Raw genomic sequence first — 57,671 nt, forward strand, 5'->3', positions numbered from 1 at the left:
CAAACGGCAACCTTCGCGCATCCCAACAAGCGAAGGGCCGCGGCGCGGGCTTGCCACTCGGCCTCGCGGTCCCCACCGGCATACGAATCAGTGCCGGTGCTCCTCCACCACGGTGCGCTCGTGGACGTCGTGGTGATCGTGGACGACCGGGCGGTCGCGGTGATGCTCCTCGACGGTCGAATGGGTATGCTCGACCTCGTCGTGATGACGGTCTCCGTGGACCGCGACACCGCCGGGACCGACGTCCACGTGCTGGGCGAACGCCCCGAGTGGGCTGAGCACGAGGGCAGCCGAGGCGGCCAGGGCGGCAATCGTGAGTTTCATCCGCATCTCCTTCGGTTCGGATCGATCTCGGAATGTATATCCCCGCGAAACCGTTCCGGAATGATTCCCGTCCATGCCCGGGCCGAACATTCGAGAGAGAGCAATTAAATTGTGCTGTGCGGATCGAGGATGGTCCCGTCGTATATGCGCGAGTTGCTGAGGAGCATCGTGCGATCACGCGTTTTGACCAACGGGAGCCGTCGATGAACTTGGCAGGTCATGGCGTTCATCGTGAGTTCAAGTCGCAGGCGGCACCACTTGTGTCGACGGGCCGGAATCGCGGATAAGGGCGACGATGGACTTCGGTGGATGGCATAGGCGCCGGCAAGCGGCGCGTGACGGGTGGGCGCTGGCCGTCCGCACGCTCATGCTCGTCCTGACGTTCGCGTTCGCCGCCCCGTCCGCGGGGTTCGCCGAGGACCTGGCCTTCCATGCCGGCGGTCACCATCGGGCCACGGAACTGACCGTGTTCGAGGCCTCCGCCGCGCCGTCGTCAGCCGACCCTGGCCTCGCGTGCCACGCCCATTGCGGCTGCCATCAGCTTGCCTACCTCGATGGCGCCCCCCTCGCGCCCGCACCGGACCGCCCGCGGCCGTCCTACGCACGGACGGCGGAGGCTCCCGTCGCCATCGCGCCCGGCCGTCCGGCACGACCGCCCCGCACTTGAGGTGACGCCGCGCGCATCCGCGCGCGGATCTTTAGTCCGGCCGCCCCACGGGCTCCGGACCCGTCCCTTCTTGAATGCAGCGGAACGACCGCGGCGGCATGCATGCCCGCCCGGCGTCCCGGTCGAGTGGTTCCCATGCGCATCCTCGTTCTCGCGGTCGTCCTGGCCGTCGGCATAGCCGTCGGCGCGACCGTGCCCGCCGTCTCGGGCTTCGTCCGCAACACCCTGTCGGCCGCGGGGGTGCCGCCGACCCTATTCGCGTTCACCGGCGGGACGGGTGCCGCGGCGCCGGCGACCGAGCCCGACCATGCCGAGGGCGACGGCCACGACCATGCCATGCCCAAAGCCAAGCCCGCGACCAAGCCCGCCGCGAAAGTCATGGACGGACATGCCCAAGGCGAGCACGCGCATTCCGAGGCTGAGGGCGAGGAAGGCCACGTCAGGATGACGGCGGAGCAGGTCGAGACGCAGGGCATCCAGGTCGCCAAGGCCGACGGCGGCACGCTGGCGCGCCATCTCCTCGTCCCCGGCACCATCACGCCGGATACCGACCGGATCGCCCGCGTCCCGGCCCGGGTGGTCGGGACCGTCGCGGAGATGCGCAAGCGCCTCGGCGACGCCGTGCAGAAGGACGAGATCGTGGCCGTGCTCGACAGCCGCGAGGTCGCCGACGCCAAGAGCGACTACCTGACCGCCCAGGTCCAGGCCGAGCTCCAGAAGATCAACTTCGAGCGTCAGCAGAAGCTGCTCGCCTCCCAGGCCGCGTCCGAGGCCGCGTTCCAGAACGCCCGCGCGACCTTCCTGGAGAACCAACTGCGCGTCGACCTCGCCCGCCAGAAGCTGTCGGCGCTCGGGCTGAACGCCGCCGAGGTCCAGGCGGCGCAGAAGCGCGACGAGGCCACGCCGAACCAGTCGAGCCTGCGCCGCTACGAACTGCGCTCGCCGTTCGCAGGCCGCGTCGTCGAGCGCAAGGTCGACGTCGGGACCACTGTCGGCAGTCAGGGCGACCCGGCCGACCTCTACACGGTGGCCGACCTCGGGACGGTCTGGATCGAGCTCTCGGTTCCGACCTCCGATCTCGCCAAGGTCAGGGAGGGCGCCATCGTCACCGTCACGCCGAGCCAGGGAGGTGAGGAGCGGCACGAGCGCGGCAAGGTGATCTTCGTCAGCCCGTTGCTCAACGCCGACACCCGTGCCGCCCGGGTCGTGGTCGCCCTCCCGAACAAGGACATGGCGTGGCGGCCCGGTACCTACGTCACCGCCGAGGTCGAGATCGCGACCGAGCAGGTCCCCGTCCGAGTGGCCAAGGCGGCGTTGCAGACCATCGAGGGCAAGCGCGTCGTCTTCGTGCGCACCGAGGAAGGCTTCGAGAAGCGCGAGGTCGAGCTCGGGCGCTCCGACGACGATTCCTTCGAGGTCAAGGCGGGGCTCAAGCCCGGCGAGGAGATCGCGGTGGCCAACACCTTCCTGCTCAAGGCCGAGCTCGGCAAGGCCGAAGCCGACCACGACCACTGAGGGGCGGGACATGATCAATCGAATTCTCGACGTCTCGGTCCGCCAGCGCTGGCTCGTCCTGCTGCTCTCCCTGCTCGCCGCCGGCTTCGGAGGCTACGCGGTGACGAGGCTGCCCATCGACGCGGTGCCGGACATCACCAACAACCAGGTCCAGATCAACACGACCGCCCCCTCGCTCTCGCCGGTTGACGTCGAGAAGCAGGTGACCTACCCGGTCGAGACCGCGCTCGCCGGCATCAAGGGCCTGGAATACACCCGCTCGCTCTCGCGCAACGGCTTCTCGCAGGTCACCGCCGTCTTCGCGGAGAAGCTCGACATCTACTTCGCCCGCCAGCAGGTCGCCGAGCGTCTCGCCCAGGTGAGGGCGGACCTGCCACCCGGGGTCGAGCCGCGGATGGGCCCGATCTCGACCGGCCTGGGCGAAATCTACATGTGGTCGATCCACTACGCGCAGCCCGCCGAACGGAAGGTCTCGGCATCGGGCAAGCCGGGCTGGCAGCCGGACGGAAGGTACCTGACCCCGGAGGGACAGGCGCTCCGAACCGAGCTTGAGCAGGTCGCCTACCTGCGCACGGTCCAGGACTGGATCATCCGTCCGCTGATCAAGACGGTCCCGGGCGTCGCCGGCGTCGACGGCATCGGCGGCTTCGAGAAGCAGTACCACGTCCAGCCCGACCCGACGAAGCTAGCCGCGCGCGACCTGTCCTTCTCCGACGTCACCCGGGCGCTGGAGACCAACAACGCCAACCAGGGCGCCCGCTACCTGGAGGACAACGGCGAGGGCTACGTCGTCCGCGCGGCCGGTCGCCTGGAGAACATGGACGAGATCGCCGACGTGGTCGTGGCCACGCGGGGCGGCGTGCCGGTCCGGATCAAGGACGTCGCGGACGTCCGCATCGGGCGCGACCTGCGCACGGGCTCGGGCAGCGAGGACGGCCAAGAGGTCGTCGTCGGCACCGCCCTGATGCTGATCGGCGAGAACAGCCGCACGGTGGCGGCCGCGGTCGACGCCAAGATGGAGCAGATCCGCAAGTCCCTGCCGCCGGGCGTCGAGGTCCAGACGGTGCTCAACCGGACGGTGCTGGTCGAGGCCACGGTGAGGACGGTGGTGAAGAACCTGTCGGAAGGCGCGGCCCTCGTCATCGTCGTCCTCTTCCTGCTGCTCGGCAACATCCGGGCGGCCGTCATCACGGCGCTCGTCATCCCGGTCGCCATGCTGATGACCATGACCGGCATGGTCGAGGCGAAGATCTCGGCCAACCTGATGTCGCTCGGCGCCCTCGATTTCGGCCTCATCGTCGACGGGGCGGTGATCATCACCGAGAACGCCCTGCGCCACCTCGCCGAGCGGCAGCATGGGCTGGGCAGGGCCCTCGACACCGAGGAGCGCCTGGAGACGGTGCGGGCATCGGCCGAGGAGATGATCAAGCCGTCGCTCTACGGTCAGGCGATCATCATCCTGGTCTACGTCCCGCTCCTGACCTTCACGGGGGTCGAGGGCAAGATGTTCGAGCCGATGGCGCTGACCGTGATCATCGCGCTCGTCGCGGCCTTCGTGCTGTCGCTGACCTTCGTGCCGGCGCTGATCGCCATCGTCATCACCGGCAAGGTGACCGAGACGGACAACCTCATCATCCGCGCCCTCAAAGCCCTCTACCGGCCGGTATTGGGCGCGGCGGTCCGGGCGCCATTCCTCTTCGTCGGCGGGGCCCTGCTCCTCCTCGTCGGGGCCGGCGTGCTGTTCACCCGCCTCGGGACCGAGTTCATCCCGCAGCTCGACGAGAAGAGCATCGCCCTCAACGCGACCCGGATCCCGTCGACGTCGCTGACCCAGTCGCAGACGATGCAGCTCAACGTCGAGCGGGCGGTCTCGAAGTTCCCCCAGGTCGCCTACGTCTTCTCGAAGACCGGCACCGCCGAGGTCGCCTCGGACCCGATGCCGCCGAACTCGTCCGACACCTTCGTCATTCTGAAAGCCCAGGAGGAGTGGCCCGACCCGAGCCTATCCAAGGCCGAGTTGCAGGAGCAGATCGAGAAGGCGGTCGGCGCGCTCGCGGGCAACGTCTACGAGTTTTCCCAGCCGATCCAACTGCGCTTCAACGAGCTGCTCGCCGGGACCCGCGGGGACCTCGCAGTGAAGGTGTTCGGCGACGAGTTCGAGCCGATGCTCAAGGCCGCCAACCAAGTGGCCGCGTTGCTCCGCGGCATCGACGGCGCCGAGGACGTGAAGGTCGAGCAGACGGCGGGCCTGCCGTTCCTGGAGATCAAGATCAACAAGGCCGAGGCCGCACGATACGGGCTGAGCACCGGCGCCATCCAGGAGGTCATCGGGGCCGCCATCGGCGGCCGGGAGGCCGGCGTCGTGTTCGAGGGCGATCGGCGTTTTCCCATCGTGGTGCGCCTGACCGACAAGGTCCGCGAAGACCGCGAGGCGTTGGAGAACATCCCGGTGCCGCTGCCGCCGGGACCGAACGGGCGCGCGACTTCCGTACTCCTGAAGCAGGTGGCCTCCTTCTCGGTGAGCGAGGGACCGAACCAGATTTCCCGGGAGAACGGCAGGCGACGGGTGGTGGTGACCGCCAACGTCCGGGGCCGCGACATCGGCTCGCTCGTGGCCGAGGCACAGGCGAAGGTGGGTAGCCAAGTCCAGCTTCCGCCGGGCTACTACGCGACCTGGGGCGGGCAATTCGAGAACCTCGCCTCGGCCAAGCGGCGGTTGACCGTCGTGGTGCCGGTCTGCTTCTTCCTGATCTTCCTGTTGCTTTACTCGGCCCTGGGTTCGCCGCGGGACGCGTTGCTGGTGTTCAGCGCGGTGCCGCTGGCCCTGACCGGGGGAATCTTCGCCCTTTGGCTGCGCGGCATGCCGGTCTCGGTTCCGGCCGCGGTCGGGTTCATCGCGCTCTCGGGCGTGGCGGTCCTCAACGGCCTCGTGATGCTGACCTTCATCAAGCAGCTCGTGGCGGAGGGCCGGCCGAAGCGCGAGGCCATCCTGGAGGGTGCCATGACCCGCCTGCGTCCGGTGGCGATGACGGCGCTCGTCGCATCGCTCGGCTTCGTGCCGATGGCCATCGCCACCGAGACGGGGGCCGAGATCCAGCGGCCGCTCGCAACCGTGGTCATCGGCGGCTTGATCAGCGCGACCCTGCTGACGCTGATCGTGCTGCCGGCGCTCTACGCCCGCTTCGGCAAGGCCGCGATGCCGAAGGCCGCCAAGCGGCCGACGGAGACCGTATCGCGGCACCTCAAGGCTGCGGAGTAGCCCCGGATGCGCATCCTCGCGATCACGGCCGCCATGGCCTCCCTGTCCACCTTCGTCACCACTCCCGCATCGCCCGCGGCGGGGGTCGAGGGCGGCGACGCACCGTTCGGGTTGTCCTGGGGACCGGTCGACGCGGTGCCGCGTCCGCTCAAGGTCGACCGCGAGGCCAACCTGACCGCCCTCTACTATCCGCATGGCTGGCCGCCGGCCATCGGGGCGGGCACCGCGGAGGTGGTCCTCGTGGTCTGCCGGGACGAAGGGCTGCAACAGGTGGTCTGGGTTGGCCTGCCGATGTCGGGCGAGGCCCTGGCGAGGACGCGGCGCGCCATCCACGACGAAGGCGTTCGCCGCTATGGCGAGCCCGCACCGGGGCCCGTGGCCGATTCCGAGCTCTGGCCGGGCGGCCGGGCGCTCCTGGCCAGCCGCGAGGTCACGGATGGGCGGCGCGAACTCGTCATGACCGCATTCGGCCCCGGCTACCCAGCCTGCTCGGCGGCCCATCGCGACGCGACCGGACACCCGGCCGGCGTGCACGTCGCCGACCTGATCGGTGTCGGCGCCCCCTGATGAGGCTCCCCGGTACAAATCCCGGCCGGTACTGCATGCGCGGGCGCGGATCGCTCGAAGACGGACGCCCGTTCGATGGCGCCCGGACGAGAGCAAGGCCGGCGTCGGCCTCGCGGCGTTCCGGTACGGCACGGCGGGGCGAAGCGACGAGGCCGGGATGAAGCCCCCTGCCGAGAGGAGCCGCGTGCAGCGTCGGACGGCCAGGGCCGGCGTGCTCGATGGCGGGGAATGCCTCGCGCGCCGGACGCCTGCACCGGGCGGGCGGTCGGCACCGGCCGCCCTGGCCAGCCCAACGGCGGCCGGAACGCCTCGCTCCATGGTCGCGTCCCTGATCGGGCTTCGGCGGCCTCGGGACCGGCGCACCGACGGCGTTTGGCGCCGTGCATTGGCCTGCCTGCTCGCCTTTGCCCTGATCATCGCTCTCGTGGACCCGGCCCCGACATCGCCCCGGGTCGGACCCGAACACGCGAATGGGCCCGGCACGTCGTCCCTGTTCGAACCGGATGCGACCATGTCGCCCGCGGACGACTACGCGGACCGAGGGCGCCCCGGATCGCCTCGGTGCAACGGTCACTGCTCCTGTCATGGGGCCATTCGGCCCGACGGCGCACTCGCGTTGCCCGTGCGTGTCGCGCGGGCCGTGGAGTTCCTGTTGTCCGGCGATGGCTTCCGGTCCCGGAAGGCCGCCTCGCCCCACGACCCGCCACGCGCCTGACCGCTCCGCTGCCGCGAGCCGCGGCGGCGCCCCGGGTCGAAGAGCCCCGTCCTTGACCTGGATGTGAGTGCGCTCGCCTCGCGTGAGCGCGCGGCCCGTCGCCGTGACGCAGCCGCAGGTCGGAACCGCCTACGAGATCGGGTGGAGCGATGCGCGTACCCAGTCCCCCCTTGGCCACCCCCGCACGGCCGACCGTCGGCCTCGGCGCCGACGGCCTCCGGCTAGCGCGAAGACGTCCGTCGGACGTCCCGGACCCCTCGGTGCGAGGGAGCCCACTGCCGTTGGACACCTCGAAAGCGGTCTGGCCGCCCCGAGCGAGGCTCGTCCCATGTCGGCTCGGCCGCCGCACCCTCGCGTTGGCCCTCGCGGCCCTCGCGGCCCTCGCGGCGAGCGCGGTCGGCAGCCCGCGGGCCGAGACGCTGGAGGGCTCGCTGGGGCGTGCCTACCGCGCGAACCCGGAACTGAACGCGACGCGGGCGGGCTTGCGGGCGACGGACGAGGAGGTCGCGATGGCGCGGGCCGGCTACCGTCCGACCGTCGCCGCGGACGCGGACGTCGGCGTACGGAACGTGCAGGGGGCCGCAGGCGGCGAGCGCCTGGCGCGAACCTCGTTCCCGCGCGGTGCGGGGCTGACCGTCGAACAGACCCTGTTCAACGGCTTCCAGACGGACAACGACACCCATCGCGCGGAATCGAACGTGCTCGGCAGGCGCGAGGCCTTGCGCTCCGCCGAGAACACGATCCTGTTCAATGCCGCGCAGGCCTACATGGACGTCCTGCGCGACACCGCGACCGTGGAGCTCAACCGCAACAACATCGCGGTCCTGGAGGAGCAGCGCCGCCAGACGACCCTGCGCTTCCGGCTCGGCGAGTTGACCCGGACGGATGCCGCGCAGGCCGACGCCCGCCTGGCCGGAGCCCGCTCGCAGCTGAGCGCGGCGGAGGCGCAGCTCCGCGCCCGCACCGGCGTCTTCCGTCAGGTCATCGGCGTGGACCCGCGCCGGCTCGCCCCCGGGCGCCCGCTCGACCGCCTGGTCCCGCCACGTCTCGAACTCGCGCTCGGCATAGGGCTGGCCGAACATCCACGGATCCTCTCCGCGCTCCACGCGGTCGATGCCGCCGAGGCGCAGGCGAAGGTTTTCGAGGGGAGGCTCTACCCTCGGGCCGGCGCCTCGGGCGTCGTACAGAGGCGCCGCGACGAGGAGGAGCCGGGCGACGATGTCCTTGCGGCCGGGATCGCCGGGCAGGTGACGGTTCCCGTCTACGAGGGCGGGCAGGTCTACGCGCAGGTCCGGCAGGCCAAGGAGCAGGCCGGGCAGCTGCGCATCGAGGCGGAGCAGGTGCGCGACGCCGTCCGCGCCGGCATCGTCGCAGCCTGGGCACAGCTTGAGGCCTCGAAGGCGCAGGTCGCCGCCTCACAAGCCCAAGTCCAGGCCAACGAGGTGGCGCTGGCCGGCGTGCGGGACGAGGCGCGGGCCGGCCAGCGCACCACCCTCGACGTCCTGAACGCCCAACAGGAACTGCTCAACGCCCGGGTGGGCCTTGTCGTGGCGCAGCGCGACCGCGTCGTGTTCTCCTACGGCTTGGTCCAGGCACTCGGCCGCCTCACCGCGCGCTTCGCGGAGCTGCCCGTGGCTCCCTACGGCGCCAAGGCCCACTACGACCAGGTCGAGGACCTCTGGGCGGGCCTGCGCACGCCCGACGGCCGCTGACGCCCCGTCCGCGAGACGCCGCCCGGGACAGCTTTCCCCCGGGATCGCCCGCGGCCCGGCCACCCTGCGCCACCCCCACTCTCAAGCCCGCCGCTGCGGAACGGCGCGGGAAGCCCCGAGGCTCTCACGAGAGAGGGCCGGACACCATGTCGGAGCCCTTCTTGGTCACGCCCTCCCTGATTCATGCCTTGGCCCACCGGATGACGGGGGTCGATTACCCCCACAGCCACTGGTGGGTCGACCTCTTGGCCCTGCTCGCCTTCGTGGTCGCGCCGGCCTGGACAGGATGGCTGCTGGTCCGGCTCGGCCTGCGATGGATGGGGCCGGGAGGACGTCGACGGGTCCACCCGGTCGCCGTCCCGTCGCGCGAGCCCCGCGCCGGATCGGTGCCGCCGAGGCCCGGCAGCGCCCGCGAGGGCAACTATGGCTGGTGCCTGGAGCGTTTCGTCGTCCGTGCGACGCTGCGCTTCCAGCTGCGTCTCGTGCTGCTCTCGCTGCTGACGTTGCCCGCGGCGTGGCTCCTCCTCGAAATCCCCAAGCACATAATCAATCGCGCCATCACCGACGCAGATGGGGATGGGCATCCGGAGATGGTGGTCCTCGGCTTCACCCTGAGCCAGGTGGAGCTCCTGTTCGCCCTGTGCGGGAGCTACCTGGCCGTGCTCACGCTCGGCGGGCTCGCCAAGTATGCGGTCAACCGGTCGCGCGGGCGCGTCAACGAGCGTCTCGTGCGCCGCCTGCGCCTCGCCATCCTCCGCCGCGCGCGCGGCGAGCCCTCCCCCGACCGACGGGCCGCGCTCGCGGCCGTGGCCATGCAGGAAGTCGAGCCGATCGGCTATTTCGGCGGGAGCCTCGTCGTCGTGCCGCTGATGCAGGGCGGAACGCTCGCGACCAGCATCGTCTTCCTGCTCCTCCAGAACGCCGCCCTCGCGTTGGCGGCGCTGATGATGCTGCCGGTCCAGCTCACGCTGCTGCCGCCCCTGCAGCGGCGCCTGAACGCGAAGGTGCGCGAGCGGGTCCACGCGACGCGGGCCTTGGGAGGTCTCCTGACCGCGGCGCCGGCCGGTCGGGAGGCCACGCCGCCACGCGACCGGCCCGCACGGACGCCGGCCCGGTCGCGGCAGATGCGCCTGGCCGAGGACCTTGAGCGCGTGCGCGTCGAGATCAACGACCTCAAGGGCCGCCTCAAAGGCCTGTACAACTACACCTCCAACCTGACGCCGTTCTTCTTCTTCGCGATCGGCGGCTACCTGGTCGTGCAGGAGCGCCTCTCGCTTGGCGCGCTCGTCGCCGCGCTGGCGGCCTACAGGGAGATCGCGCCGGCGATGCGCGAGGTGTTCGATTTCGTCCAGAGCTGGTCCGACGCGAACGCCCGGTTCGAGGAGGTCACGACGGCGCTCCGCCCCGCTCCGCCGGGCCCTGCGCCCCGATAGGCCCGAGCGGCCAAGCGTTCAATCCGGCCGCTCCGGCCGGCCCGGCGCGCCCGCCGCGGGCGGCAGGAAGGCGACGCGCAGGAGGTCGACGAGGTGGCGGCGGTTCACGAGGAACAGGATCGCGGCGAGCCCGAGATAGACCCAGGCGAGCGCGGACAGGGTCGCCACCGTGCGCGCCGCGTCGTCCCGGTAGGCGAAGGCCAGCCCCACCTGCAGGCCGAAGAGGCTCGCCAGGGCGAATGCCGAGACGAGGCCGAGACGTAGCCGCAGCAGCAGGCCTAACGCGAACAGCGATTGCGCGGCGGTCAGGAGGAGCTCCTCCGCCTGGCGGGCGTCGAGCGGCAGGTTCGCCAGCGAGCCGGCGCCGACGCTCATCGCGAGCGGCAGCATGCCGACCAGCAGCGTCCACTGGCTGATCTTGTCGCTGACGAGGGTGCCGAGCCCGTTGGCGGCCCGGCCCGCCAGCACGAACAGGACCGCGACGGTCATGGCCGGGGCTTCGCTCGCCAGCGGCGCGAGCCACTGGATGAGGAGGAACTCGTCAAGCCCGAGGACCCGGCCGGCGCCGACCAGCGCCTCGGCGAACGGCTCGGCCGAGACCAGGATGACCCCGCAGGCGACCAACGTCAGAGCCGCCGTCGCGGCCCACCGCATAGCCACGGGCAACGCGTTCAGGGCGGCGGCAGGGCCGGGCTCCTCATCCTCATCTTCGTCCTCGGGCGCGCTGCGGGTGCGCCAGACGTAGGCGCCGAAGAACGCCGCCAGGACCACGAAATCGAGCGGCCCGATGCCGTCCTTGAGCACGATGACGAAGGCGTACAGGCTTGCCAGGAGCAGGAAGGCGACCTCGACCGCGTTGGCTCGGGTCAACTCCACCGCGCGGCCGCCGCCCCGCGCCCAATGGATGGCGACCAGGAGCGGCCAGGCCAAGCCGACGAGCAGCCGGTTGGCCCCCGTCATGTTGGCGGCGGCGTAGTGCACGTACTGCGAGCCCGGCCCCGCCTTGCCGGCCTGGTAGGCGTAGTAGAGGTCGACCGCATATTCCGGCAGCACGGTCACGAGGGCGACGACGGCGATGATCAGCCCCTGCGAGACGTGCCGCTCGGCGGCTTCCGCCCCCCAGGACAGCAGGAAGCCCGCCGCGAGAATGGCGGCCCCGAAGGCCGCCGTCTCGCCGATGGGCCCGACCTGCAGGCCGGTCAGCCGCAAGGTCAGGGCCGGCGTCGCCGCCGCGACCGCGAGGGCGACCAGCATCAGGAAGCGTCCCACTCCGTCCCTCCTCGTCACACTCACGGGCCGTGGCAGCCGGGCGCGGGCGGGCGCCGCCGCCGGGCGGGCCCACGGCCGCGGCGGGGTGACCGAACCTCGCCGGGCGCCCTATCCGATGTGTCCGGCGGCCCCGGCCAATCCCGCCCCCATCACGCTGGCGGCGCCCGCCCGAGGTGCGTGATCGGCCGGTCGGAGGGTACTCCGTTCGGCTCTCCGACGGGAACGGTGCGGCCGCGCCGAACGGCTGGCGTGAGCAGAGCACGCACCCGGTCCGCAGGACGGCGACCGCCGGATCGAGCCCCTCACGAAATCTCCCCCTCGGCAGCGGCGCGCCGCCGATCGGACGCGAGGAATCCGCCGAGGAACAGCAGGACCGCCCCGGCGGAGATCCAGACGTCCGCCAGGTTGAAGGTGAACCAGCGGATGCCGCCGGTGTGCAGGTCGAGGTAGTCCGTGACGACGCCGTCCATGAGCCGGTCGACGAAGTTGCCGGCGGCCCCGCCCGCCATCGCGGCGAGCCCGAGGCGTTCGAGCCCGCCGCCCGCGGCCAGGGCCCAGCCGGCCACGAGGCAGGTGAGCGTGCCCTGGATGGCGAGGAGCAGCGCCAGGGAGGACGGGTCGTGCGCCGGGAGCAGGCTGAAGCTGATGCCGTGGTTGAACGACAGGCTCAGGTCGACGAAGGGCAGCGCGCCCCTGACGGCGCCTTCGTCCAGCCACGCCTCGGCCGCCGCCTTCGCGCCGAGGTCGATGACCGCGGCGGCCACCGCCACCCCGGCCACGGTCCCGACCCGGCCGGCCCACCCCGACTGGACCATCATCACGCCCTCAGGAGACGGAGCGCGTTGGCCGTCACCAGGACGGTCGCGCCGGTGTCGGCCAGGATGGCCGGCCAGAGGCCGGTGATGCCTGCGATGGTCGTCACCAGGAACACGGCCTTGAGACCGAGGGCGATGGCGACGTTCTGACGGATGTTGCCCAGGGTCGCCCGAGAGAGGGAGACCAGCGCGGCCACGTCGCCCACCCGGTCGTTCAGCACCGCCGCATCGGCCGTCTCCAGGGCCGCGTCGGTGCCGCCGCCCATCGCGACGCCGACGCTGGCGGCGGCGAGCGCCGGCGCGTCGTTGATGCCGTCGCCGACCATGGCGACCGGCCCCATCTCCTTCAGGGCCGCGATCTCGGCGAGCTTGTCCTGGGGCAGGAGCTCGGCCTTCACGTCGAGCCCGAGCTCGGACGCGACCGCCTCGCCCGTGCGCCGGTTGTCGCCGGTCAGCATCACGCTGCGCACGCCGAGCTTCCGCAGGGCCGCGATGCCGGCTGCCGCGTCGGCGCGGGGCTCGTCCCGGACCGCGATGGCACCCAGGGCCTCGGCGCCACGGACGACGATGACCACCGTCTTGCCGCCGGCTTCGAGGTCCGCGACCGCGCGCTCGGCCTCGGGACCGAGCCGCGCGCGCTCGGCGGCGTGGCGCGGGGAGGCGACAAGCACCGTCTGCCCCATGACCGTGGCCTGAACCGCCTTGCCGGGGATGGCGCGGGCGTCCCGCGTCGGCCGCAGCGGCACCCCGTCCGCGCTCGCCCGGTCGAGGATGGCCCGGGCGATGGGGTGGCTGCTTCCGCTCTCGACCGCGGCGGCCAACCCGAGGAGCGAGCGCTCCGACGCGTCCGGTGCGAAGGCCAGGATGTCCGAGACCCGCGGCCGTCCGGCGGTCAGCGTCCCGGTCTTGTCGAACGCGACCGTGCGCACCCGCCCGATGACCTCCAGCGCGGCCCCGCCTTTCACGAGCAGCCCGCGCCGCGCACCGGCGGCCAGTCCCGAGGCGATGGCCGCCGGGGTCGAGAGCACCAGCGCGCAGGGGCAGGCGATGAGGAGGAGCGCCAGGCCCCGGTAGATCCAGGTGCCCCAGTCGGCGCCGAGCAGCGGCGGCACGACGGCGACCGCGGCCGCGAATGCGAACGCGACGGGCGTGTAGACCGCGCTGAACCGGTCGATGAAGCGCGCCGTGGGCGACTTCGATGCCTGCGCCTCCTCGACGAGGTGCAGGATGCGGGCGACCGTGTTGTCGGCCGCCGTCTTGGTGACCCGGACCTGGAGCGCGCCGTCGGCGTTGACGCTGCCGGCGTAGACCGGGTCGCCGACCTCCTTGGGCTTCGGGACCGACTCGCCGGTGATGGGGGACTCGTCGAGGCTCGACGCGCCGTCGGTGATCACCCCGTCGGCGGGCACGCGGTCGCCCGGTCTCACGACCACGACCTGCCCGATGGCCAGCGATGCGGCGGCCACCTCACGGATGGTGCCATCGGCCTCGTCGACAAGGCGGGCGGTCTTCGGCACAAGGGCCGCGAGCGCCTTGATCCCCGCCCGCGCCCGGCCCGCCGCCACGACCTCCAGCATCTCGCCGACCGTGAAGAGCAGCACGACGATGGCGGCCTCCTCGGCGGCGTGGATGGCGAGCGCCCCCGCGGTCGCGACCGACATCAGCATCTCGATGGAGAAGGGCGTTCCGGCGAACGCCGCCATGGCCGCGCGGCGACCGTAATAGGCGAGCCCGACGAGCGCGCCCGGCCAGTAGGCGTACTCGCCCGCCACGCCCGGCGCGACCCGCTCGACCAGGAAGCCGGCGGCGAACAGGGCGCCGATCAGGATGCCCAGCCGCGCCTTGCGGCTCCGCCAGAGCGGCGGCTCGGGCTCCGCCGCGGTCTCGGCGGACGGGGTGCCGCCCGAGGCTTGCGCCATAGCCAGGTCCGCGGCCGTGGGAAGCGGCGCGACGCCGTAGCCCAGGCGCTCGATGCGTCCCTCCAAATCGGCCCTCGGCGTCGCGGCCTCGTCGAGCGCGAGGTCGAGGACCTGGCTGCCGTAGTTCACGCGCACGTCCGCGACGCCCGGCAGCCGGGAGACGGCGGTCTCGATCTTCCCGGCGCAGGTCGGGCAGTCCATGCCCTTGACCCTGTAGCGCAGGGCCTGCGGACCGTTCGTGGGGAAGGGGGTGCGGTCCGCGCCGGCGGCCTGGTTCATGGTGCGCTCCGTTCGCCCGGATCCTGGTCCGGACTGGGAAGGCAGCCTACATGCACCCTGTAGTCGCTACAGGGTCAAGGCCGTGCGGACCGCCTCTTCCATGACGATCGGCAGCCTCGCGGAGGCCACGCAGACCCGTGTCGAGACGGTCCGGTGGTACGAGAAGGTCGGGTTGCTGCCTCCGCCGGCGCGGTCGAGCGGGAACTACCGGCTCTACGGGCCCGAGCACCTGCGCCGGCTGAGCTTCATCCGCCGCGGTCGAGCCCTGGGCTTCACCGTGGAGCAGATCCGGGACCTGCTCGCCTTGGCGGACGACCGGGATCGCTCCTGCGGCGAGGTCGACACCATCGCCCGCGCCCATCTCGCCGACGTGGAGCGAAAGCTGGCCGACCTGACCCGGCTCGCCTCGGAACTCCGCGAGGTCATCGGCCAGTGCGGCTGCGGGTCGGTCGCCGACTGCCGCATCATCGAGGCCCTGTCGCCGTTGGGTGAACCCGCGTGAGCGATTTGGGCCCGGGGTCAGCGAGCGACGTAGGGCGTCACCAGCACCCGGCTCTCGAAGAGCCCCTTGGCCATGAACCCGCAGCACGCGACGGCGAGGATGGCGACCACAATTGCGACGAAGGTTCGGCGTGCGGCGGCCCGGACGTGCGGCCTGACGCGACGGCGACGGCCCGCATTCCTCTGGCCCCAAGCATGGCGTTCCACGCGAACCGCCCCGTTCCGGCCGACGGGCATCGCGGGCTTGCCCCCGCGACGTTCCGAGGCCTGGGGATACCATGTCGGCGGTCAAGGCCGGAAGGGCCGGCGCTGCCAGCCCCCGGGAGATAAAAAGACAGTACCGCGCGAGGCGAACTCAGACTAGAACGGCCTCGGAAACCAAGAAGCCCACAGGTTGGAACCTGTGGGCTTCACACGGGCCGGAGCCCATGGGTTGCTGACGGCGCACCGTTCAGCGTTGACGGATCGGATATGAGTGCATGGGGCTGGATAGTCAAGCGGAAAAATCGAGGATCCGGGCCGCACTCTACATCGACGGTTTCAATTTATATCATTCCGTCAACGACTTAGGAGAGCCCTTCCTGAAGTGGTGCAACTTCTGGAAGCTGGGGGAGTCGATCATCCCGCGGCAGTCGGAGGAGCTCGTCCGCGTCGTGTTCTGCACGGCCTATTACCCGGGCGACCACAGCAAGAAAATACGCCACGAACGCCTGGTCCGGGCGCTCAAGCTGGTCGGCGTCGAGACCGTCCTCGGCCACTTCAGCCATGAAGACGCCAAGTGCCGGGACTGCGGCTCCATTTGGCAGAAGCCGACCGAGAAGGCCACGGACATCAATCTCGCGCTCAGCGTCTACGACGATGCCGTACAGGACGTCATGGATACTGCATATCTCCTGACCGCCGATACGGACCAAGCGGCGACAGCCAAGCTGTTCGCCAAGCGCTTTCCCGGCAAGAAGCTCGTCAGCGTCAGCCCCCCCGGCCGGACCCACTCGCAGCACATCCTGTCGCACACCCCGCACAAGATCGCGCTCAACCGAGAGCATATCGAGAGGGCGCTGTTTCCGGGGCTCGTCACCGCGGAGGGGCAGGCCTCCGTCATGCGCCCGCACGAGTACGACCCGCCGGCCGGCTACGTGATGTGGGACCAGCGTCCGAAGCCCGCGCCCAAGTCGGGGGCGAAAGCGGCCGCGCCGGCGGCGGCGATGCCCGAGCGCTGAACCCGCCGCGGCCTCAGGCCGGTTCCCCGCCCCGGTACCGCGCGAACGTCGACCGTCCGTCCTTCCCGAACAGGACGACGTCGTAGGTCTCGGGCTGCATGTCCTCGACCTCCATGCCGGGCGAACCGGCCGGCATGCCCGGCACGGCCAGACCCGTTCCCTCGGGCCTCTCTGCGAGGAGCCGCTTGATCACCCCGGCCGGGACGTGCCCCTCGATCACGTAGCCGCCGACCTGGGCGGTGTGGCAGGAGAAAAGCTCGCGAGGCACGCCCAGACGGATCTTGAGCGGGTTCACCGGGCCCTCGGTCACCGTGACGGCGAAGCCGGCCTTACGCAGGTGGGTGACCCACCTCTCGCAGCAGCCGCAGCTCGGGTCCTTGTTCACCGCGACCGTCGGCAGCCCCTCCGCCAAGGCGCCCCGTCCGAGCGCCAGCCCCGCCGCCAAGCCCACGAGCACGGCACGTCGGGATGGAATCGCATCGTTCCTCATCGTCATCTCCCGTTCCCTCTTACTCGGCCGCCTGAGGCAGCCGCATCGCCTCAGCGTTCGTCCCCTCGCGGACCGCGCCGGCCGGGGGCAGCCCACGCCCCTTCACCAAGGCGTAGACTGCCGGGATCACGACCAGCGTCAGGACGGTCGAGGAGACCATGCCGCCGATCATCGGCACCGCGATGCGCTGCATGACCTCGGAGCCCGAGCCGGTGCTCCAGAGGATGGGCATCAGGCCCGCCATGATGGCGACGACCGTCATCATCTTGGGCCGCACCCGCTCGACCGCGCCGACCATGATGGCCCGACGCAGGTCCGGGCGCGCGAGAGGGCGTCCCTCGCGCCCGCACTGGGCGCGGACCTCGTCGAGGGCGTGGTCGAGGTAGACCAGCATGATCACCCCGGTCTCGGCAGCGACGCCGGCCAGGGCGATGAAGCCGACCACCACCGCGACCGACAGGTTGAAGCCCATCCACCAGAGCAGCCAGACCCCGCCGACCAGGGCGAAGGGCAGCGACAGCATCACGATGAGCGTCTCGGTCAGGCGCCGGAAGTTCAGGTAGAGCAGCAGGAACACGATCAGCAGCGTCAGCGGCACCACGACCGCGAGGCGCGCCTCCGCCCGCTCTAGGTACTCGTACTGCCCGCTCCACTGCAGGGTCGTGCCCTGGGGCAACTTGACCTCGTCGGTGGCTGCCTTGCGTGCCTCGGCCACGTAGCCGCCGAGATCGCGGCCGGCGATGTCCACGAATATGTAGACCGCGAGCTGGCCGTTCTCGGTGCGGATCGAGGTCGGGCCCCGCGTCAGCTCGACCTTGGCGACCTCGCGCAGGGGGACCGTGCCCCCGGCCAGCAGCGGTACCTGCACCTCGTCGGCGATGGCCCTGGGATCCGAGCGGAAGGCGCGGGGGTAGCGCACGTTCACGGTGTAGCGCTCGCGGCCCTCGACCGTGTTCGTCACGGACTGGCCGCCGAGCGCCGAGGCGACGACGTCCTGTACGTCTCCGACCATCAGGCCGTAGCGTCCGAGCGCCTCGCGATCTGGGGTGATGTCGAGGAAGTAGCCGCCGATGACCCGCTCGGCATAGGCGCTCGACGTTCCTGGCACGGCTCGGATCACCCCCTCGACTTGACGGGCGACCCCCTCCATGGCCTTCAAGTCGGTCCCGAGCACCTTCACCCCGACCGGCGTGCGGATGCCGGTCGAGAGCATGTCGATCCGGGCGCGGATCGGCTGCGTCCAGGCATTCGACACGCCCGGGAACTGGAGCGCCGCGTCCATTTCCGCCTTGAGGCTGGAGAGGGTTACGCCGGAGCGCCACTCCGCCTTCGGCTTCAGCGTAATGACCGTCTCGAACATCTCCATCGGCGCCGGGTCGGTGGCCGTGTTGGCGCGACCCGCCTTGCCGTAGACCGAGGCCACTTCGGGGAAGCTCTTGATGATCCGATCCTGGGTCGCCAGGAGCTCGCCGGCCTTCGTCACCGAGATCCCGGGCAGGGTCGTCGGCATGTAGAGCAGGCTGCCCTCGTCGAGGTCGGGCATGAACTCCGACCCGAGCTGCCGGGCCGGCCATGCGGTCGCCGCCAGCACGCCCAGGGCGAGGAGGATGGTGAGCACCCGGGCCCGCAGCACGCCGGCGATGAGCGGCCGGTACAGCCAGATGAGGAGCCGGTTCAGCGGGTTGCGGTGCTCGGGCACGATGCGCCCGCGCACGAACAGCGCCATCAGGGCCGGCACCAGGGTGACCGAGAGGAGCGCCGCGGCCGCCATGGCGAAGGTCTTGGTGAAGGCGAGCGGCCCGAACAGCCGCCCCTCCTGGCTCTCCAGGGTGAAGATCGGCAGGAAGGAGACCGTGATGACCAAGAGCGAGAAGAACAGGGAGGGACCCACCTCCGCCGCCGCCTCGACCAGGACCTCGACACGCGGCTTTCCCGGGGGCGCCCGCTCCAAGTGCTTGTGGGCGTTCTCGATCATGACGATGGCGGCGTCGATCATGGCGCCGACCGCGATGGCGATGCCGCCGAGCGACATGACGTTGGCTCCGATTCCGAGCGCCCTCATGCCGGCGAAGGCCATCAGGATGCCGACCGGCAGCATCAGGATGGCGACCAGGGCGCTGCGCACGTGCAGGAGGAACACCACGCAGACGAGCGAGACCACGATGCTCTCCTCGACCAACGTGTGCCGCAGGGTGTCGATGGCCGCGTCGATGAGTTGCGAGCGGTCGTAGACCGGCAGGATCTCGGTGCCGGCCGGCAGGCTTTTCGCCACCTCGGCGAGCTTCGCCTTCACCCCCTCGATCACGTTGAGGGCGTTGGCGCCGAAACGCTGCAGGACGATGCCGCCGGCGACCTCGCCCTCGCCGTTCATCTCGGTGATGCCGCGGCGCTCGTCCGGCCCGAGTTCGACCCGGGCTACGTCCCGGACCCGCAGCGGCGTGCCGCCCGAGGTCTTCAGCACGATGTTCTCGATGTCGGCGACGCTGCGGATGTAGCCGCGGCCGCGCACCATGAACTCGAACTCGGACAGCTCGACCGTGCGGCCGCCCACGTCGGCGTTGCTCGCTCGGATGGCGTCCCGGAGCTTGTTGAGGCTAATGCCCTGCGCGCGTAGCCGGTTTGGGTCGACCACCACGTTGTACTGCTTCACGAACCCGCCGACGCCCGCGATCTCGGCGACCCCCTCGGCGCGCGAGGCCCCGAAGCGGACGACCCAGTCCTGGATCGAGCGAAGCTCCGCGAGCGTCCGCTCCTTGGCGACCACCACGTACTGGTAGACCCAGCCCACCCCCGTCGCGTCGGGCCCCAGCGTCGGCGTCACCCCCGCGGGAAGCCGGCTCGCCGCCCCGTTGAGGTACTCCAGCACACGCGAGCGGCCCCAGTACGGGTCGGTGCCGTCCTCGAAGATCACGTAGACGAAGGAGACCCCGAAGAACGAGAAGCCGCGGACCACCTTCGCCTTCGGCACCGTCAGCATGGCGGTGGTCAGCGGGTAGGTGACCTGGTCCTCCACGACCTGAGGCGCCTGCCCCGGATACTCGGTGTAGACGATGGCCTGCACGTCCGAGAGGTCGGGGATGGCGTCCAGCGGCAGGGTCCGCAGCGCCAAGACGCCGGTCGCGACCGCGAACACGGTCCCGATCAGCACCAGGACGAGGTTGCGGGCCGACCAGCCGATGAGGCGGGCGATCATGGCGTCGCCCCCGTGCCCGCCGCCTGCCGATCGTCCTTCGGCGCGGTCAGGGACTGCAGCGCGGCCTTCAGGTTGCTCTCGGCGTCGATCAGGAAGTTCGCCGCCGTGACCACCCGGTCACCGGCCGAGACGCCCTCGCGGATTTCCGTGTAGCCCCGGCCGCGCAGGCCGATCTTCACCGGCTTCGGCTCGAAGCGCCCTTCGCCGTGGTCGAGGAGCACGACCTGGCGCTCGCCGGTGTCGATGACGGCGTCGTCGGGCACCGCCACCACCGGCTTGGCGTCGCCGGTCGCGATCTCGACGTCGGCGTACATCGACGGGCGCAGCGCTCCGTCGGGGTTCGGCAACTCGATGCGCAGCCGGGCGGTCCGGGTTTCCGCCATCAGGTGCGGGTAGATCCGCGTCACGGTCCCGGAGAAGGTCCGCTCGGGGAAGGCCCGGACCCGCACCGTGGCCTTCTGCCCCTCCGCCACCGCGGCGAGGTCGCGCTCCGGCACGTCGGCGAGCACCCAGACGCGGGTGTGGTCGACGATGCGGAACAGGACGTCGCCGGACTTGGCCTTCATCCCGTCCGAGACGTTGCGCTCGACCACGACGCCGTCCCGCGGCGAGGACCAGACGATGGAGGGCGGCACCTTATGGGTGCGCTCGATCTCGTCGATCACCTCCGGCGGGATGGCGAGGTTCTCCAGGCGCCGCCGGCCGCCCTCGTAGCCGATGGAGGTCAGGTACTGGGCCGCGACCGCGTTGATCTCGGGCGCGAACAGGCGCAGCAGCGGCTGGCCTTTGTGGACGTGGTCGCCGGTGGTGACCGGCTCGACCTTCTCGATGTAGGCGTCGGTGCGCATGGCGATGACGGAGATGCGGCGCTCGTCCTCCTCGACGCTGCCTGGCGCCCGAACCGGCAACGACAGGACGCGGCGCTCGGCGACCTCGGTCCGCACGCCGGTGCGCTGGACCTTGCCCGGCGAAATCTTCACGCCGCCGCCCTCGTCCTCGCCCGCGTAGACGGGGATGTAGTTCATCCCCATCGAGTCCTTCTTCGGAACCGGCGAGGTGTCCGGCAGCCCCATCGGGTTGCGGTAATACAGGACGCGGCGATTGCCGGGACCGGCCGCGCCGGCCGCCATCCCACCCTGGCCCATGTCGTGGCCGGTCATGTCTTTACCGGTCACCTCGGCGGGCATGGCTCCGGCCTCGGCATCCTCGCCGTCGAACCGCACGTCCTCGCTGGCGTGGACCGCCCGGAACTCCCGCCCGTCCCCTGTCGCCATCGGCGCGAGCGAATAGGCCGGCTTCCCGTCCGGGTCCCGGTAATAGACGACCGGGCCGGACGCGGCGGCGAGACGGGCCGCAGGCGGCCCCGCCGCGGACGGCATCCAGCGCGCGAACCCGTCCCGCGCCCGGTCGACGAACGCGACCGGCAGTCTCGATGCCGCCCGCGCCGCGAGGTCGGACACGGACGGGCCGTCGCGCCCGACCCAGAGCCCGGTGCCCCAGGCCGCGAGCGCGGCGAGGGACCCGGCGAACCATGCCGACCGGCTCATTTGGTGGCCTGGACGATCAGCTTGTCCTCGACCGTCCCGGTCTCGCCCTGGACCTTCGCGGCCAGCGACAGGCGCCAGCGGCCCTGCATCCCGAGATGGGCCTTGAAGCGGTAGATGCCGGGTTCGGTCGAGGGGACCTGCTCGACCTTGGTGGCCATCTCCTCCATGGCGTCGGGGGCCATGTCGAGGCGCTTGGCGAAGATCACCGCGTCGGGCACCGGCTTGCCGGTGCGCCTGTCGAGGAGCCGGACCGCGAGGACCGCGTCGCCGACCTTCGCCTCCTCCTGGACGAGTTGGAACTGGTAGTCCTTGACGTCGGCGAGCGCCGGCAGGGCCGGGGTCGACAGGGCGACGCCGAGCAGCGCGGCCGCGACGGCGCGCGCGAGGGAATTCCTGGTCACTGGGATGTCTCCTGAACACGATGTGAAGGGCCGCGCGGGGCGCGCGTCACCGTGCCGGCGCACGCGGCGCCGGCGTCATCGGTTCAGGCTCGGGGAGGCTCCGGTAGCGGCGGCGCCCGCACGCTGGCGAGCGCCGCGGCGCCGGGCCAGGTCGGGGATGTGCGGGTCGCGCCCGGGACCGGGACGGCGACAGACGCGGGAAGGAGCGAGGCCGCGGTGGCGAGGCACAGCGCCATCAGCGGGCAGCCCTTGCCGCAATCGGGCTTGGCGGCCTTCTCGTGCGGGCAGCAGGGCATGTCGTCCATGGCCATGCCACCCGCGTCATGACCCATGTCCATGTCGGGCATGGCGCGGTGGTCGACGTGGGCCGATGGCACTGCGAAGGCGTGCATACCCGCGGTCGCCGCGGGGACGGCGACAGGCGTCAGGGCGAAGCCGAGGACCGCGAGAAGCGGCAACAGTCGCCGGAGGGCGAGCCAGAAGGTCACCGGACGATGATGCCAAAATCCGGGCCTCGATGAAAGCCCCCCATCGACCGGGCGGGCAAGATCCGGCGCTTCGCAGGCGCGCGTGAAGTCCGCACGGGGTGGAAGCCGCGCGAAAACGAGGCCACGTCCCGCACACGGGAAACGATTTTCCGCCACCGCCCTTTCCGGCCCGCCAAGAGACCGTTCAGATGCCGGCGCAGCATGAATTCCGGCACCGTCCAAAGCGCGCGTCGGGGCCGCCGGCGGCCGGCAAGTCCGCGCGGAGCGACGATGAACCCAGTTCCGGTCTGTCGTGATCCCGGACGTCCGCCCGCGCGATTCCTTCGGGACACGACCTTCCATCCGCGGCGGGCGCGGTGCAGGCTGGAGGGGATGGGCCCGGGAGAGATGCATGGACGAGGTCGACGAGCGCCGGCTCGCCGCCATCATGGTCGCCGATGTCGTCGGCTATAGCCGCCTCATGGGCGCCGACGAGGCGGGCACGCTGCGCCGGCTCAGGGGCCTGCGCCGGGAACTGCTCGATCCGCGCATCGAGGCGTTCCGGGGCCGCGTCGTGAAGTCGACCGGCGACGGCCTGATCGCCGAGTTCCCCAGCCCGGTCCGGGCAGTGTCCTGCGCCGTCGCGATCCAGCGGGCGATGCTGACGCGCGAGGCCGGCGTGTCCGACGACCACGCGTTCAGGCTGCGCATCGGCATCAACGTCGGCGACGTGGTCGCCGAGCCGGACGGCGACCTCTACGGCGACGGCGTCAACGTGGCGGCTCGGCTCGAACCCTTGGCGGAGCCGGGCGGGATCTGCATCTCGCACACGGTTCACGATCAGGTACGGGACAAGCTCGGCTACCCATTCGAGGATCGGGGCAAGCAGGCGTTGAAGAACATCGCCCGGCCGGTCGGCGTGTTCGCGCTGCCCGCCGCGGCCATACTGTCGATGCCGGCCGAGGAGGACGGCGAGGCCGAACCTGCGGTCCGGGTCCGGCCCGCGGCGCGCCGGTCGTCGAGACGTCCCGCGCTCGCCGGCGGGCTGCTCATCCTCGCCGCCCTCGGCGGCCTCGGGCTTTGGTCCTGGATGACGCCACGCGAGACCGGACAGCTCCCGCCGACGGCCCTTGCCGACGGTCGTGTCCGCGCGGACTGGATGCCGGCCGCGGAGATCCGCCAGAAGCTTTTGGACACGGGCTACACGTCGGTCACGGAGCTCAAACCCGATGACGGGCTGTGGGACGGCAAGGGGATCAAAAACGGCATGGAGGTGAGGTTCCATGTCGATCCGCGGACGGGGGCGATGCTGTCCGAGAGGGCGGATGACTGAGACGCGGCAGTCTGTTGGGGGCGCCACTCCGGTCCCAGGGGTGGCCCTCACCGACCCGTGGCCGGCTAGGGCGGTGCGCCGTAGCGGAACGTCGAGGTGCCCCCGGACCGCTCGGTGAATGCGCCCTCCCCATGGTCGGCCCGCGCCGTCGTCACGGTGCCATGCAGGATGCCCGCTCCGGTGCAGTCGACGCTCACCGGCACGGGCGCATGCTTGAGATCCAACGTGAAGCTGCCGCTGCACGCGACGTACCCCGTCGCGTCGCGCGTGAAGAAGCTGACACGCAGGAGGCGGACCGACGCGTGGCCGGTCAGGACGCTGCCGTCGACGCGTTGGATCCGGAAAGGCAGGGAGTCGAAGCCGACCGTGCTGCCGCCCTCGTCCGAGCCAAGCTGGATGCCCGGTAGCGTTCCTCCCCCACATCCCGATAGGAACGGCAGCAGGATGCTTGCGCAGCCGAGGAGCGCGCGCCGCCCCATCGAAACCTCGTTCGCCATACCGCCCTCCACGTACGCCCGGCGCCTGGACCCGCGCATCGCCCGCTCCGCCTGACGGTCCCGGGTTGCGGCGTCGCCCATCGCCGGTGCCTTCCGCATCTCTCGGCGGTCACCGTACGTCCTCAAGCGGCTGGAGGGTCAAGAGACCGCGGCGCCTTCCGGCCGGAGCCATAACGCGTAGCGGATGCCGTGATGCGTTACGCGTTCCCGGCGGAGTCGCGTACCTCACACGCCGCGACCGGGGCCGACGCCGTCCGGGCCATCCCCTTCCCCGCAGGGAACAAACCCGGTCCAGGGCGCATGAATCCCGAACTTGGCCGGCAACCTGACGGGGGCTTCCATGCGCGCCCGCGCCCGTACCCGCAACGAGAAGCCCGTCACGCCCGCGAAGCCGGCCCCCGGGACGCCTCGCGGCCCGAAACCCGCCGCGGCCCCGCGGGCCAGGGCGGAGAAGCCCGAGGTCCGGATCTTCGTCTCGTACTCGCACCGCGACGCCGAGGCCCGCAGGAGGCTCGGCATCCACCTCGCGCCCCTGGAGCGGGACAGCGTGAGGACCTGGTTCGACGGCGACCTGGACGCGGGCGACAAGCTCGATACCGGCATCGCCCGGGCGCTGCGCGACGCCCACGTCTTCGTCGGCCTGCTCAGCCCCGACTACCTGGCCAGCAACTATTGCTGGAAGATCGAGTACCGCCGCGCCATGAGCCGCCGCGCCCGCGGCACCATGCGCGTGGTCGCCGTGGTCGTGCGCCCCTGCGACTGGAAGTCGACCCCGGCCGCCGGCTTCAAGCTCCTGCCCGAGGACGGGCGCGACGTGACCCGGTGGCGCAGCGCGGACGGGGCCTACCTCGACGTCGCCCAGGGCATCCGGCGCGTCGTCGCGGCGGTTCGCAGGGACATGGCCGCAGCCCCGGCCCGCCCCGTGCGGACGAAACGCGCCGCCCCGAAGACCAGACTGGCTGCCCCGACCAAGGCTGCATCCGCCGTCAAGACGGAAGCTCCACGGGCCGTCACCCGAAGTCCGCGCGGGGCGGCGCTAAAAAAACCCGTGCGCAAGCCGGGCAAGGCCTGACGGGCGCAAGGCCGGTCCGACCCGGCGCGCCCGAGGACGGTTCCCGGCCGATCAGGCCCAGCTCAGCCGAACGGTCGTCCCGTCCACCTCAACCTCCAGGCCGGTGAGGTCCCGAAGCGCCTGCGCCAGCCCTTCGAGGGCTGCGTGGCCCGAGCCGTGCAGCGCCAGTTCCAACGCGCCTTCCCGGCATCCGGCAACCCCGACGGCCTCGTCGACGAGCCGACCGAGATGCGTCCGGGCGAAGTCGGCCCCCGCCTCCCGGCCGTACAGCCTCGCGTCGCGGACCAAGTCGTCGATGCGCGAGCTCCGCCGCCTCTGCATGAGGCGGTTTCCCAGCGCCTCCGCGTGCGCGCCCCTGACCTTGGCCTCGATTTCCGCAGGGGTCACGTCATCGCCTCCGGGCGAGCGGGCAACGGCGCGGCGCGTCACCCGTTCCGCACCGCCCCGGACATCGCGCTCTCGCCGTCCCAGGGCTCCTCCCCGAGCACGGCGGCGAACCGCTCGCCCGAGAGTTCCGCGAACGGCCTGCCCTCGTCGATCCGCCCGCGCAGCTTGAACCGGAGACGCCCGGGCGTGATCCGCTGGAACCGCTCCGAAGCCGCGATCCATTCGGGGTCCATCCGCCTCAGGATCTCGTCCGCCGTCAGCGGCCCCGCCTTCGAGAGCAGGACATGGACCTCGCGCACGAACCGGCGCCAGAACCGGCGCTTGCCCATCTCCCGGACCTCGTCCGCGAGCGCCGGCGCCGCCGGCTCGCCGGGCACCGGTTCGGGCTGCGGCTCCGCCAGACCGAACCGGCCGTCGATCTCGGCCAGCCCCTCGCCAGCCTCCGCCATCCGGAGCAGGTGGTATCGCAGCCATCCCGGCGTCAGCGGCAGGCCCACGCTTTCCCCCTGCCGCCGCAGCTCGGCTGGCAGCGACCGGTAGATCGCGTGGGCCGGCATGGGCCCGCGCTCACGCATCGCCGCCTCGACCGCGTCGCGCACCTGCGCCCAGAACGCGTCCGCTTCCCGGGCGAGCTTTTTCCCCATGAGCGCGTCGACGAAGCCGCGGGCGGCGGCCGCCTGCTGCGCGGCGGGCGCGGCGATCGCCGGAGGGGCGTCTCCGTCCTGGCCGGTCGCGACGTCGGCGGCGCGCAGAAGGGCCAACTCGGACCGCAGCGCCGCGACCTGGTCCTCAAGGTGGTCGACCTGCGCGGCGGCCTCCGCGAGGATTTCCTCGTGCGCCTGCCGGCGGCGCTCGACCTCGGCGAAGTCCGAAAGCCGCTCCCGCGTGGCCTCCACCCGCGCCTGCTCAAGCAGGTCCCGCGCAAGCGCGGCGAGCCGCTGCTCGAAGGCTTCCGGCAAGTCCGCCTGCTCGATGACCGGATGATAGTTCTCGTCGGCCTTCCACTTGGCGAGCGGCCGGGCGATGTCGCCGAAGGAGCCGCCGCCGAGCTCCCTCCTGACAGAGCGGACGGAGACCCGCTCCTTCAGGCTCCCGGGCGGGGCCGACCGCGCGCGTATCCGTGACGCCGCCACCCTCACGTCGTTCTCAGTGACCATGCCCGCCATCCCGACCGCTGCCGGCATGATGGACGCGAGCGATGAAGGAATGGTCGTCGCGCCCGACGTTCCGTGGCCACGGGTGGACGCCGCCGGCCACGATGGCCCGTGCCACCCTGCCGCCGGAAGCCGCAGAGTTCCGCAACCCCCACGCGCGCTCGCCGTTTCGGACCCGTTGCAGGTAACGCGTAGCGCGACGCGTTACCTGTATCCACCGCCTCAAAGCACGCGGCTTCCGACCGAACTCGGCGCGCACGGCGCCGGAGCACCTGCACGGGGGCTTCCGGAAGCAACCAGGCCTTAACCTTGGGGCCAGCAAACCTCTAGTGACTAGAGATTTTGCTGGTCTAATTGACCGGGGCTGCGGTAGTATTCGTCCGTGCCAAGAAGCACGGACTCACTCACGGAGACTTCCCGTGATCGCAGCGTTCTTTGCCGACGATACGTCGGCCAGCCAAGCGGCCCTCCTCGCAAGCAGCGCCCTCGACCGCCGCGTCGACGACGATGACGCCCCGCCGAGCCTCGTGGCCGGCGGCGGCCGGATCGTCGAGGCGCTCCCGAGCTCCCTCGACGCCGCACGGGCCGATGGTCGCCACCTCATGGTCGCGCTGCCGCTGGCGCACCTCGGCGACCGCGCCGTCAGGAGCCGGGTCGACGTCGCGGTGGTCTCGTTCGGGCCGAGGCCGTTGGCGGCGTCCGCGGCGCTGCGCGCGATGGCGGCGGACGCGCTGCCCGACCTTCCCCCGCCCTGGCTGCTCGCCTGTTGCGGCAGCGCCCGTCCGGCCGGCCTGCGCGCGCTGCCGGTGACGCTGAAGGCCCTCCGGCGGGACAAGGCCGCCCGGCTGCTCGCCGGCGAGCCCTGCGCCGACCTGAGGTCCCATTCCGCCGGCCTCGCCGCCGCCTTGTACCTCGTCGCGGCGGACCCGCACGCGCCGCGCCTCGATCCGGGCTGCCTCAACGCGCTGTTCGACGCGGTGGGAACCGCCGCCGACCTGACGCTCCGGACGGCCCTGCTGGAACTGGCCGACGACCTCGACGGCGAAGCGAGCGAGGTCGCCGGGCCATCCGCGCGCAGGATGACGGTCCCGCGGCCGATCGCCCGGCGCAGGCCGCGGGCGTCCGGCCTGCGCAGGTTCGGAACCGCCAAGCCCCACATCGCGCCCCGCCAGACGGCGGGCTGCGCGTGCGCCACCCTTGCCTGATGGAGCCCGCCATGACCGTCCGCACCAAGCATGCCCGGAACGAAACGCCCGCCGCCCGTCCGAGGCCGGGTCCCGGACCGGGCCGCCGCGCGCGCAAACGCTCCGCCGCCCGGAAGGCCCTCGACCGGACGATGGGGCGCCTGGGTGCGCCCGCCAGCCCGGCGAGCGCGACCGGCGCGATCCAGGCCGGCTGGGACGAGCCCCCGCTCCCGCTGCTGCTCGACGGCGACTTCGACCACGACGGCGACGACGGGGCCCTGGCCCTCGCCCTGCGCCTGCACCAGGCCGTCCGCGACGAAGAGGATGGCTGGGCGCTATCGTGAGCGACCCGAACGCCACCTCGACCTTGGTGCGCTGTCGCCGCGACAAGACGATATCCACAGGTTACTGTGGATATTAACCATTTCTGCGCAAGACTACTTGCAACTGCTCTAAATATGTTGCATTGGTCATAGGTTTTGCGCTAATATTCGCTTCCTCAACAATGCATGTCTGACGCGACCGACCGGCGACCGCTTCGCCGTGCGGTCGCGTCCGTGCCTTTCACGGAGGCTCTCGTGATCAGCGCCACCTTCGGATGCTCCGGGCGCACGGACGCCACGCATGCCGCCCTCATCCTCGCCGATGCCCACGCCGCGCTCGGCGAGGCGGTGACCCTCGTTCGCATCACCTTGCCCGGCGAAGCGCACCTCCCCGAGCGCCGTTACCGCCTCGACGAGGTCACGGTGGCGGAGCACGATGCCGCGACGGCCCGCGACGCCGATCCCCTGGTCGCCGGTGGGATCGCCGCCGCGGCCGGCCGTCACGTGATCCTCGACCTGCCCGGGCGGTGCCTCGCGGATCCCGCGCTGCGCGCCCGCGTCGACGCGCCCGTGATCGTCGTCGGCCCGACCCCGCTCGACGAGTACATCGCGGCCCGGGCCCTGGCCGACGACGGCGCCGCCCCGGCATGGCTGCTCGGCTGCGGCCGAGGCGGCGGCGGCGCGGCGGCCTCGGCCTTCGCCGCCGCGATGGGCCGCCTGGCGATCGAGGCCGCGGCCGGGCGACCGCGCGTGCTGCCCGCCATCCTGCCGGCGCTGAGCCGCGCGGAGGCGACCCGCGTCATCGAGGGCGACCGGTCCGCGAGGACCCTGGCGGCCGGCCTAACGCTGCTGGCCGCCTTGCGCATCGTCGCCCGGTCCCCCCATGCGGACGCGGTCGATCCGGAGGCGTACGCGGCCGCGCTCGGCTTGGAATTCGCGGCGGCACGACAGCCCGACCAGCGTGAGGCCGGCGACCGGCTGCACGATCTCGCCGACGAGCTCCAGGGCATCCGGGACGGGATCAAGCCCACGGCCGCCGATCTCGCCGACGTGCCGCGCCTGGAGGAGTGGCGGACCGCGACCCGCGAGGTCCGGATCCTCACCGGTCGCGTCTACGGGCACCCCGACATCCCGGATGGCAGGAGGATCACGACGTCCGACCTTTATGCCTCCGACATGGCGACGTGGGCGAGGACGACGTCGCGCTACTACAGGCTGAGCGCGCCCGCATCGGGCCGCGGCGTGCCGACCTAAGGCCGGACCCGACCGCCCCGAGCCCCGACCCCTCTCATCCCTTCCCGTCCGCCCGGCCGCGCGCCGGATCGCGGAGCCATGTCCAGTCCGGAGGCGAGCGGATGCAGGGGAGCGGAGGCGGAAACGCGAGGCGGGCCGGGGCCGCCGGATCCCGTCCGAAGGCCTGTCCGGCGCTGGGCGTCTGGCGGCGATGCGACCCGGGCGACATCGCGCCCGCGACCGTCGCGGAGGTCGAGCGGTCGGTCGCCGGGGCCGCGCTGCTCCTGCATCACCCGCGCTGGCCGGAGGCCCTGCGCGGGGACCCGGCCGCGACGGTGGCCGCGGCGGTCGACGTCCTTCGCCGCCACCCGCCCGGCACGGCCGCGGCCGACCTCGCCATGAGCGGCCTGCTCGTCCACGCCGCGCGCGGCGACGCCGCCGCGGCCCTCGTGCTCGCCCACGGCCTGGCCGCTCTCGCGCGCCGGCATCCCCGGCCGGGCGCGCTGCTCGACCGGGCCGCGCGCTGGGCGCCCCGCTGGCCCGGCCGGCCCCGCGGGCGCCCGATGCCGCCCGAACGCGGATGAGCCCGGCTCGCCCGCGCCCCGCCGAACAGGAGGTGCAAGGATTGCGTATCTGGACCTTTTCGGACCTTCACCGTCGCGCCCATGCGAGACCCTGGACGCCGGCGGCCATCCCGGACGCGGACGTCGCCGTCGTGGCCGGCGACGTCGGGGAAGGCCTCGCCGACACGGTCGCATGGCTCGCCGCCGCCATCCGCCCCGCCATGCCGGTCGTGCTGGTGCCGGGAAACCATGAATACTACGGCGGCGCCATCGATGCGGAGCTCGCCCACGGGCGGCGGGCCGCGGCGCGCCAGGGCATCGACCTCCTGGAGAACGACACCGTCACGCTCGGCGGCTGCACGTTCTCGGGCTGCTCCCTCTGGACGGACTACGCCCTCGACGGCCTCCCCGCGCGCGCCGCCGCCATGGACGCCGCGCGGATGGGGCTGATGGACCATCGCCTGATCGCCTGGTCCCACCAGCCGCGTTTCAGGCCGTTCCGGCCCGAGGAGGCCCTGGCCCTGCACCACGCGTCGCGCCGCTTCCTTGAGCGCGCGCTGCTGGAGCGCGACCCGCACCCCCGGCGGCGCGGCCCGCACGTGGTGGTCACGCATCACGCGCCCAGCGCCGGCTCGGTCGCGCCGGCCTATGCCGGCCACCGCCTCAACCCGGCCTTCGCCTCGGACCTCGACGCGCTCATCCGCGCGGGTCGGCCCGACCTCTGGGTGCACGGGCATGTCCACACGCCGTTCGACTACCGCCTCGGCGCGACCCGGGTGGTCTGCAACCCGCACGGCTACCCGGGGGAGAATCCCGGTTTCGACCCCGGGATGGTGATCGAGCTCTGAACCGGGCCCAGCCCCGGGCGCCGAAGACGAACGCCGAAGACGAACGCCGACCTGCACGACGGGGAGCCCATGATCGCCGATCTCACCTACTTCCGCGACGACGCCGAGGACGGCGAGGCCGTCCTCGGCCGCCGGGGGCGGCGCGCCCCGTCCATCGACACCCTGGCCCTCTTCGCCCTGGAGGAGGCCATCCCGGCGGCCGACCGTCGCCGCATCGCCCGCGCCACGTCCTTCGCCCTCGTGATCGAGGTCCCCTCGGCGGAGTGGGTCGAGCCGGTCCGCTCGGCCTGCACGACGCTGGGGAACTGGGGGGCGACCAACTTCGCCCGCACCGGCGCCTCGCGGACCGAGGATCGCGCCGACCGCGGCAACGACATTGTGGCGCGGCGCCTGGCCGAGGGCGGGCGGGTGCTCGGGGTCTCGCAGGCCTGCGACCGGTACCTGCCGTCGGCGCTCGTCGGCGCCGCGGACGGGCGCTACCGGATCGCCGTGCCGTCGAACGGGGTCGTCGCGCGCGTGATCCGCGCCGCGACCGGGCAGCGCCCGCCCGCCATGCCGCCGTCCATCGCCGCCGGCCTCGGGATCTGGGACCTCTGCGCCGCGATCCGCGCCGGATCGGCGCGCGCCTGCGTCGAGCGCCTCGCCGCCGCGGCCGAGGCGCGGTCCACGGTCGACGGCCAGGTCGCCGACGCGGTGCCGTTCCCGTCCCTGAGGGGCTATGGCCCGTCCCACGCCTGGGGCATGCGCCTGCTCGAAGAACTCGAAGCCTGGCGCGAAGGCCGCATCGGGTCCTTCGCGGCCATCGACCGTAACGTGGTCCTGGCATCAAATCCCGGATTAGGTAAATCGACTTACGTGCGGTCGTTGGCGAAGTCCGCGCGACTTCCGCTCCTGGTCAGTTCCGTTTCGTCGTGGTTTTCTCAGTCGAACGGATACTTGGATGGCGTAGTAAAGCACATAGATCTGACGTTCGAAGAGGCTTATTCTCGGGCCCCTTCTCTTCTATTCTTAGATGAAATCGATAGTATTCCAAGTAGATCTTCAATGGACGGAAGAAATTCTGCGTGGTGGACCCCCGTGGTCACGCACATGCTTTTGAAAATCGATGAATGCTGCGCGCGCGAGGGTGCGGGCGTCTGCATCATCGGCGCGACGAACCACCCGGAGAACCTGGACGCCGCCCTGGTGCGCCCGGGGCGGTTGGGACCGGTCATCCGCATCTCGCCCCCCGCGGCGCCCGAGCTCGCCGCCATCGTCCGGCAGCATCTCGGCGCCGACCTGCCCGACCTGGACCTGTCCGTCGTCGCCGAGCTGGGCCTCGGCGCCACCGGGGCGCAGGTCGTCGGCTGGGTCAAGGAGGCGCGTGCCAGGGCCCGCGCGGCGAAGCGCCCGTTGGAGGCGGACGACCTGTTGGACGCGGTCGCGCCGCCCGACACCCGGACGGCCGGGGAAAAAATGCGGAGCGCCCTGCACGAGGCGGCCCACGCGGTCGGCGCCGAGGTCCTGGGGATCGCGCATGTCGAGCAGGTGGACCTGATCCTGCGCGAGACCGCCGCGGGCGGCACCAGCATGCGCACGCGCCTCGGCCCCTTGCCCACGCGCGACGACCTGGAGCGGATGGTGACCGGCCTCCTGTGCGGCCGCGCGGCCGAGACCGTGTTCCTCGGCGAGGCGAGCGCCGGTTCCGGCGGCGACGCGACCTCGGATCTCGCGCGCGCCACCGCCTTCGTCGCGGGCATCCACGGCTCGTTCGGGCTCGGGGGCGGCATCGCCTATCGCGGCCCGATGGAGTCGGTCGCCCGCAGCCTCGCCGGCGAACCGGCGCTGCGCGCGGCCGTCGAGGCCGATCTCGCCCGGCTCCTGGGGGACGCGGAGCGCCTCGTCGCCGAATACCAGGACGTGGTGCAGGCCGTCGCCGAGGCGCTGCTCGAACGCCGCGTGCTCGGCGGCGACGCGCTGCGCCGGCTCATCGCCGAGGCGCGGCCCGGTCGTGCCAGGCAGCCGGGGGACGGCCGATGACCCGTCACGCCGATCCCCGGGCCCTCGGACGGGACGCCGTCCCGGCGCCGGAGCCCCGGGGCGCCGCGCCGCCGCGCCCGCCCCGGTACCGCCTCTGGGTGATGTCGGACCTCGTCGTCGACCGCCATCCCTTAACCCTGCCCGATCCCCTCCCGGATTTCGACGCGCTCGTGGTGGCCGGCGACGTCTCCGACGACCTCCGGGCGTCGGTCGCGTGGCTGGCGCAAAGCCTCGACGGCCGGCAGGGCTCCCGGCCCGTCGTGATGGTGCCGGGCAATCGCGAGTTCTGGGGCGGCCGGGACGGCGACGGCGACATCGCGGGGATCCTCGCGCGCGGCCGCGAGCTGGCGAGCCGGGCCGGGATCGCGCTCCTGTCGGACGACGGCCTGCGCGTCGACGACGGTCGCGGGACGGGCCTGTACCTCCTCGGGGCCACCCTCTGGACCGATTGGGCCCTGCACGGATCCCGGAGGGCGACCCTCGCCCGCGGCCACGCCCGGCATCACCTCGGCGACTGCCGCCGCATCCGGCGCGCCGGCGCGCTCCCCTACCTGCCCCACGACGCGGGCGGCGCGCACGCGCGGTCGCGGGCGTTCATCGAGGACGCGCTCGGGTCCGTCGTCGCGCAGGCAACCGGGTTCCGGCCGTCGCCGGTCGCGCTGGTCCAGGACGCGCGCCCCGGCGACCGCGCGGTGGTCGTGACCCACCACGCCCCGTCCGCGCGCACCCTGCCGCCCGAGGTCCTGCCCGAACTCGCCGACGAATGGGTCGGGGCCTCGCTCGCCTCAGACCTGGAGGGGCTCATGTCCGGCTGGGGCGCGCCGACGCTCTGGATCCACGGCAGCGTGCCCGGTCCGGTGGACGTGACGGTGGGGCCGACGCGGATCGTCGCCAACCCGAGGATCTCCGGCTGGGAATGCGGCCGGGCTCCCTTCGACCCGACATTCATCGTGGAGGTGTGAGATGACACTCGACCCTCGCCGGGGCGTGCCCTCGCCCGGCCTGCCGCCGCGCGCGATCGCCGGGGCCGCCCCCGCTCGGCGCATGCCACAGGCCGCTGGCCGGCCGGCCGCGCCGGCGCGGCCCTCGCGAATCCTCTGCCTGGACGTCGAGACCGTGCCGGATGCGGAGCTGGTTCCCGAGGACTTCCCCAAAGACCGCTTTCCCAAACCCGCCTGGCACAGGGTGGTGGCCATCTCCTTCGCCGAGGCGCGCATCGAGGTCGGCGCCGACGGCTCCGAGCGCTACATCCTAGAGTGTTGCCGCAGCGGAGGCGAGGCGGATTGGAGCGAGGAGAGGTTGCTCCGCGGCTTCTGGCGCCACTTCGCGGAGGGTGATTTCAGGTTGGTTTCCTGGAATGGCCGCGCCTTCGACTTGCCGGTCCTTCTGCTGCGCGCATTCCTCTACGGCATCCCGACCGGCGCCTACTTCCTGCGCGGCGACCGCTGGGCCGGCTACGCCAACCGCTACGCCCCGGACTACCACAGCGACGTCATGGAGTTGCTGTCGTCCTACGGTGCCGCGACGCGGATGGGCCTCGACGAGATGGCGGTGGCCATGGGCTTGCCGGGAAAGGCCGGGGAGCACGGCTCGAACGTCGAGGCGATGATTTCGGAGGGTCGGATCGAGCGCGTCAGGGATTATTGCGAGACCGACGTGTTGAATACCTTGGCGCTCTACTGCAGATGGTCTTTGCTGTGCGGAAGGTCCGACGTCGACGGGCACGACGCGAGCCTGTCCGGAATGGTCGAATACCTCTCCGCCGAGAGGGAGGCGCGCCCCCATCTCGGGGCGTTCCTCGACCGCTGGCACGGTTCCGCGCGGCCCGCTCCAATGATGCTCAAGGGGAGCTCGTCCATCCGGACCGCCGGGGATGCGCGGGAGGCCGTGATCGAGGTGCGGCCGTAGGGGCGCCATCCAGGCCCCGCCCGCTCCACCCGCTTCGGCACGGCGGCCCGGTCGCCGGGATGGACAACGCGCGCGGTGGTTTCGCGCCGGACCCCACGGCCAGGGCCATGGTCCGGGGGAACAGCCGCCGGTCGCCATGGGAACGCCATGGCTTTGCGCTTGACTCCTTGGCCCTGGCCTCTATGAAAGCAGGGTGGATGCTCAAGGAGGCGTCATGGGGACCTTCCCCGACCCTGTCGCGGAGAGGATTGAGGCCTGCGACCGCACCGACGCGGCGCTGGAGACCGTTCTGTCAGAGATCCTGAAGTTGCGGGCCGTCCTCGCGGCGCTCCGCGTGGATCTGGTCGCCCAGCGCTCCGGCGAGGTCACTGGCCCGGTCCCCGAACGACCGCAGGGTCGGCCCTCCCGCAAGGCCGGCTCGGTCGCGGCAAAGCAGGCTCCGCGCCTGCGGAGCCGGGTCGCCCAGATCATCGTCGATGCGCTGGTGGCGGCGGGCGATGCAGGCCTTTCCGGGATGGAGCTCAACAAGATCGTCGCCGAGCAAGGCTTTTCGAAAGACAGTAGCGAAAAAGCGAAGGTTTCCATCAAGCGCTTGAAGCTCGCCCGGCATGACCGGATCGCGACACACTGGTACGCCGCCGGAAAAGGGCCGAAGCGCATCCCCGGGGAAGGATAAGAACATGAGCGGCGCGTCGAGGATCTTCCGATGGAAGGGAAAGGAGAACCCCTGATATGCCTGCGAGCGGCGCCGATTATTGGCGCATGACCCACCATGAGAAAAGGCCCGCGCTGCAAGCAACGCGAGCCTTTTAGGCCTCACCAGCCAAAACAAGCCCTCGCCTCGACGAAAGGTGAGAGGGCCTCATCAAGACCACCAAGAACGGAGTCCGCGCCGCTTACCAGGCGGTGCGGACATCAAGGGAGCCGGGTCACCCCATCCCCATCCATTCTCGTCCAAACAAGGTTCGCCTCGAAGTTTCCCTCGAAAACTTTCCACGTTCGGCCACCAGACGACACTGGTCACGACCAGTGCGCCGGAATCTGTTCGTTAGCACCCGGCGGCCGTAGGCGCAAGCGGGGCAGCGGACTTTTTCCCATCCGTCTCGGCGGGTCGTGGATCCTTCCACAGCCGCGAGAGCCATCATGAGAATGCCCCACCCCTATCGGGTCCGCGCGCACTTGGCGCGCCCCGACCCTGTCCAGCTGCAGTTCGATTTCGGGGACCCCGGCCCCGGGGCGGCCCAGCCGCCCCGCCCCGTCATCGACGATCCCCATCCTGCGGAGTCGGACCCGACCGAGTGCCCTGAGCGCGATCCGACGATGGCCGCCGAGGACCGCCAGCTGTCGCTGTTCTGAAGGCCCTCCGCGGATCCATCCCCCGTCGAGCCGAGCCGGCGGGACGAGAGGCCAGGGCCGTTCGCGACCACGCCCCCGGTACGAGGGATGGGGTCCCGGCGCGGTTCCGGGCGATCTCTCCATGAGGACGCCCCGACCGATCCGGGGCGATCGCGGTGAAGGACAGTTCGTCAGTCGTCGGGTCTGGCGCACTGCCTTCGACCAACCGCGTCGTGTGATCTCCGAACGCGAACCTAGCCCGACAGTGCCAGCGCCACAAGCCGACCGGAACCCTGTTCCGGCGGGACGGGAGAACTTTGTCATGGACCGTTCAACGACTTCTTGGACCTCTCACGGGGACGGCGCACCCGACGGCTCGGGCCACCGCCCGGATGAGCCCGGTGCGCCCACGCCCGGCCGCGGGACCGACCCTGCGCCGAACCCGCCGCGGCGGAGGATCCGCACGCCGCGCCCGAAGCGGGCCGCGACGAGGCCGTGCGTCGACTGCTCCGGCGCGGACGCGGTCGCCGACGCGTTCGAGACGCTCCTCGGCTTCGAGCCGCTCGACGTCCTGGTCGTCGGCGAGGACGGCGCCGCCCGCCGTGCCTGGATCGGCGTGAGCATCGATTGCGCCACCGGCGCCGTCGTCGACGCCCATCTCGAATTCCACCGCTGAGGGAGACCGCGGCCATGCAGATCCAGACCGCCGTCACGACCCCCGTCGTCCCGCCCCTCCTCGGCGAGCCGGGCCTCCTCAAGCGCATCGACCTCCCCGCCGTCCCGTCCGGGCCGGGGACCAAGGCCGGGCCCGGCACCTCGTTCGCGGTGCCCGCGGACCTCGGACTGGGCTCCTCGCCCCGGTCGCTCCCGCCGGTCCGGCCGCCCCGCGGCTGGGTCCCCGACGTGCTGCGTCACGAGAAGCTCCCCGGCGGCATGACGGTCACCACGGCGGCCTTGGAGACCGCCGGGCTGACGATGCTCCTGTGCGATCCGGACACGCGGCTCGTCGTGCCGTTCGGGCATGTGCTCGGCTACCGCGAGGTCGCCGCCGACGGCGCCGTCCTGGAGGGACGCCACCGCCCGGAGGCGGTGGTGCGCCGCCGGGACGGCGCCGTCGTCGCCTACACCTTCATCCACAGCTGGGAGCGGGACGCGGCAGCTCCGGACTGGCCGAGGACGAAGGCCGCCATCCGCGCGGGCTATCGCCGCCTCGGCGTCGGCTTCCGCGTGCTGACCGAGCACCCGCTGTTCGCCCGGACGCTCCGGGAGAACCGCGCCCGCATGCTGCGCGAGCGGGCCGGGTGCCAGGATCCCGACGTGGCGCGCGTGCGGGAATCGCTGGCCGGGCATGGGCTGCCGACCACCGTGGCACGCTTCCACCGCCGGGCGCGGCCCTTCCCCGCGCGCCGCCTCGACCGGACCCTCGGCTGCGTCATCGAGCTCGCGCTCGCCGGTGACGTCGCACTCGACCTCAGGAACCCCCTGGGACCCGAGACGCGGATCGGCAGGGGGGACCGCGCATGAGCGCCGCGACCGCCCCGTCCGGGGAACCCCTGCGCCTGAAGTCCTCCGCGCAGCCGGCGAATTTGGGCCTGTTCCCAGGCGCCCCCGTCGTCCGGGAGGTGAAGAAGCGCAACTACCTGTGCGCGGTCGATGGCGACGGCGGCGACCACAAGGCGCTCGGCGACGCCCCGTTCCGCTCGCTTCTGGAACGTGATCTTCGGACCCTCCTCGGGGCCAACCCCGACATCGCGCACTACGCGGTCGAGCCGCACGAACTCACCTTTTTCATCCCGGACGGTCGAGGCGGCCAGGAGAAGCACGTCTACGTCCCGGACGTGGTGTGCTGCTATCGAGCCGGCCCGGTGGTCGTGATCGACGCCAAGGCCCTGTTCATCGCCACGCGGCCGGGCTGGACACGGCGGCAGCCGCACATCGAGGAGGCCTACCGCATCGACCACGGCGTCGCTTTCCTGACCCTGGACGAGGCCGAGATCCGGGCCGAGCCCCGGCTCTCGAACGCCCAGATCATGGAGCGGCACCGCTACATCGTCCCGGACGCCGTCGCCCTGCTGCGCGTCCGCGACGCCTTCGTGGCGCTCGGCCTGCCGACCACGATCGCGGCCGTGGTCAGGGCCGCCCGGCTGAACGACCGGCCGGGCGAGTGCCGCGCCTACACCGCCGTGATGAACCTGGCGCTGGCGGGCGAGGTCGCGCTCGACCTCGCCCGGCCGCTCTCCTTCCAGGCCGAGATCCGCGAGGTGGTGCCGTGAACGCGCCGTTTTCCGTCCCCTCCGTCCAAACCGCCCATGGGCAGGCGGCGACGCTGCGCTTCGACCTGCGCACCAAGGACATCCTCAACCTCAACGGGCGGACCCACGAGTTCGAGCGCCGCCTCGACGGGCGGCTGCAGTTCCTGCGCGTCGAGGACAAGGACGTGCTGTTCCTCACCGACGAGCAACTCGCCTTCCTGTCGGCGAGGGGCGAGGCGCGGCTCGTCGCCGGCAATTTCAAGTACGGCAAGCCGAGAGGCCCGCTGCCGAACCGCCTCAAGCTCACGAAGGAGCAGGTCGCCGAGGCGGCCCGGAAGCTCGATTACGTGAACGCCTGCATCCGGGGCTTCGTCGAGGGCGAGGCGCGGCCCCGCGCGCCCTGGGAGTTCCGACGCTCGAAGCCGGCGCTCGACCCCGTTATCGTGCGGGTGGCGCTGAGCAAGGGCGAGAAGGCGCCGCACTTCACCACGGTGCTCAACTGGTTCGACCTCTGGATGACGCTCGGCGACATCCACGGCAAGGCGTGCCTCGTCGACCGGCACCAGCACAAGGGCAACCGGCGCCGGCCGTTCGGGCATGTGGGCGAGGTCGCGCTGGAGCGCGGCGTCTGGCGCTGGCTCAGCCCGAACATGACCACGGAGGTGGCCTACGCCAAGGTCGTCACCTCGGTCGGGGCCTACAAGCGCACCCTCTCGCGCCATCTCTCGCCGGAGGAACTCGACCAGATCCGGGTCCCGTCGATCCGCACGTTCCAGCGCCGTTGCAAGGACGTCGACAAGTACGTCCGGGATTACTACCGCAAGGGTCCCGAGTACGCCGCGAAGATGCACCGCACCTATGAGGTGCAGCCGCTTCCGGACCGGCCGTACCAGGACGTCGAGGTCGACCACTGCGTACTCGACATCCTGCTCGTCGACGACGACAGCGACGTCGTCCTCGGCCGGCCAGACCTGATTATTTTCCGCTGTCGCAAGACGGGGATGATCGTCGGGGCGTCGCTCGGCTACGAGGCCCCGAGCTTCGCGAGCTTCGTCGCCGGCCTGCGGCACGCGATGTACCCGAAGGACATGTCGCCGTTCCCGGCCGTGCGGATGCCGTGGCCGTGCTTCGGCCGGATCGAAAACCTCTGGGTCGACAATGCTTTGCATTTTATCGGCAAGGACATCGAGGCCGCCGCGCGCGAGCTGAAGATGAACAAGCCGCGGTTCAAGCCGAAGTGCCCCTGGCTCAAGGGCGCCCTCGAACGATTCTTCGGCTACCTCAACACGGGTCTGATCCACCTGCTCCCGGGCACGACGCTGTCCAACACGGTCAAGAGGCGCGAGCCCGACCCGGAGACCCTGGACTGCGCCAAGATCCGGAAATCGGAGTTCGAGGCGCTGCTGATGTTCTTCATCTGCGACGTCCACAACGTCCACAGGTCGAAGGGCCTGGGCCTGCTGCGCGGCATCGGCGACATCCCGCTCCGGGTCTGGAACGAGGAGGCGGCCCGCCATCCCAGCGGCCCGCTCCCGCCAGTCGACCTGTTCGTCGCCCTGTGCGGCGAGTGGGAGGACCGCACGATCCAGAACGACGGGATCGTCTGGGACCACGTCAAGTACGAATGCCCGGAGCTGATCACGCTCATCACCAACCCGGGGCACCGGAACGCGCGGGAGGACGGCGCGGGCACGCGCTACCGGTGCGTCCGCGACCCGAGCGACATCGGCCGGATCTACGTGATCGACCCGTACGACCGGGACGGGCGCATCATCACGGTGCCGGCGACCCGGGCCCATCGCGCCTACGCCGAGGGGCGCCACCGGCACGTCCACGACCTCGCCGTCGAGAATGCCAGGCGCATGGTCAAGGGCGCGTTCGATTTCGATGCGATGGCCCGGGCGCTCGACCTCCTCGGGGACGCGGCCGCCGCAGCGCGGGCGAAACCGGAGCGCAAGGCCATCCATCGCGGCCTCGCCCGTTTCCTCGACGGCGAGCGCAAGCGGCGCTTCCGCAGCGAGGTGCGCACGGGCACGCCGGCGCTTCCCGCCACCACCGCGGGGCACCTCGATCCCCTGGCCATCGCGCGCCGTCCGAAGGCCGCGACGGCGCCGGAGCCAGGGCCCGATCCCGCTGGGTCGCCCCCGGCCCCGAGGCTCCTCGCCGCCGGCGGGCACCGCGATGCGTCGGTCCCGGCGCCGCCACAGGGCGCCATGGCGTCGGCGGACGGTGCCCCCGGCCCGATGCCGCCTGCCCCGGTCCGGGACGAGCCCGAGGAGGCCTCGTCGGCCATCGTGCCGGCACCGGCGCCGGAGGCCCCCATTCCCGCGTCCGGGGCCCCCGGGCCCGACGACGATCTCGACGAGGAACTCGCGGCCCTCAGGGCCGACAGGAAGTGGAGTACGGGCGATGAGTGAGACCCTCCGGGACGACGAGCGGCTTCGCCGCGCCGAGCGCGCGGCGAAGCCGGCTGCCGAGCGGCAGCTCATCATGAAGAACCTCTTCGTGGGGCACGACCGCTTCGAGACCGCGACCGAGGCGGTCGCGCGGTTCCATCTGCCCGTGAAGGACGGCCTGCCGGACACCGGGTCGCTGTTCGTCCTCGCCGGCGATCCGCGGACGGGCAAGAGCTATGCCCTGAAGCGATATGCCCGCGGATTCCCGGCCGACCTGACCGGCTCCGAGGGAATCGTGCGGCGGGTGGCGTACGTCGACCTGCCTGTCGGCTGCAACAAGGCCGGCTTCGTGACCGCCCTCGCGGGAGTGCTGAACGCCGGCGACGTCACCCGAATGAAGGTCGACGCATTGTTCGGCAACGTGCTGAACGCCTTGGTCAAGCAGAAGGTCGAGCTGGTCCTCCTCGACGAGGTCCAGGAAGCCTTCACCACCGCACGACCAGGCGCGCTGAAGGACTGCCTGGGACTCGTCCGCAAGATCCTCAACCTCGGGACGCTCAACGTCGCCGCCGCAGGGCTCGTCGAGACCTACGGGATCATGGCGGCGGACAAGCAGCTGGAGGGGCGGGGCGGCCTGCCGCACCACATCATGCTGCCCTACTCCTGGGACAGCAAGGAGGAGCGCGCCCTCTTCCGCCTGCTCTGCGCCGAGATCGACGGCCGGCTGCCCTTCGCGGCGAAGTCGGGCCTCGGCTCGCAGTGGTTCGCATCGCGGCTCTACTGGGTGACCGACGGCATCATCGGCCGGCTGAAGGACTTCATCTTCGCGGCCGGGTGCCGGGCGCTCAACGACGGCGCCGAGCGGGTCGAGGTCGGACATTTCGCCGATGCCTGGGACCTCGTCAGGCCGGTCGGGATGACCTTCAACCCGTTCCGCGACGACATCGACCAAGCCCCGGCCCGCGCGACACCGCCCGCTAAGCCGACGCTGCAGCCGAAGGATCCGGCGCAGGGCGCCTTCGTCAAGTGAGGCGGCCGGCATGAGGACCTTCACGGACCTGCACGGGCGCTTCGAGCCTCCGCTCCCCGATTGGGGGCCGCCCCATCCGGGCGAGCCCGCCCACGGCTACGTCGTACGCCTCGGAGCCATGAGCGGGATCGGCAGCGTCGCCGTCCTGCTGAACTCGCACGGGCTGAACGGGCGGGACATCCAGCCCGCCGAGTGCCTGGAGTTCGCGCTGTCCTTCCCGCTCTCGGGAAAAGAGCAGCTGATCCATGCCACCCCCGTGGTCTCCCCGACCTCGGTCGTGATCATGGGCCAGGAAGTCCGGCGGCGGCACTGGCAGATCGGCCTGCGCCGCTTCTGTCCGGCCTGCCTCGCCGAGAGCCCGCATCACCGGGCCTGGTGGGACCTGCCGGCGTTCGCGCGCTGCCCGGACCACGATATCGACATCGTCGACCGCGACGCCTCGGGCCACCCCGTCCCATGGTGGTCGGCGTCGTTCACGCACGCCCCGACCGGCTCGCCGCTGCCGCGGCACGGCGTGCCGCGCCGCACGGTCCCGCGGCCGTCCCTGGAGGGCTACATCCTCGCCCGGCTGGGCGCCGCCGGGCCCCCGGCGGTCCCGCTGCTCGATGGCCTCCCCACCTTGGGCGACGTGCTCGACGCGGTGGAGCTCGTCGGCCGGGTCGCCCTCGGCGGAACCCTGCGGACGCGCCCGGTCGTTGGCGTGACCAAGGGTTTCGGCCTGCCCGCCGTGAACCGGGCCGGGTACGACGTGCTGCGCAAGGGGGAGGACGGGCTCGTCACGCTGCTCCACGCGGTCGCGGCCGCGCGCGCGGCCTTCAAGGACGGGCGCGGCAAGCGCGCGAGCTTCGGCTGGCTCGGCTCGGCCCTGAACGCGGAGAAAGGCTCGCACATCGGGATCCTCGCCGGTTGCATGCGGCGGGTGGCGATCGAGCGGGGCGACTTCTCGCCGTCGACCTGCGAGGCTTGGTACGCCGGCGAGGCGGGCTGGCTGCCGGTCCCGACCCTGGCGGCCGAGCTCGGCCTGACGGAGGAGCGCCTGCGGCGCCTGTCCGAGGCGCTCGGCATCCACGAGCGGCAGTTCGGCATCGCGCGTGCGCGGTACCGCTCCTTCAGCCCGGAGCAGGCGGAGTCGGTCAGGCGGACGTTGGCCTCATGCCTCGACCGGGACGGGGCCGCCGACGCGCTGGGGCTCCCGCGCGACACGTTCGACGCCCTCGTCTGCGCCGGCGTCATCACCCACTTCGTCAGGATCGGCACGGGTCGCGACCGCGACCGGTTCCGGCCCGAGGACGTGGCCACGCTCGCCGCGCGCCTGCTGCACAAGGTCGAGCCCGCGACCGACGTGCCGGACGGCCACCTGAGGCTGGCCGACCTCAGGCGGACCTGCAAGACCAACCCGGCGCGGTCGGTCGAGGCGATCCTGAAAGGGTATGCGGTCCCGCGGGGAAGGCTCGGACCGACCGTCGGCGACCTCCTGGTCCTCGACCCGCGCCGGGACCGCGGGGGCGGCATGCGGGCCGCGCGCGCGGCCTTGCGGACGCTCCCCGGCCTCAGCCGCTACCAGGCCGCCACCGTGCTCGGATGCAGGGTCGAGACGGTCGACGGCCTGATCGACGGAGGTCACCTGCGGGTGTGCTCCGGGGGGCGCGGCTGGCGCCGGATCGACGAGATATCCCTCGATGGGTTCCGCAGGATCTGGGCCCCCGCGGACATCTATGCCGACATCGCCGGGGCGGTGCGGTCGGGTCACGAGGCCGGTGCCGCGCTGGAGAAGCTCGGCGTCGAGACGCTGCGGGTTGCCCAGAAGGACGGAACCGTCACGCACATGGTCGACCGTGCCGGCGCGCGCTCGATATTGGTGCTGGCCTGCGACCCCGACGACCCGGCGGGCGGCGGCGTGCTCGCGTTCCAGGCCGCGCTGCTCCGCGCGCTCGGGCGGCGGGGAACGTTCAAGCTCGTCGGGCGAAGCCGCGGCCTGACCCTGTCCAGCGCCTCCGGCGACCTCACGATCCGGATCGAGGTCCAACCCGAGCGGGAGGCGGTGGAAGTCGTCCTGACCCGCGGGGGCCGCCCGCCTCGGGAGGTGGCGATCCAGGCCGCGCTCGGCGGACGCCTGCGTTGGCGCGAGGTGGCCGGACGGCTGGAGGTTGCCGACATCGTCGAGGCATCCGAGCTCTCGGCGCCGCGCGCCTGGCCGGACCTGGTTGCCCGTACGGTCGCCAGCACCGAGCTGTTGCGCGCGACCTTCCCGCAGGTCCGGGGAGCCACCGCGCCCGGTGGCGTCAAGGCGGCGCGGCCGGCCTTCCCGGAGACGGATCGATCCGAGCGGCCCGCGACGTGAACCTGCCGTTCGGTCAACCGGCGGTGTCCCGGTCCAAGCCTTCAGGCGCCTGCCGCTCGCTCGGGCGCCCCCGGCCCGACCGCTCCCGAGGGTTCCGGTGAGGCTGCCACCGGACTTGCGTAGAACGGCTTGAACCGGACGTGGTCGGCCAGCGCCGCGGGACGGTAGGGCGCGACCCCGTCGCACTGGACCACGGACGCGAGCCGGTAGCGCTCGTCGACGCTCGGGTGCACCGTGGCGTCGGGCCTGATCTCCCGGTCCCTGACTTCCCAGGTCTTGCCCTCCGCCCAGCGTCGTACCCAACCCGGCACCCACGAGGCCGAGACGCGCGCCGCGATGGCGTCCCGCATGCCGGCCACCTCGCAGTGCTGCACGCCCGCGGCGGACGGGTGCAGGCGTAGCCGCGGGATCCGCATCACCTCGACCGGGTGGCGCGGATCGGCGACGGGCGGCATCCCGTCCACCTTGAGGCCGTCCGGGACGCCGACGGCCTGCTCCAGCATCCACCGGAGCGCGATGTCGGACAGGCGGGATTCGGTCTCCTCGTAGCCGCCGCCGATGTCGGAGTGGTTGCCGGCGAACCAGAACTGCCGGAACTGGTCGGGCGCGCCGGGCGCCCGCGGCGGTCGGACCTCGGTCGGGCCCCACTTCACGCGGTCGAAGTCCTTGCGCCTCTCGTCGATGGCGATTGCCGCGCGGGCGTAGCCGACCTGGGCGCTGAGGAGGCGGTCGAAGTTCTCGCCCTTCCACTCCGCCACGTGGCTCTTCGACCTTCCCGGCCCGGGCCAGTCCACGATGGTCTTGGTCTTCGCCGCGGCGACGCGCCGCCTCACCACCCCTGCGACCGCGACGGAAGCGGCCACGAGGATGCCCGCGGTGATCAGGTCCGCTTTCCAGAAGGGGCCGTCGAACAGGTAGGAGATGCCCCCGACCAGGGCGGAGGTGACGGCGATGGCGATGCCGAGCGGGATGACGGCCGCGGCCGCCAAGCTGGCCTTGATCAGGGTGCGTTTCGGGCCGGCGACGCCGAGCGCGGCTACCGTGTCGAAGGTCCCGATGAAGTAGGGCTCGACGTTGGACTTGCCGCCACCCTCGGGATGTTCAGAGCCGTACCGCGCCCGGAACCGGCGGGCGAGCTCGTGCCGCTCCGCGTCGAAGTCCGCGCGCGGGTGGCCGGCACCGTGCTCCAGCACCGTCTCGACCGCTTCGCGCGCGATGTCCCGCGTCATCTTGCGGAAGCGCAGCAGAGCGCCGCCGGCACCCGTGGCGGGCACCCCGCAGTACATCAGGAGGTTCGCCACGCAGCGGACCGTGTAGGCCCCCCGGCTGAAGCCGATCAGGTAGATGCGGTCGCCCGGCTCGTAGTGGTCGATGATGAAGCGATAGCAGTCCGCGATGTTCGTGGTGATCCCGCGCCCCGAGAGGGAGGCCGCCATCTTCTGCACGAACCGCACGGGCGCCGTCAGCGCCGTGGCGCCGATGTCGGTGCCCAGCCCCGGGTCGTAGAAGGCGACCTGCTCCGCCGGGTCGATGCCGCTCTCGGGCCCGACCTTGCAGACGCGGTACATCTTGTAGACGTTGCTGACTCGCTGCTCGGGGCGGACGCCGCCATCCTGCCCGGTGCCGTCGGAGAAGACCACGATATTCTTGGGCATCCGCCTGCCTCTGGAACGCCGGGGCCCGGGATGGGCGACAGCAGCCTTTGCGTCCCTGGCAGCGATGCCGCCCGGGACGGGGTTTCAGATTTCCGCCCGCGCTTGCGCCTGCCTCAGGCGACGGGGCACGGGGTGTACGGCTCGACCTCGTCGAGGAGGAGGTTCCGGTGGATCTCGCGCCCGGCGCCCTCGACGAGGACCCGGGCCATGGCCGGCAGCTCCGCCTTCGCGCGCAGGTAGTCGTCCAGCGCGATGGGGTTGGTGCTCTCCGGCGCGTCGATGCGCGTCAGCCGGTCACGGCCGATGAGCAGGCCCGCCTGCCCGATGGCGTTGTGCGACTGCGCCTTCATGGCCGCCTGGATGACGCCGCGCCACTGGATCATGCCGCCGGAGGTCTTGTTCGCATCGACCTTGAAAGCGGTCTCCCCGCAGCCGAGGCTGAGCACCTGGATCTGGCCGCGGTCGATGTCGAAGCAGGCGAGCGCGTCGACCACCGCGTTCATCGTCGGGTTGTTCGACCACAGGCCGCCGTCGACCATCACGTAGCCGTTGTTCGCCAGCGCCTCGAAGTAGGTCGGGGCGGCCGCAGTGCTCAGGGCGACCCTGACCATGCGCTCGGATCGGTCCTTCCTGTAGGCGGGGTGGTGGGGCGTCTTGAAGACGAACGGCTCGCCGTGGAACCCCTCGAAGGCGGGGATGCAGAGCCGGGTCCGGGCCTCGCCGAAGGTGGTCTCCCCGAAGATCCGCAGCAGCTCGTCTTCGAGCGGCTTGCGCTCGTAGACGTAGCGGTAGCGCTGGCGCACGAACCGGGTGAGTCGCTCGATCCGCGACGGGGGCGGGAAGATGTTGCCGCCGCGCTCGACGTAGACGTCGCGGATCTCGCGCGCCGTCAGGCCGTGGGCGAGCGCGAGCGCGATGATGCCGCCGGTCGAGGTCCCGGCGATCATGTCGAAGTGCCGGGCGATCGAGCGCCCTTCGAGAAATCGGCCCTCAAGCTCGGCGAGCACCGCGGCCGGGAGGATGCCGCAGATGCCGCCCCCGTCGACGGAGAGGATCCGGAAGGGCCGATCCTTGGGCCACGGCAGGGGCTGCCTGCGGTCCTGCTGGGTGCCGTCGGAGCGGCGCGGGGGAACGTAGCTCATCGTCCGGCTTCCTTGGCGGCGGGGGGTTCGGCGTGCCGCCCGCCCCCGGACCACCGTCCGGTCGCGCGCCAGCCTTCGTAGCAACCGAGCCAGTCGAGGGCCCAGGGAATGGTCGTCTCGGCGATCAGGCTGAACGGGGTCCACTCGCCGATCTCGTGGTCGAACAGGCACAGGACCGGGTCGCCGGCCCGGTCGACGTAGACGTGCGGCAGCGTGCCCTCGCCGTCCCCGGGGCGGCGCCGGAGGACCGGCGAGATCACCCGGACCTCGGGCTGCTGCCGCAGGGGGGCGATCCGCTCGATGACGAGGGGGACCTGGTACGAGACCCGCACCTCGTAGGCGAGCATGAAGGGCTTGAGCGTGCCGAGCCAGGTCGCCGCCCGCTCGGAGCGCTCGACGAGCCTGAACGACGGCCATGACGCCCGGATGGCCCGGTCCTGGTCGGCGATGGAGGGGAAGACGCTCACCACCGGCGCCCCCCGCGGAAGGTGTGGGCGCTCGCCCGGGCCGGTGCCGCGGCGGCCGCGCCGCCGACGCCGACCAGCGCCGGGCGGCTCGGGACGTAGAGGCCGCCCCGCGGCGTGTAGGCGTGGAGCCCGGACTGGACCGCCCGGCCGGTCCGGTCGTTGAACCGGCGGACCGAGGTCGAGACGACGTGGCCGCCGAAGCGCTCCCGCAGCCAGTCCTGGATGTCCTCCAGGCTCGAACCGTGCTGCTTGATCCACGCGAGGCCGTCCGCGAGGTCCGTGAGCTTGGCGGCGTACGCGTCCTGCTGGGCGAGGTTCTCCGGCCAGCGGTCGGTGAAGCAATCCTCCGCGTGAACGGGGTTGACGACCCTGATGGGCTCGCGGCGGACGCTGGCCGCCCGCAGGGCGCTCGCCACCGAGCGGGCGAGGCGGATCACCATGTCGGCGAGCGGCAGGCCCGGATGCGAGGCCTGCCCCGCGAAGCAGGAGAGCATCACCGAGGGCGGGATGCGCCCCGTGGCCCCGGCGTAGGCCACGTTGCGGTGGCGCTTGAGCAGCTGCAGGGCGACGGTCGCCACCGCCTTCACGATGATGGGCACCTGGTCGAGGATCTCGTCGACCTCGGCGTCCGCCCGCACCTCCATGCCGTAGGCCTCGTGCAGCCGCTTGTTGAAGGCGGCCGCGAACCGGCGCTCCAGCGGCGTGCGCGCCCGGTACCACTCGGCGAAGCCGTATGCGTTCATCGGCACGTGGAAGTGCTCGGACACGGGCTTGTCCGGGTGGGCGTGGAAGATGTGGCTGACCCGCTCCGCGCCGTGTCCCAGGCGCACCGCCGGGGTCACGTCGACGTGCATCCGGTCGGCGTAGCGGACGGTCACGCACCGAGTCTGGCGCTCGACCTTCTGACCGGTCGGATATCCTTCCAGCGAGCGGTACAGCAGGTCGAGAACCGCGTCCGGCCCGGAATGCGGATCGAGATCTAGCGCCGCGACGATGTCGAGATCGTACTCGTCGTCCGTGCCGCGCGTCGACGTCGTCGCGTCGATGGCCATGCTGCCCTGCGGGTAGAAGCGCAGGATGCGCCCGTTCAGCGGGCTGCCGGGACGTTCCGCGAAGTCGCGGATGGCCTCGTAGCGGCCGCCTGCCTTCGCGTGCAGGCCGGGCGGCAGCTGCACCGAGATGGCGATGTCGGCCATGACCGCGTCGAGCGCGCTGGCGAAGGGGTCGAGGCCGGGGGGGTGTCGGAAGTGGTTCATGGGGTCGCTCCTTGGCTGGACGCTCGTCAAGGTTGAAAACCCCTGCGTCCGTGGCATCCTGCCGAGGTATGCCGGCCAAGCTCGCGTCTCAGAATTTGGCCGGCGCGGATTCTGAAAATCGCGGGCGGGGGGCATAGGGGATGTCGGTCGGACGTTTGGCCGGGCGGTCGGCTGCGGAGGCGAGCCGGGGGCGAACGGGTGGGCGATGACCTCAGCCCGGAGGAATTCGGGGCGGCCTACCGCGACCTGTCGCGCGACGACCGCAAGAAACTGGTCGTCATCGCGAAGCGGTTGTGCGGGGGCACCACGCTCAACCCGGGCGACCTCCTGAACGAGGCGATCTGCCGGACCCTGCTCGGCACGAGGCAGTGCGGCCGGGAGCTGAACATCGTCGCCTACCTCGTGGGCGTGATGCGCAGCCTCGTCTCGCACGAGCGGGAGAGGCAGAAGCGGTCGGTCACGACCGACGACGCGGAGGAGGTCGACGCCCACATGCGCGCCCGGCTTGGCGAGAAGCCGAGGGCCGGTAGCGCGGAGGACGCCATCATCGACACCCAGGAGAGGGTGAGGATCATCGCGGAGGTGTTCGAGATGTTCCAGGACCAGCCGGAGGAGCTCGCGGTGCTGGAAGCCCTCAGGGACGAGCTCGCCGGCAAGGCGCTGAGGGAGCGCACCGGGCTGGCACAGGGCGATCTCGACTACGCGAAAAAGCGCATCAGGAAGGCGCTCTCCCTCCGCTACCCGAAAGGATGGAGATCATGAACCGAGAGATGACCAAGGACGAGAGGTTCCTGGACGCCCTGGATGACCTCTACATCGAGGGGATCCTGGCGGCCTCTCCCGAGGAGCTCAAGGCGGAGCTGCTCGCCATCGGGGAGGACTCGGACACACTCGTCGCCATTGCGGACGCCGCTTTCGAGCGCGCCCACGCCGCCTGCGCCGCCGACGCGTGCCCTGCCCCAACCGCTGCCCCACCGGCCGCGTCGACGACCGAAGGCGGGATCGACCCCTTCGCCGCACGGGCCGACGGAGGATTGCGCGGGGTGGCGCGCCGCTTCGGCTGCAACCTGAACTTCCTCGGGCGGCTCAAGGACCGGCTCATCCGCGTCGAGGATCTGAGCGCCGGTTTCCTGGCACGTCTGGCCGAGGCGCTCGGGACCGGCGCGGACGAGCTTGCCCGCTTCCTCGCGGGGCCCGCGCGGGTGCCCGTGGCCGCGCGGTTCAAGTCGGACGGCAAGCCGGAGGCCGTCGAGAAGCAATCGCTGGCCGAGGCGATCGAGAGCTCGGGGTTGAGCGACGAGCAGAAGCGGTACCTGGCATCGCTCTAGGAAGGACATCGCCGCCGTGGACGCGTTCGAGGTTGTCAGGGCGAGGGCGGCGCAGGTCCACGCGGCGGCGGTCGAGGGCGGCGCCGATCCGTTCCGCCCCCTGGATCTCGTGGTCGCGGCCATCGACGCCCACGAGATCGATCTCAGCTGGTTGCGCCCCGGCGATGCCTACCTTCGCGGCGGGCGCGGCCTCTACGACCCGAGCCTCCCGGCCATCGCCTGCGAGGATCGCGGGGACCCGACGGCCAAGGCGTTGCTCGCGGGGCACGAGCTCGGACACGCCGTCCTGCACGATCCCGATGACGTCATCGTCGACGGCGACATCGACCCGAGCCGCGCCGTGGAGGCCGCCGCCACGGGCGTGGAGAAGGTCGAGGGTTACGGCCGGCGCGAGCGTCGGGAGTTGCAGGCCGACCTGTTCGCCCGCGAGCTGGTCCTGCCGCGGGCCTCGGCGCGCCGCCTCTTCCTGGAGGATGGGCACGGTGCCGAGGACATCGTCCGCCTCACCGGGCTGCCCCAAGCCCTCGTCTTCCAGCAGTTGGCCGATTGCCTGCTGCTGCCGGAGCACCGGCCGCGTGCCGAGCCCGGTGCCGGGGCCGGGCGTCCGCTCGACGACAGCCAGCGGGCCGCCGCCTTCCACGAGGGTACTCCGTTCCTGCTGCAGGCGGGTCCCGGTACGGGGAAGACGCGCACGCTGGTCAGCCGCATCGAACGGCTCCTCGACCGGGGCGCGACCGCATCCGAGATCCTCGTCCTCACCTTCTCGAACAAGGCGGCGGGCGAACTCGTCGAGCGGTTGACCGCTCGCCTGCCCGAGGCGGCCGCCGCGGCCTGGATCGGCACGTTCCACGGCTTCGGCCTCGACGTCCTGCGGCAGTTCCACGACCGCGAAGGGCTGCCCGACGACCCGCGGCTCGTGGACAAGGCCGACGCCATCGGCATGCTCGAAGATCTCGTTCCGCGGCTGCCGCTCCATCACTTCCGGAACCTGCACGACCCCACGCTCGAACTGAGCGACATCCTCGCCGCGGTGTCGCGGGCGAAGGACGAACTCACGCTTCCGGACGCGTACATGGCCCTCGCCGAGCGGATGGCTGAACGGGCCGGCGACGACGGGGAGGCCCGGCTGCGCGCCGAGAAGGCCATCGAGGTCGCGGCGGTCTACCGCGTCTACGACGCCGAGATGCGGCGGCTCGGCCGGCTCGACTTCGGCGACCTCGTCATGCGGCCGACGCTCCTGCTGGAGCGGGACCGCGGCGCCCTGGACATCCTGCGCGCCAAGCACCGCCACATCCTCGTCGACGAGTACCAGGACGTGAACCGGGCGAGCGTCAGGCTGCTCAAGGCATTGGCGGGCGGAGGCGAGCGGCTCTGGGTCGTCGGCGACTCCCGCCAATCGATCTATCGGTTCCGCGGCGCCTGCTCGGCCAACATGACGGCCTTCGAGGCCGATTTTCCCGGGCGCCGGATCGGGCGCCTGACGGTGAACTACCGCTCGTCGGCGGAGGTCGTCGCGGCGTTCTCGGCCTTCGCGACCGACATGGCGGCCTCGCGCGGCGTCCTCCCGCTCGACCTCACCGCCCACGCGGGTGCCTCCCACGCGCCCCCCGAGACGCGCACGGTCGAACGCCCGGAGGACGAGGCCGCCGCGGTCGCCGCCCGCATCCTCGAACTTCGGCAGGTTCACGGCGTGGACTTCCGGGACCAGGCCGTCCTGTGCCGAGGCAACGCCCGCCTGGCCGCGGTCGCGGCGGCGCTCGAACGGCGCGACGTTCCCGTGCTGTTTCTCGGCACCCTGTTCGAGCGGGACGAGATCCGCGACCTGCTCGCCGTCCTGGCGCTGCTGGTCGATCCCAAGGCCGGCACCCTGGCCCGGGTCGCGCGCATGCCGCGGTACGCGATGCCGCTCGAAGACGTCGGTCGTCTCCATCGCGTCCTCGCGCGGCGCGAGGAGCCGATGGCATGGGCGACGGAATCGGCGGCCCCGCTCGGCGCCCCGGCGGCGGCGGCGCTGGCGAACCTCCGCGCCGACCTTCAGGGCCTGGGCGCGGCCAGCCACCCCTGGGAGGCGCTCTGCCGCCTGCTGTTCGATCGCCGGCACCTGCTGCCCGATCCCCGCCCGCCGCTTCGGACCCGGGACCGGATGCGGATGGTGGCCCTCTGGCAGTTCCTCGCGTTCTGCCGCGAGCTGCCGCCGGGCCAGGGGCTCCCGATCCAACGCCTGCTGGACCGCACGAGGCGGTTGGTCCTCCTGTCCGAGGAGCGGGATCTCCGCCAGATGCCCGCGGCCGCGGCCGCGATGGACGGGGTCAGCCTGATGACCGTCCACGCCAGTAAGGGCCTGGAGTTCGAGGCCGTGCACATCCCCGGTATGGTGGGTCAGGGATTTCCGAGCGGCGGCCGGACCCCGCGCTGCCCGCCCCCGGACGGGCTCGTCGCCGGCGCCGAGGGCTTGTCGGGAGTGGACGCGATCCGGCGCGGGCATGCCGAGGAGGAGGAATGCCTCTTCTTCGTCGCGGCTTCCCGGGCGCGCCGCCACCTCACCCTCCTCGCGGCGCGCCGCAAGGCGAACGGAAGCGGGCGCCCGCTCTCGCCCTTCCTCGACAAGGTCGCCGAGGTCGTGCGGGACGTGCCCGATCCGCCGTTGCACCTGCGCGAGGCGCCCGAGCCCGACCGTCACCGGATCGGCGTCGCGTGGGAGGGGCCGCCCTCCTTCACCGCCGAGCAGATCTCACTCTACGACCGGTGTCCCCGCCGCTTCTTTTACACGCACGTGCTGGGCGCGGCCGGCGGTCGCCGCTCGACCCCCTTCGTCAGGATGCACGACGTGGTGCACGAGGTCCTGCGCTGGCTCAGGGAGGACGCGCGGAATTGGGGCCTCCCGCTTGAGGCGGTGCGGGCGTGCTTCGACGCGGTCTGGTCAGAGAAGGGGCCGACCGAGGGATATGCCGAGGAGCTCAGACGGATGGGGTTCGAACTGGTGGAGGCGCTCATGCGAACCCGGGAAGGACATGTCCCCGGGCTGCGCGAGCCCGTCGCCATCGATCTCGGCGGCCTCGGCCTCGTCGTGTTGCCCGACGAGGTGCGCGGCGATGGGGCTGCCACGGTCTACCGAAGGGTGCGGACCGGCCGGAGGAGGAAGGAAGAGGAGGACGACCTCGTCTACGCCGCCTATCTCATGGCGGCCGGCCTGCGCCACGGCCCGGGTGCGCGGGTCGAGGCCATCCACCTGAGCGGGGACGGCGTGATGGACATCCCGCTGACCCAGAGGAAGCGAACGAACCGCGAGCGCAAGCTGCGACTGATCGCGGAGGGTATCCTCGCGGGCGACTTCCCCCCGGAACCCGACGAGAGGGCCTGCCCGCGGTGCCCGCACTACGTGACCTGCGGGCCCGTGCCGGCGGGCATCCTCGCGGCTCACCGTCCCGATGAGGCGTAGCCGACGGCTGGACAAGGTCGTGATTACGCTGCGGACGATGCCGCGGCCGCCTGCGTCGGGCTCGGCTGAGGTGCTTGATATGAAAACCATGAGCCGTGGCAGTTATTTGACTGGTAAAGTGCCGACCGCACGCCACGACGTACCCGATCAGCCGTCACCTGAGCTGCGACTTGGCGGCACCATTCGTCTGAACCGCGGTCAGACCAGATCGGCTTGATCGCATGAGGAGCCGTTTCCGACTTATTTCAAACCTGCGGAGGGGCCGCTTGCCGAAGGCGTGATCGTCCCTGGCTAACCCCGAAGGCCGGAAGCGGAGTGCCCGCTTCGGAGAAGGCCCGCTGCAATGCCGGACGGGCTCCTACCGACCCAACTGCGCCGTAGAAGCAGTCCGACGTCGTTCTCGAAAGCAGACATCGAAACTGGGCTCGCGCCGCCAAGGTACTCTTATGAGTGTTCGCCTTCCGAACTAGCGCCCCCCACTCGATCAATCCACAGTCTGCATCTGGACGACACTGCCGAGTTCACCGGGCTTGCCCGAGACCACCACGAGGTAGCGCCGGCTAGCGCCGGCATCCGTGCGGGTGACCTGTCGGATCGGGCCGATCGCGTTGACGATGGCCGCGCCGGCCGGGTTGGTCATGAAGGCGGCGAGCGGCTCCAGGCCGGTCGCTCCCTTCGGATTGGCGGCGAGCGCCAGCACGAAGGGCATTTTCGCGGGCAGTCCTGTGACCGCGGCCTGTAGCGTTTGCAGCACGCCTTGGTCGAACAGGGTGACCTGCGTCGCCGGCTTGTCATCGGAACCGGTGAGCGTCAGCGCGCTGGTCTTGCCGGCAGCACCCAGCGGCTGGAGGTTCTGCTTTCCGTCGCCCTCCGGCACGGCGTTCGGGACGTAGGCGACGCCCTGCGGACCCTGCCCGATCGGCACCTCAGCGATCACCGTGTTCGACGCCGTGTCGATCACCGCCGCCATGTCGGCGTTCTCCAGGCCGACATAGACGCGGCTGCCGTCGCCCGAGGGCCAGAGCCCGTGCGGCAGGGCGCCGGTCGCGATGGTGGCGACCTGAGAGAAGTCGTCGGTGCGGAACACCTTGAGCTGGTTCAGGCCGCCGATCGTCACGTAGGCGAACTGGCCGGCCTTGGTCGAGACGATGTTGACGTGGTTGGTGATCGGCCCGGTCTCGATCGTCTTCAGCGGCGCGAAGGGCGGACGCGCCGAAAACACTTGGGTGCGGCCGACATCCTTAAGGGTGAACCACACCTGCTTGCCGTCCGGCGTCGCGGCGATGTCGGGGCAGAACGGGCTCTCTTGCTTCACGCGGCCGACGATGGTGTGGGTCTTGGTGTCGATGACGACGGTCTCGGGGCTGAAGCTGGAGCAGACGTAGCCGTAGGCGCCGTCCGGCGAGAAGATCGTCATGCCGGGCCCGTTCGGTACGGTGATCCGGCGGGTCTCCTTGGCGGTGGCGGCATCGAGCACCGCGATATGGTCCTCGCCGCGCACGCTCACCCAAACCTCTCGGCCGTCCGGCGTGAAGAAGGCTTCGTGCGGCGAGCGGCCGACATAGGCGGTGTGGCGGACCGCGTTGGTCGCCGTGTCTATGAAGCTCACGGAGTTCGAACCGATCGAGACCGCGAGCAGGGTCCTGTGGTCCGGCGAGAAGCCCATGCCGTGAACCAGAAGCTGCCCGCGATAGAGCGGGCTCAGGTTCATCGGCGTCGGGTCGCCGAGCCGGATCACCCCGAGCAGGGTGTTGGCGGCGGGATCGACCACCGAGACCGTGTTGGAGAACTGGTCGGAGGTGTAGAACCGATCCTTGCCGCTAACCGGCACGTCCGGGGCGGAAGCTGCGCCCGGGGCCTGCCCGGCGAGCGCCGGGCCGGAGAGCAGCGCGAGGGCGAGGATAGTCAGGGCGGTCTTCATCGGCGGGTCTCCGAGGGCATGGCGGCGGGGGCTGCACTGTGGTCGTGGGAATGGGCCGCACCAGTCGATGGCTGCGGCGCTTTAGGAAGACTGGCGAGCGCACGGCGCATCACATCGATCTCCTGGCCCTGCTCGACGACGATTCCCTGCGCGAGGCGACGCAGGACCGGATCCTTGCCGTAGAGCAGCTCCGCCTTGGCCATCGCGATCGCGCCCTCGTGGTGGGGGATCATCATCGCGGCGAAATCGCGGTCGGGATCGCCCGAGGGCGGGACCATCATGTCGGCGTGCATCCGCGTCATCGACTGCGCCATCATCGCGTCGAACGACGTTGACGACGCGGCCGGAGGCTCGCTGGCGGCCAGCGTCGGGCGCATCATCATCCGGCCGCCGACGAGGCCGCTCGCCATCAGCGCCGACGTCACGGCAAATCCCAGTGCTCCGCGCATGCGGCCTCCTCGCGATCCGGTATCAATGGAAGGGATGCCAGCGGACCGCCTTTATTCCGCGGCGGGGCCGAAAAAGCGTTCGCGCCGATGGGATCGCCTTTTTTCGTGTGTCAGCGGAATAAAGGCGCCCGTTTCGCATCCCTCCCGATGCGGTCATGCTCGACCGCGGGAGACTTCACCCATGCGCAATCTGCTGATCCGCACCGCCTTCGCGGCTATCGCCTTCTCCGCCGTGGCCGCCCAGGCCGCCGCGCCCGCCATGACGGCCGAGACCGCCAAGGGGCCGGCGCTCGTGGATGCCAAGAGCATGACCCTCTACACCTTTGACAAGGACATGGGCGGCAAGTCGATGTGCAACGGCCCCTGCGCCGCCAACTGGCCGGCCCTGACGGCTGCCTCCGGATCGGCGGCCTCCGGCGATTGGACGACGGTGACCCGGGACGACGGCACGATGCAGTGGGCCTACAAGGGCAAGCCGCTCTACACCTTCGCCAAGGACACCAAGCCGGGCGACACCACCGGTGACGGCTTCCTCAACGGTGCGTGGCACATCGCAAAGCCCTGATCGGTGAATGCCCGGATCGGCTCCCTCTGATTGGGACACGTCGTTGGACGAGATCGCCCCCCTGATCGAACCGCAGATCCCGGCCCTGCGGCGCTACGCGGTCGCGCTTCTTCGGGATCGCGAAGCGGCGGACGACCTCGTCCAGGACACCCTGGAGCGGGCATTGTCCGCCTGGTCCGGGCGTCGCCGCGACGGCGACCTGCGGGCGTGGTTGTTCACGATCGAGCGCAACCTGTTCCTCGCCGCCGTCCGACGCCGGGGCCGGCGCGGCGCCGATCTCGGCGCGGAAGCGTTGGAGCAGGTGCCCGATCCGAGCGCCGACCCGGGGGCAGCTTTGGGAGCCCGTGACGTACTCGCAGGGCTCGACACCCTGCCCGAGGAGCAGCGCTCGGTGTTGCTCCTCGTGGCGGTGGAGGACCTGTCCTATGCCGAAGCGGCACAGGTGCTCGGGGTGCCGCTCGGCACGGTGATGTCACGATTGAGCCGGGCGCGCACGCGGATGCGCGGATTTGTGGAGACGGGCCGGACAGGCCTGCTGAGGAGGGTTAAATGAGCGGGGATCCGCGCCCGGTCGGCGAGGACGATCTGCACGGCCTGATCGACGGCCGCCTTGAACCGGAGCGGCAGGCGCTGGTCGAGGCGTGGCTCGTGGGGAACCCCGCGCGTGCGGCTGAAGTCTCGACGGACCGAGTTCTGCGCGAGCGCCTGCGCGCCCGCCTCGCGCCGATCGCCGAGGAGGCGATCCCGGCGCGACTGCGGGTGGCCAACATCCGCTCGCGACACCTGTACCCTGGCGCACGCTGGTTCCCCATGGCGGCTGCGGCCGTGCTCTGCCTCGCGCTCGGCAGTGCCGGCGGCTGGGTTGGCCATGCCCTGCACGGTGTGCCCGCGGCGGCGGCGGTGGCGGAGGCACCGGCGACGCAGGACGCGGTCGCAGCCTTCCGCACCTTCGTGGTCGAGGCGGTGCATCCGGTGGAGGTGCGCGCCGACGAGAAGCCCCACCTCGTGACGTGGCTCTCGAAGCGTCTCGGTCACGCGGTCGCGGCCCCCGACCTCTCGGCGCAGGGCTTCCGGCTGATGGGCGGGCGCCTGTTGCCGGCCGGCACCGAGCCCGCGGCGATGTTGATGTACGACGACGACCGCGGCACCCGGCTGACGCTCTACAGCCGCGTCGGTGACGGCGACGGCCGCACGCTCTTCCGCTTCGCCCGCGAGGGCGACATCGCTGCCTTCTCCTGGGTCGATGGTGGCATGTCATACGTCGTCACCGGCCGCACCGAC

49 protein-coding genes (1 of these 49 running past the window's edge) are annotated in these 57,671 nt (G+C 71.6%); 31 read left to right on the plus strand and 18 right to left on the minus strand.

All coding sequences use genetic code 11. The annotated features are described in order from the left end of the window. Positions 1-87: 87 nt before the first annotated feature. The gene (locus tag LGR69_RS05550) at positions 88-324 is read right to left on the minus strand and encodes a hypothetical protein (RefSeq protein WP_007557629.1); all 237 of its coding nucleotides are present in this window, start codon (positions 322-324) and stop codon (positions 88-90) included. Between the two features lie 802 nt (positions 325-1,126). Between LGR69_RS05550 and LGR69_RS05555 the strand changes: the two genes are divergently transcribed. The 5 genes from LGR69_RS05555 to LGR69_RS05575 all read left to right on the plus strand — a co-directional run bounded on the left by LGR69_RS05555 (position 1,127) and on the right by LGR69_RS05575 (position 10,192). Then, entirely contained in the window at positions 1,127-2,506 is a 1,380-nt protein-coding gene (locus tag LGR69_RS05555) for an efflux RND transporter periplasmic adaptor subunit (protein ID WP_007557631.1), read from the plus strand. Positions 2,507-2,516: 10 nt separating this feature from the next. Beyond that, entirely contained in the window at positions 2,517-5,765 is a 3,249-nt protein-coding gene (locus tag LGR69_RS05560) for an efflux RND transporter permease subunit (protein ID WP_007557633.1), read from the plus strand. Positions 5,766-5,798: 33 nt separating this feature from the next. Beyond that, positions 5,799-6,332, plus strand: coding sequence for a hypothetical protein (locus LGR69_RS05565; RefSeq protein WP_047170697.1), 534 nt, complete (start codon positions 5,799-5,801; stop codon positions 6,330-6,332). 864 nt (positions 6,333-7,196) lie between these two features. After that, positions 7,197-8,759: a TolC family outer membrane protein gene (locus LGR69_RS05570; RefSeq protein ID WP_007557637.1), complete on the plus strand. Its 1,563-nt coding sequence runs from the start codon at positions 7,197-7,199 to the stop codon at positions 8,757-8,759. Between the two features lie 146 nt (positions 8,760-8,905). Then, positions 8,906-10,192 (plus strand): hypothetical protein, encoded by a 1,287-nt coding sequence (locus LGR69_RS05575; RefSeq protein ID WP_007557638.1) that lies wholly within the window; start codon positions 8,906-8,908, stop codon positions 10,190-10,192. A gap of 18 nt (positions 10,193-10,210) precedes the next feature. Here LGR69_RS05575 and LGR69_RS05580 read toward each other — a convergent pair whose 3' ends face one another. The 3 genes from LGR69_RS05580 to LGR69_RS05590 all read right to left on the minus strand — a co-directional run bounded on the left by LGR69_RS05580 (position 10,211) and on the right by LGR69_RS05590 (position 14,474). Further along, a complete protein-coding gene (locus LGR69_RS05580) occupies positions 10,211-11,461 on the minus strand; it encodes a sodium:proton exchanger (RefSeq protein ID WP_230365419.1) in 1,251 nt (416 codons plus the stop codon). Positions 11,462-11,763: 302 nt separating this feature from the next. Next, the gene (lspA, locus tag LGR69_RS05585; protein ID WP_230365420.1) at positions 11,764-12,279 is read right to left on the minus strand and encodes a signal peptidase II; all 516 of its coding nucleotides are present in this window, start codon (positions 12,277-12,279) and stop codon (positions 11,764-11,766) included. Then, positions 12,279-14,474 (minus strand): heavy metal translocating P-type ATPase, encoded by a 2,196-nt coding sequence (locus LGR69_RS05590; protein WP_007557641.1) that lies wholly within the window; start codon positions 14,472-14,474, stop codon positions 12,279-12,281. Before LGR69_RS05590 ends, lspA begins: the two co-directional genes overlap by 1 nt. Before the next feature lie 100 nt (positions 14,475-14,574). Between LGR69_RS05590 and LGR69_RS05595 the strand changes: the two genes are divergently transcribed. Together LGR69_RS05595 and LGR69_RS05600 are read left to right on the plus strand one after the other, a co-directional pair. Then, positions 14,575-14,976, plus strand: coding sequence for a MerR family transcriptional regulator (locus tag LGR69_RS05595; RefSeq protein WP_007557643.1), 402 nt, complete (start codon positions 14,575-14,577; stop codon positions 14,974-14,976). Between the two features lie 478 nt (positions 14,977-15,454). Beyond that, positions 15,455-16,195, plus strand: a complete 741-nt coding sequence (locus tag LGR69_RS05600; RefSeq protein ID WP_007557645.1) for an NYN domain-containing protein — start codon at positions 15,455-15,457, stop codon at positions 16,193-16,195. Between the two features lie 13 nt (positions 16,196-16,208). On the opposite strand, the gene LGR69_RS05605 is transcribed toward LGR69_RS05600, so the two are convergent. From LGR69_RS05605 to LGR69_RS05625, 5 genes are all read right to left on the minus strand, one after another. After that, complete coding sequence (locus LGR69_RS05605; RefSeq protein ID WP_230365421.1) at positions 16,209-16,685, minus strand: DUF411 domain-containing protein; 477 nt, start codon at positions 16,683-16,685, stop codon at positions 16,209-16,211. Positions 16,686-16,704: 19 nt separating this feature from the next. After that, positions 16,705-19,878, minus strand: coding sequence for an efflux RND transporter permease subunit (locus LGR69_RS05610; protein ID WP_007557647.1), 3,174 nt, complete (start codon positions 19,876-19,878; stop codon positions 16,705-16,707). Next, entirely contained in the window at positions 19,875-21,425 is a 1,551-nt protein-coding gene (locus tag LGR69_RS05615) for an efflux RND transporter periplasmic adaptor subunit (protein ID WP_007557649.1), read from the minus strand. The genes LGR69_RS05610 and LGR69_RS05615 overlap by 4 nt, the downstream gene beginning before the upstream one ends. Beyond that, on the minus strand, positions 21,422-21,826 hold the full coding sequence (locus LGR69_RS05620; RefSeq protein WP_007557650.1) for a FixH family protein: 405 nt from the start codon (positions 21,824-21,826) through the stop codon (positions 21,422-21,424). Before LGR69_RS05620 ends, LGR69_RS05615 begins: the two co-directional genes overlap by 4 nt. 83 nt (positions 21,827-21,909) lie before the next feature. After that, positions 21,910-22,218 carry a hypothetical protein gene (locus LGR69_RS05625; protein WP_370881369.1) on the minus strand — a complete coding sequence of 103 codons (309 nt, stop codon included), beginning with the start codon at positions 22,216-22,218 and terminating at the stop codon, positions 21,910-21,912. A 487-nt stretch (positions 22,219-22,705) separates the two neighbouring features. Here LGR69_RS05625 and LGR69_RS05630 point away from each other — a divergent pair, with 487 nt between their 5' ends. Further along, positions 22,706-23,626, plus strand: coding sequence for an adenylate/guanylate cyclase domain-containing protein (locus tag LGR69_RS05630; RefSeq protein WP_370881368.1), 921 nt, complete (start codon positions 22,706-22,708; stop codon positions 23,624-23,626). Between the two features lie 65 nt (positions 23,627-23,691). On the opposite strand, the gene LGR69_RS05640 is transcribed toward LGR69_RS05630, so the two are convergent. Next, a complete protein-coding gene (locus tag LGR69_RS05640; protein WP_230365423.1) occupies positions 23,692-24,123 on the minus strand; it encodes a hypothetical protein in 432 nt (143 codons plus the stop codon). A 340-nt stretch (positions 24,124-24,463) separates the two neighbouring features. Between LGR69_RS05640 and LGR69_RS05645 the strand changes: the two genes are divergently transcribed. After that, a complete protein-coding gene (locus LGR69_RS05645) occupies positions 24,464-25,195 on the plus strand; it encodes a toll/interleukin-1 receptor domain-containing protein (protein WP_230365424.1) in 732 nt (243 codons plus the stop codon). A gap of 51 nt (positions 25,196-25,246) precedes the next feature. On the opposite strand, the gene LGR69_RS05650 is transcribed toward LGR69_RS05645, so the two are convergent. After that, positions 25,247-25,582 (minus strand): hypothetical protein, encoded by a 336-nt coding sequence (locus LGR69_RS05650; RefSeq protein WP_230365425.1) that lies wholly within the window; start codon positions 25,580-25,582, stop codon positions 25,247-25,249. 38 nt (positions 25,583-25,620) lie between these two features. Beyond that, on the minus strand, positions 25,621-26,739 hold the full coding sequence (locus LGR69_RS05655; protein WP_230365426.1) for a DNA-binding protein: 1,119 nt from the start codon (positions 26,737-26,739) through the stop codon (positions 25,621-25,623). Between the two features lie 416 nt (positions 26,740-27,155). On the opposite strand from LGR69_RS05655, the gene LGR69_RS05660 reads away from it, so the two are divergent. From LGR69_RS05660 to LGR69_RS05735, 16 genes are all read left to right on the plus strand, one after another. Next, positions 27,156-27,941, plus strand: coding sequence for a hypothetical protein (locus tag LGR69_RS05660; RefSeq protein ID WP_230365427.1), 786 nt, complete (start codon positions 27,156-27,158; stop codon positions 27,939-27,941). 11 nt (positions 27,942-27,952) lie between these two features. Next, positions 27,953-28,264: a hypothetical protein gene (locus LGR69_RS05665; RefSeq protein WP_230365428.1), complete on the plus strand. Its 312-nt coding sequence runs from the start codon at positions 27,953-27,955 to the stop codon at positions 28,262-28,264. A gap of 234 nt (positions 28,265-28,498) precedes the next feature. Further along, complete coding sequence (locus LGR69_RS05670; protein WP_230365429.1) at positions 28,499-29,497, plus strand: DUF6634 family protein; 999 nt, start codon at positions 28,499-28,501, stop codon at positions 29,495-29,497. 101 nt (positions 29,498-29,598) lie between these two features. Beyond that, on the plus strand, positions 29,599-30,060 hold the full coding sequence (locus LGR69_RS05675) for a hypothetical protein (RefSeq protein ID WP_230365430.1): 462 nt from the start codon (positions 29,599-29,601) through the stop codon (positions 30,058-30,060). A 32-nt stretch (positions 30,061-30,092) separates the two neighbouring features. After that, positions 30,093-30,887: a metallophosphoesterase gene (locus tag LGR69_RS05680; RefSeq protein WP_230365431.1), complete on the plus strand. Its 795-nt coding sequence runs from the start codon at positions 30,093-30,095 to the stop codon at positions 30,885-30,887. Between the two features lie 69 nt (positions 30,888-30,956). After that, complete coding sequence (locus tag LGR69_RS05685) at positions 30,957-32,906, plus strand: AAA family ATPase (protein ID WP_230365432.1); 1,950 nt, start codon at positions 30,957-30,959, stop codon at positions 32,904-32,906. Then, positions 32,903-33,868: a metallophosphoesterase family protein gene (locus LGR69_RS05690; protein ID WP_230365433.1), complete on the plus strand. Its 966-nt coding sequence runs from the start codon at positions 32,903-32,905 to the stop codon at positions 33,866-33,868. The genes LGR69_RS05685 and LGR69_RS05690 overlap by 4 nt, the downstream gene beginning before the upstream one ends. Position 33,869: 1 nt before the next feature. Next, the gene (locus LGR69_RS05695) at positions 33,870-34,814 is read left to right on the plus strand and encodes a 3'-5' exonuclease (protein WP_230365434.1); all 945 of its coding nucleotides are present in this window, start codon (positions 33,870-33,872) and stop codon (positions 34,812-34,814) included. Between the two features lie 214 nt (positions 34,815-35,028). Further along, positions 35,029-35,490, plus strand: coding sequence for a hypothetical protein (locus LGR69_RS05700; RefSeq protein WP_230365435.1), 462 nt, complete (start codon positions 35,029-35,031; stop codon positions 35,488-35,490). Between the two features lie 467 nt (positions 35,491-35,957). Then, on the plus strand, positions 35,958-36,170 hold the full coding sequence (locus LGR69_RS05705; protein ID WP_230365436.1) for a hypothetical protein: 213 nt from the start codon (positions 35,958-35,960) through the stop codon (positions 36,168-36,170). 301 nt (positions 36,171-36,471) lie between these two features. Further along, positions 36,472-36,825, plus strand: coding sequence for a hypothetical protein (locus LGR69_RS05710; protein WP_230365437.1), 354 nt, complete (start codon positions 36,472-36,474; stop codon positions 36,823-36,825). Positions 36,826-36,839: 14 nt separating this feature from the next. Next, entirely contained in the window at positions 36,840-37,673 is an 834-nt protein-coding gene (locus LGR69_RS05715; protein WP_230365438.1) for a hypothetical protein, read from the plus strand. Next, the gene (locus LGR69_RS05720; protein WP_230365439.1) at positions 37,670-38,422 is read left to right on the plus strand and encodes a hypothetical protein; all 753 of its coding nucleotides are present in this window, start codon (positions 37,670-37,672) and stop codon (positions 38,420-38,422) included. The genes LGR69_RS05715 and LGR69_RS05720 overlap by 4 nt, the downstream gene beginning before the upstream one ends. Beyond that, on the plus strand, positions 38,419-40,818 hold the full coding sequence (locus tag LGR69_RS32000) for a Mu transposase C-terminal domain-containing protein (protein WP_230365440.1): 2,400 nt from the start codon (positions 38,419-38,421) through the stop codon (positions 40,816-40,818). The genes LGR69_RS05720 and LGR69_RS32000 overlap by 4 nt, the downstream gene beginning before the upstream one ends. Beyond that, positions 40,811-41,827, plus strand: coding sequence for a TniB family NTP-binding protein (locus LGR69_RS05730; RefSeq protein ID WP_007557718.1), 1,017 nt, complete (start codon positions 40,811-40,813; stop codon positions 41,825-41,827). The genes LGR69_RS32000 and LGR69_RS05730 overlap by 8 nt, the downstream gene beginning before the upstream one ends. A 10-nt stretch (positions 41,828-41,837) precedes the next feature. Further along, complete coding sequence (locus LGR69_RS05735; RefSeq protein WP_230365441.1) at positions 41,838-44,168, plus strand: TniQ family protein; 2,331 nt, start codon at positions 41,838-41,840, stop codon at positions 44,166-44,168. Between the two features lie 41 nt (positions 44,169-44,209). Here the strand turns inward: LGR69_RS05735 and LGR69_RS05740 are convergent, their stop codons facing one another. The 4 genes from LGR69_RS05740 to LGR69_RS05755 all read right to left on the minus strand — a co-directional run bounded on the left by LGR69_RS05740 (position 44,210) and on the right by LGR69_RS05755 (position 48,688). After that, positions 44,210-45,823, minus strand: coding sequence for a DUF2235 domain-containing protein (locus tag LGR69_RS05740; protein WP_007557723.1), 1,614 nt, complete (start codon positions 45,821-45,823; stop codon positions 44,210-44,212). 113 nt (positions 45,824-45,936) lie between these two features. Continuing rightward, entirely contained in the window at positions 45,937-46,965 is a 1,029-nt protein-coding gene (locus LGR69_RS05745; RefSeq protein ID WP_007557725.1) for a CBASS cGAMP-activated phospholipase, read from the minus strand. Continuing rightward, on the minus strand, positions 46,962-47,432 hold the full coding sequence (locus LGR69_RS05750; RefSeq protein WP_230365442.1) for a hypothetical protein: 471 nt from the start codon (positions 47,430-47,432) through the stop codon (positions 46,962-46,964). The genes LGR69_RS05745 and LGR69_RS05750 overlap by 4 nt, the downstream gene beginning before the upstream one ends. After that, on the minus strand, positions 47,429-48,688 hold the full coding sequence (locus LGR69_RS05755; RefSeq protein ID WP_007557730.1) for a nucleotidyltransferase domain-containing protein: 1,260 nt from the start codon (positions 48,686-48,688) through the stop codon (positions 47,429-47,431). The genes LGR69_RS05750 and LGR69_RS05755 overlap by 4 nt, the downstream gene beginning before the upstream one ends. 198 nt (positions 48,689-48,886) lie before the next feature. Between LGR69_RS05755 and LGR69_RS05760 the strand changes: the two genes are divergently transcribed. The 3 genes from LGR69_RS05760 to LGR69_RS05770 are packed head-to-tail and all read left to right on the plus strand — an operon-like array spanning position 48,887 to position 53,455. Beyond that, positions 48,887-49,450 (plus strand): hypothetical protein, encoded by a 564-nt coding sequence (locus LGR69_RS05760; RefSeq protein WP_007557732.1) that lies wholly within the window; start codon positions 48,887-48,889, stop codon positions 49,448-49,450. 8 nt (positions 49,451-49,458) lie between these two features. Further along, a complete protein-coding gene (locus LGR69_RS05765) occupies positions 49,459-50,016 on the plus strand; it encodes a hypothetical protein (RefSeq protein WP_128754885.1) in 558 nt (185 codons plus the stop codon). 16 nt (positions 50,017-50,032) lie between these two features. Further along, a complete protein-coding gene (locus tag LGR69_RS05770; RefSeq protein ID WP_230365443.1) occupies positions 50,033-53,455 on the plus strand; it encodes an ATP-dependent helicase in 3,423 nt (1,140 codons plus the stop codon). Between the two features lie 484 nt (positions 53,456-53,939). Here the strand turns inward: LGR69_RS05770 and LGR69_RS05775 are convergent, their stop codons facing one another. Both LGR69_RS05775 and copM read right to left on the minus strand, forming a co-directional pair. After that, positions 53,940-55,376 (minus strand): YncE family protein, encoded by a 1,437-nt coding sequence (locus LGR69_RS05775; protein ID WP_007557737.1) that lies wholly within the window; start codon positions 55,374-55,376, stop codon positions 53,940-53,942. Next, the gene (copM, locus tag LGR69_RS05780; protein ID WP_459560862.1) at positions 55,373-55,801 is read right to left on the minus strand and encodes a CopM family metallochaperone; all 429 of its coding nucleotides are present in this window, start codon (positions 55,799-55,801) and stop codon (positions 55,373-55,375) included. The genes LGR69_RS05775 and copM overlap by 4 nt, the downstream gene beginning before the upstream one ends. Before the next feature lie 205 nt (positions 55,802-56,006). On the opposite strand from copM, the gene LGR69_RS05785 reads away from it, so the two are divergent. The 3 genes in view from LGR69_RS05785 to LGR69_RS05795 are tightly spaced (at most 43 nt apart) and all read left to right on the plus strand, a layout consistent with a single transcriptional unit that may run on beyond the window. Beyond that, the gene (locus tag LGR69_RS05785; RefSeq protein ID WP_007557741.1) at positions 56,007-56,390 is read left to right on the plus strand and encodes a COG4315 family predicted lipoprotein; all 384 of its coding nucleotides are present in this window, start codon (positions 56,007-56,009) and stop codon (positions 56,388-56,390) included. 43 nt (positions 56,391-56,433) lie between these two features. Further along, positions 56,434-56,943 (plus strand): RNA polymerase sigma factor, encoded by a 510-nt coding sequence (locus LGR69_RS05790; protein ID WP_007557743.1) that lies wholly within the window; start codon positions 56,434-56,436, stop codon positions 56,941-56,943. After that, positions 56,940-57,671, plus strand: the 5' portion of a protein-coding gene (locus LGR69_RS05795) for an anti-sigma factor family protein (protein WP_007557745.1). 78 nt of this gene lie beyond the right edge of the window; the window shows 732 of its 810 coding nt (coding positions 1-732); its start codon is at positions 56,940-56,942; its stop codon lies beyond the right edge, outside the window. The genes LGR69_RS05790 and LGR69_RS05795 overlap by 4 nt, the downstream gene beginning before the upstream one ends.

Source organism: Methylobacterium brachiatum (genome assembly GCF_020523825.1).
GTDB lineage: Bacteria > Pseudomonadota > Alphaproteobacteria > Rhizobiales > Beijerinckiaceae > Methylobacterium > Methylobacterium brachiatum.

Bases quoted from the DNA above. Each gene is read 5' to 3' on its own strand.
- LGR69_RS05550 (WP_007557629.1), bottom strand. From the start codon at position 324: ATGAAACTCACGATTGCCGCCCTGGCCGCCTCGGCTGCCCTCGTGCTC.
- LGR69_RS05555 (WP_007557631.1), top strand. From the start codon at position 1,127: ATGCGCATCCTCGTTCTCGCGGTCGTCCTGGCCGTCGGCATAGCCGTC.
- LGR69_RS05560 (WP_007557633.1), top strand. From the start codon at position 2,517: ATGATCAATCGAATTCTCGACGTCTCGGTCCGCCAGCGCTGGCTCGTC.
- LGR69_RS05565 (WP_047170697.1), top strand. From the start codon at position 5,799: ATGGCCTCCCTGTCCACCTTCGTCACCACTCCCGCATCGCCCGCGGCG.
- LGR69_RS05570 (WP_007557637.1), top strand. From the start codon at position 7,197: ATGCGCGTACCCAGTCCCCCCTTGGCCACCCCCGCACGGCCGACCGTC.
- LGR69_RS05575 (WP_007557638.1), top strand. From the start codon at position 8,906: ATGTCGGAGCCCTTCTTGGTCACGCCCTCCCTGATTCATGCCTTGGCC.
- lspA (WP_230365420.1), bottom strand. From the start codon at position 12,279: ATGATGGTCCAGTCGGGGTGGGCCGGCCGGGTCGGGACCGTGGCCGGG.
- LGR69_RS05590 (WP_007557641.1), bottom strand. From the start codon at position 14,474: ATGAACCAGGCCGCCGGCGCGGACCGCACCCCCTTCCCCACGAACGGT.
- LGR69_RS05595 (WP_007557643.1), top strand. From the start codon at position 14,575: ATGACGATCGGCAGCCTCGCGGAGGCCACGCAGACCCGTGTCGAGACG.
- LGR69_RS05600 (WP_007557645.1), top strand. From the start codon at position 15,455: ATGGGGCTGGATAGTCAAGCGGAAAAATCGAGGATCCGGGCCGCACTC.
- LGR69_RS05605 (WP_230365421.1), bottom strand. From the start codon at position 16,685: ATGAGGAACGATGCGATTCCATCCCGACGTGCCGTGCTCGTGGGCTTG.
- LGR69_RS05610 (WP_007557647.1), bottom strand. From the start codon at position 19,878: ATGATCGCCCGCCTCATCGGCTGGTCGGCCCGCAACCTCGTCCTGGTG.
- LGR69_RS05615 (WP_007557649.1), bottom strand. From the start codon at position 21,425: ATGAGCCGGTCGGCATGGTTCGCCGGGTCCCTCGCCGCGCTCGCGGCC.
- LGR69_RS05625 (WP_370881369.1), bottom strand. From the start codon at position 22,218: ATGCACGCCTTCGCAGTGCCATCGGCCCACGTCGACCACCGCGCCATG.
- LGR69_RS05630 (WP_370881368.1), top strand. From the start codon at position 22,706: ATGGACGAGGTCGACGAGCGCCGGCTCGCCGCCATCATGGTCGCCGAT.
- LGR69_RS05640 (WP_230365423.1), bottom strand. From the start codon at position 24,123: ATGGCGAACGAGGTTTCGATGGGGCGGCGCGCGCTCCTCGGCTGCGCA.
- LGR69_RS05645 (WP_230365424.1), top strand. From the start codon at position 24,464: ATGCGCGCCCGCGCCCGTACCCGCAACGAGAAGCCCGTCACGCCCGCG.
- LGR69_RS05655 (WP_230365426.1), bottom strand. From the start codon at position 26,739: ATGGTCACTGAGAACGACGTGAGGGTGGCGGCGTCACGGATACGCGCG.
- LGR69_RS05665 (WP_230365428.1), top strand. From the start codon at position 27,953: ATGACCGTCCGCACCAAGCATGCCCGGAACGAAACGCCCGCCGCCCGT.
- LGR69_RS05675 (WP_230365430.1), top strand. From the start codon at position 29,599: ATGCAGGGGAGCGGAGGCGGAAACGCGAGGCGGGCCGGGGCCGCCGGA.
- LGR69_RS05685 (WP_230365432.1), top strand. From the start codon at position 30,957: ATGATCGCCGATCTCACCTACTTCCGCGACGACGCCGAGGACGGCGAG.
- LGR69_RS05690 (WP_230365433.1), top strand. From the start codon at position 32,903: ATGACCCGTCACGCCGATCCCCGGGCCCTCGGACGGGACGCCGTCCCG.
- LGR69_RS05695 (WP_230365434.1), top strand. From the start codon at position 33,870: ATGACACTCGACCCTCGCCGGGGCGTGCCCTCGCCCGGCCTGCCGCCG.
- LGR69_RS05700 (WP_230365435.1), top strand. From the start codon at position 35,029: ATGGGGACCTTCCCCGACCCTGTCGCGGAGAGGATTGAGGCCTGCGAC.
- LGR69_RS05705 (WP_230365436.1), top strand. From the start codon at position 35,958: ATGAGAATGCCCCACCCCTATCGGGTCCGCGCGCACTTGGCGCGCCCC.
- LGR69_RS05710 (WP_230365437.1), top strand. From the start codon at position 36,472: ATGGACCGTTCAACGACTTCTTGGACCTCTCACGGGGACGGCGCACCC.
- LGR69_RS05715 (WP_230365438.1), top strand. From the start codon at position 36,840: ATGCAGATCCAGACCGCCGTCACGACCCCCGTCGTCCCGCCCCTCCTC.
- LGR69_RS05720 (WP_230365439.1), top strand. From the start codon at position 37,670: ATGAGCGCCGCGACCGCCCCGTCCGGGGAACCCCTGCGCCTGAAGTCC.
- LGR69_RS05730 (WP_007557718.1), top strand. From the start codon at position 40,811: ATGAGTGAGACCCTCCGGGACGACGAGCGGCTTCGCCGCGCCGAGCGC.
- LGR69_RS05735 (WP_230365441.1), top strand. From the start codon at position 41,838: ATGAGGACCTTCACGGACCTGCACGGGCGCTTCGAGCCTCCGCTCCCC.
- LGR69_RS05740 (WP_007557723.1), bottom strand. From the start codon at position 45,823: ATGCCCAAGAATATCGTGGTCTTCTCCGACGGCACCGGGCAGGATGGC.
- LGR69_RS05745 (WP_007557725.1), bottom strand. From the start codon at position 46,965: ATGAGCTACGTTCCCCCGCGCCGCTCCGACGGCACCCAGCAGGACCGC.
- LGR69_RS05755 (WP_007557730.1), bottom strand. From the start codon at position 48,688: ATGAACCACTTCCGACACCCCCCCGGCCTCGACCCCTTCGCCAGCGCG.
- LGR69_RS05765 (WP_128754885.1), top strand. From the start codon at position 49,459: ATGACCAAGGACGAGAGGTTCCTGGACGCCCTGGATGACCTCTACATC.
- LGR69_RS05775 (WP_007557737.1), bottom strand. From the start codon at position 55,376: ATGAAGACCGCCCTGACTATCCTCGCCCTCGCGCTGCTCTCCGGCCCG.
- LGR69_RS05785 (WP_007557741.1), top strand. From the start codon at position 56,007: ATGCGCAATCTGCTGATCCGCACCGCCTTCGCGGCTATCGCCTTCTCC.